This window comes from Chitinispirillales bacterium ANBcel5, from assembly GCA_029688955.1.
GTDB lineage: Bacteria > Fibrobacterota > Chitinivibrionia > Chitinivibrionales > Chitinispirillaceae > Cellulosispirillum > Cellulosispirillum alkaliphilum.
Genome location: JARUKZ010000017.1, coordinates 57,672 through 98,405, shown reverse-complemented (window position 1 = coordinate 98,405; position 40,734 = coordinate 57,672). Strand labels below are relative to the sequence as shown.

General features: G+C 40.9%; 36 protein-coding genes (1 of these 36 cut by a window edge). 10 read left to right on the top strand and 26 right to left on the bottom strand.

The features are described from left to right. Window positions 1-286: 286 nt before the first annotated feature. Window positions 287-409, bottom strand: a complete 123-nt coding sequence (locus tag QA601_10825) for a hypothetical protein (GenBank protein MDG5815576.1) — start codon at window positions 407-409, stop codon at window positions 287-289. 494 nt (window positions 410-903) lie between these two features. Here QA601_10825 and QA601_10820 point away from each other — a divergent pair, with 494 nt between their 5' ends. Then, window positions 904-2,205, top strand: a complete 1,302-nt coding sequence (locus tag QA601_10820) for a DEAD/DEAH box helicase (GenBank protein ID MDG5815575.1) — start codon at window positions 904-906, stop codon at window positions 2,203-2,205. A gap of 479 nt (window positions 2,206-2,684) precedes the next feature. Here QA601_10820 and QA601_10815 read toward each other — a convergent pair whose 3' ends face one another. Further along, window positions 2,685-3,041, bottom strand: a complete 357-nt coding sequence (locus QA601_10815) for a hypothetical protein (protein MDG5815574.1) — start codon at window positions 3,039-3,041, stop codon at window positions 2,685-2,687. A 470-nt stretch (window positions 3,042-3,511) separates the two neighbouring features. On the opposite strand from QA601_10815, the gene QA601_10810 reads away from it, so the two are divergent. Continuing rightward, window positions 3,512-4,324 (top strand): ester cyclase, encoded by an 813-nt coding sequence (locus tag QA601_10810; GenBank protein MDG5815573.1) that lies wholly within the window; start codon window positions 3,512-3,514, stop codon window positions 4,322-4,324. A gap of 63 nt (window positions 4,325-4,387) precedes the next feature. Here QA601_10810 and QA601_10805 read toward each other — a convergent pair whose 3' ends face one another. After that, window positions 4,388-5,764 (bottom strand): citrate/2-methylcitrate synthase, encoded by a 1,377-nt coding sequence (locus QA601_10805; protein ID MDG5815572.1) that lies wholly within the window; start codon window positions 5,762-5,764, stop codon window positions 4,388-4,390. 443 nt (window positions 5,765-6,207) lie between these two features. Here QA601_10805 and QA601_10800 point away from each other — a divergent pair, with 443 nt between their 5' ends. Both QA601_10800 and QA601_10795 read left to right on the top strand, forming a co-directional pair. Continuing rightward, window positions 6,208-6,681 carry a VOC family protein gene (locus QA601_10800; protein ID MDG5815571.1) on the top strand — a complete coding sequence of 158 codons (474 nt, stop codon included), beginning with the start codon at window positions 6,208-6,210 and terminating at the stop codon, window positions 6,679-6,681. Window positions 6,682-6,715: 34 nt separating this feature from the next. Beyond that, the gene (locus QA601_10795; GenBank protein MDG5815570.1) at window positions 6,716-8,044 is read left to right on the top strand and encodes an erythromycin esterase family protein; all 1,329 of its coding nucleotides are present in this window, start codon (window positions 6,716-6,718) and stop codon (window positions 8,042-8,044) included. A gap of 49 nt (window positions 8,045-8,093) precedes the next feature. Here QA601_10795 and QA601_10790 read toward each other — a convergent pair whose 3' ends face one another. From QA601_10790 to QA601_10775, 4 genes are read right to left on the bottom strand one after another with little or no spacing between them, the layout of a single operon-like run. Further along, a complete protein-coding gene (locus tag QA601_10790) occupies window positions 8,094-9,671 on the bottom strand; it encodes a hypothetical protein (GenBank protein ID MDG5815569.1) in 1,578 nt (525 codons plus the stop codon). Window positions 9,672-9,684: 13 nt separating this feature from the next. After that, complete coding sequence (locus QA601_10785) at window positions 9,685-10,416, bottom strand: prepilin-type N-terminal cleavage/methylation domain-containing protein (GenBank protein MDG5815568.1); 732 nt, start codon at window positions 10,414-10,416, stop codon at window positions 9,685-9,687. Next, the gene (locus QA601_10780) at window positions 10,413-10,817 is read right to left on the bottom strand and encodes a hypothetical protein (protein MDG5815567.1); all 405 of its coding nucleotides are present in this window, start codon (window positions 10,815-10,817) and stop codon (window positions 10,413-10,415) included. The genes QA601_10785 and QA601_10780 overlap by 4 nt, the downstream gene beginning before the upstream one ends. Further along, window positions 10,802-11,329 carry a type II secretion system protein gene (locus QA601_10775; protein MDG5815566.1) on the bottom strand — a complete coding sequence of 176 codons (528 nt, stop codon included), beginning with the start codon at window positions 11,327-11,329 and terminating at the stop codon, window positions 10,802-10,804. The genes QA601_10780 and QA601_10775 overlap by 16 nt, the downstream gene beginning before the upstream one ends. Before the next feature lie 576 nt (window positions 11,330-11,905). Between QA601_10775 and QA601_10770 the strand changes: the two genes are divergently transcribed. The 6 genes from QA601_10770 to QA601_10745 all read left to right on the top strand — a co-directional run bounded on the left by QA601_10770 (window position 11,906) and on the right by QA601_10745 (window position 19,164). Then, window positions 11,906-13,273 carry a sigma-70 family RNA polymerase sigma factor gene (locus QA601_10770; GenBank protein MDG5815565.1) on the top strand — a complete coding sequence of 456 codons (1,368 nt, stop codon included), beginning with the start codon at window positions 11,906-11,908 and terminating at the stop codon, window positions 13,271-13,273. A 159-nt stretch (window positions 13,274-13,432) separates the two neighbouring features. After that, window positions 13,433-14,377, top strand: a complete 945-nt coding sequence (locus tag QA601_10765) for a diguanylate cyclase (GenBank protein ID MDG5815564.1) — start codon at window positions 13,433-13,435, stop codon at window positions 14,375-14,377. Further along, window positions 14,377-15,249, top strand: a complete 873-nt coding sequence (gene aroE, locus QA601_10760; protein ID MDG5815563.1) for a shikimate dehydrogenase — start codon at window positions 14,377-14,379, stop codon at window positions 15,247-15,249. Before QA601_10765 ends, aroE begins: the two co-directional genes overlap by 1 nt. A gap of 14 nt (window positions 15,250-15,263) precedes the next feature. Next, window positions 15,264-16,541 (top strand): 3-phosphoshikimate 1-carboxyvinyltransferase, encoded by a 1,278-nt coding sequence (gene aroA, locus QA601_10755; GenBank protein MDG5815562.1) that lies wholly within the window; start codon window positions 15,264-15,266, stop codon window positions 16,539-16,541. A gap of 30 nt (window positions 16,542-16,571) precedes the next feature. Further along, window positions 16,572-17,651 (top strand): 3-dehydroquinate synthase, encoded by a 1,080-nt coding sequence (gene aroB, locus QA601_10750; GenBank protein ID MDG5815561.1) that lies wholly within the window; start codon window positions 16,572-16,574, stop codon window positions 17,649-17,651. A gap of 58 nt (window positions 17,652-17,709) precedes the next feature. Further along, the gene (locus tag QA601_10745) at window positions 17,710-19,164 is read left to right on the top strand and encodes an aminoacyl-histidine dipeptidase (GenBank protein ID MDG5815560.1); all 1,455 of its coding nucleotides are present in this window, start codon (window positions 17,710-17,712) and stop codon (window positions 19,162-19,164) included. 74 nt (window positions 19,165-19,238) lie between these two features. Here QA601_10745 and QA601_10740 read toward each other — a convergent pair whose 3' ends face one another. From QA601_10740 to QA601_10650, 19 genes are all read right to left on the bottom strand, one after another. Next, window positions 19,239-20,936: a methyl-accepting chemotaxis protein gene (locus QA601_10740; protein ID MDG5815559.1), complete on the bottom strand. Its 1,698-nt coding sequence runs from the start codon at window positions 20,934-20,936 to the stop codon at window positions 19,239-19,241. A 37-nt stretch (window positions 20,937-20,973) separates the two neighbouring features. Beyond that, entirely contained in the window at window positions 20,974-22,653 is a 1,680-nt protein-coding gene (locus QA601_10735; protein MDG5815558.1) for a methyl-accepting chemotaxis protein, read from the bottom strand. A gap of 23 nt (window positions 22,654-22,676) precedes the next feature. Next, window positions 22,677-23,156, bottom strand: coding sequence for a chemotaxis protein CheW (locus tag QA601_10730; GenBank protein MDG5815557.1), 480 nt, complete (start codon window positions 23,154-23,156; stop codon window positions 22,677-22,679). Beyond that, window positions 23,153-25,921, bottom strand: coding sequence for a chemotaxis protein CheA (locus QA601_10725; protein ID MDG5815556.1), 2,769 nt, complete (start codon window positions 25,919-25,921; stop codon window positions 23,153-23,155). The genes QA601_10730 and QA601_10725 overlap by 4 nt, the downstream gene beginning before the upstream one ends. A 16-nt stretch (window positions 25,922-25,937) precedes the next feature. After that, window positions 25,938-26,309: a response regulator gene (locus QA601_10720; GenBank protein MDG5815555.1), complete on the bottom strand. Its 372-nt coding sequence runs from the start codon at window positions 26,307-26,309 to the stop codon at window positions 25,938-25,940. Then, complete coding sequence (locus QA601_10715; protein ID MDG5815554.1) at window positions 26,306-27,169, bottom strand: protein-glutamate O-methyltransferase CheR; 864 nt, start codon at window positions 27,167-27,169, stop codon at window positions 26,306-26,308. The genes QA601_10720 and QA601_10715 overlap by 4 nt, the downstream gene beginning before the upstream one ends. Beyond that, entirely contained in the window at window positions 27,156-28,262 is a 1,107-nt protein-coding gene (locus QA601_10710; protein MDG5815553.1) for a chemotaxis response regulator protein-glutamate methylesterase, read from the bottom strand. The genes QA601_10715 and QA601_10710 overlap by 14 nt, the downstream gene beginning before the upstream one ends. 391 nt (window positions 28,263-28,653) lie before the next feature. Next, window positions 28,654-29,550 carry a glycosyltransferase family A protein gene (locus QA601_10705; GenBank protein MDG5815552.1) on the bottom strand — a complete coding sequence of 299 codons (897 nt, stop codon included), beginning with the start codon at window positions 29,548-29,550 and terminating at the stop codon, window positions 28,654-28,656. A gap of 339 nt (window positions 29,551-29,889) precedes the next feature. Further along, the gene (locus QA601_10700; protein ID MDG5815551.1) at window positions 29,890-30,876 is read right to left on the bottom strand and encodes a glycosyltransferase family 2 protein; all 987 of its coding nucleotides are present in this window, start codon (window positions 30,874-30,876) and stop codon (window positions 29,890-29,892) included. Next, on the bottom strand, window positions 30,873-31,874 hold the full coding sequence (locus QA601_10695) for a polysaccharide pyruvyl transferase family protein (protein ID MDG5815550.1): 1,002 nt from the start codon (window positions 31,872-31,874) through the stop codon (window positions 30,873-30,875). Before QA601_10695 ends, QA601_10700 begins: the two co-directional genes overlap by 4 nt. Further along, window positions 31,874-32,980 carry a radical SAM protein gene (locus QA601_10690; GenBank protein MDG5815549.1) on the bottom strand — a complete coding sequence of 369 codons (1,107 nt, stop codon included), beginning with the start codon at window positions 32,978-32,980 and terminating at the stop codon, window positions 31,874-31,876. The genes QA601_10695 and QA601_10690 overlap by 1 nt, the downstream gene beginning before the upstream one ends. A gap of 61 nt (window positions 32,981-33,041) precedes the next feature. Further along, complete coding sequence (locus tag QA601_10685) at window positions 33,042-34,565, bottom strand: hypothetical protein (protein ID MDG5815548.1); 1,524 nt, start codon at window positions 34,563-34,565, stop codon at window positions 33,042-33,044. Window positions 34,566-35,607: 1,042 nt separating this feature from the next. Beyond that, entirely contained in the window at window positions 35,608-35,841 is a 234-nt protein-coding gene (locus QA601_10680; protein MDG5815547.1) for a hypothetical protein, read from the bottom strand. Window positions 35,842-36,351: 510 nt separating this feature from the next. Then, window positions 36,352-36,519 (bottom strand): DUF2442 domain-containing protein, encoded by a 168-nt coding sequence (locus QA601_10675; protein ID MDG5815546.1) that lies wholly within the window; start codon window positions 36,517-36,519, stop codon window positions 36,352-36,354. A 343-nt stretch (window positions 36,520-36,862) separates the two neighbouring features. Further along, the gene (locus tag QA601_10670; GenBank protein ID MDG5815545.1) at window positions 36,863-37,423 is read right to left on the bottom strand and encodes a DUF4143 domain-containing protein; all 561 of its coding nucleotides are present in this window, start codon (window positions 37,421-37,423) and stop codon (window positions 36,863-36,865) included. After that, a complete protein-coding gene (locus QA601_10665; GenBank protein MDG5815544.1) occupies window positions 37,366-38,004 on the bottom strand; it encodes an AAA family ATPase in 639 nt (212 codons plus the stop codon). Before QA601_10665 ends, QA601_10670 begins: the two co-directional genes overlap by 58 nt. 622 nt (window positions 38,005-38,626) lie before the next feature. Then, window positions 38,627-38,911, bottom strand: coding sequence for a hypothetical protein (locus QA601_10660; GenBank protein MDG5815543.1), 285 nt, complete (start codon window positions 38,909-38,911; stop codon window positions 38,627-38,629). 567 nt (window positions 38,912-39,478) lie between these two features. Beyond that, entirely contained in the window at window positions 39,479-39,649 is a 171-nt protein-coding gene (locus QA601_10655; protein ID MDG5815542.1) for a hypothetical protein, read from the bottom strand. Window positions 39,650-39,771: 122 nt separating this feature from the next. Continuing rightward, window positions 39,772-40,734: the 3' portion of a glycosyltransferase family 4 protein gene (locus QA601_10650; GenBank protein ID MDG5815541.1), read on the bottom strand. The gene runs 153 nt beyond the window's last position; the window shows 963 of its 1,116 coding nt (coding positions 154-1,116); its start codon lies off the right edge, out of view; it ends in the stop codon at window positions 39,772-39,774.

Here is a 40,734-nt window from a genome sequence, read left to right as displayed (position 1 = left end):
AATGAGACTAATCACCTCTGCAGTAGCTCCATTTTAAATTGAAATGAGACTAATCACCTATGGAGTAGCTTCATTTTAAATTGAAATGAGACTAATCACCTACTGAGTAGCTTTAATCTGGTTTAAATGAGGCATTTCGCGACTATATAGTTCAAAAATTCGCAAGAGATGGGGGAGTAGTTATGAGGAAAAACAGTCTGTCGCTCAATTATGATGGGGTTAGATCACAAGCATAAAGCCGAAATACAAACCCAAAAGATGGGTTTTGGTCATGCCAGGGCGAGTTTCAGTGCAGTTCGCTCAGCTCATAGGTCTGGTTTCTGTCAAAAACCGATTTAAATCTATCGGTTATGGTATACCGGATTTGTTCCCCGGCAACCAGCCAACATCCAACTCGCGTGGTCACCATCAAAAACCTTGCACGGTGTGCTAGGAGTGCGGAAATCTGAAATCCTGTCGCACCAAAGGTGCACAAATTCCATTGCCAGGAGCAGCGCCCCTGGTGCGGTGGTGTGGATGTATAGCAGCCCTGAAGGGGCGTGACTCTGTCAGGGAAATGGGAACCAATGGTTAATAAAATGTTGGCGGATTTCCTGAAGGTTCCGAAATTCACGATTGTATACAACTGGGATACATGTTACGCGCCTTCAGGGCTGTTATCGCGGGCCCTGTGGTTTCATTCATCCTAAATACAACATAACAATTTCATTCTCCCTCTTCCCGAACTCGGAGAGGTGGTTCTTCAGGCTGCGGAATAGAGCAACAGCGCTACTTTTTCGATCCTTACAGTTCTGTTTCCTCACCGCCACCCCGTAGTATAAGGTATATTCAGACCACTTATAATTCGCAAAAACAGGCAACGTCCATTTTTAAGTCAGTTTTAATGATAGAAAGATACTCCCCGTGATTGAACAATCTCTTAAAAATCTCAATATCGCCGCTCTCAACGAGATGCAGACCCAGGCAATCGATGCGATCTACACCAACCGCAACACCCTGATCCATTCCCCCACCGGATCGGGCAAGACGCTTGCCTATCTGCTGCCGACCGCAAAGATGGTCAACCAGACCATAAGCGCAGTGCAGGCCCTGATCATCGTCCCCTCGCGCGAACTGGCCTGCCAGATTCAGGATGTCCACAAGGCCACCCGCTCACCTGTAAAAATTATGTGCTGCTACGGCGGACACTCCCTTGAAGTCGAAAAGAACAGCTTTCGCAACTCCCCGGCTATTTTGGTGGGAACCCCGGGACGAATCGTTGCCCACATGGAGGCTAACCGGTTCGATTATTCCAAAATCACCACCCTGGTACTCGATGAGTTTGATAAGTCTCTGGAGTTTGGCTTTTTAGAGGAGATGGAATATATCGTGGGGAATCTCAGGAAACTCAAAAAACGGATCTGCATCTCCGCGACCAGACTTAACGAGATCCCCCAATTCGTCGAAATGACGGAGCCGTTTCGGGTCGAGTTTTCTGACGAGGAGCTCCAGCCACGCATCACCCTTAAAACTGTCGAGTCTCCTGATGTCGACAAGCTCGAAACCCTTTTACACCTTATTAATTATATAGGAAACCAGTCTACTGTGGTGTTCTGTAATCACCGTGATGCGGTCGACCGGGTCACCCGGTTTTTGCGGTCCAAAGATATCGATACGGTGAACTACCACGGCGGGATGGAGCAGGAGGAACGCGAGGAGTCGCTTCTCAAGTTTCGCAACGGGAGCTATCATCTGCTCGTGACAACAGACCTGGCCGCCCGGGGCCTCAATATCCCCGAAATTCAGTTTATCATCCATTATCACCTGCCAACAACCGAGACAACGTTTATCCACCGCAACGGAAGAACCGCCCGCATGAACGCCACCGGCACAACCTATATCATCCACTCAGAGGCCGATAAGCTTCCGTCTTACCTGCCCAAAAGACCGCAAACGGAAGTTTTCTCCAGGGACCTTCCACTGCCCGACAAGACCGAATGGGTGACTGTTAAGTTGGATGTCGGTAAACGGGATAAGATAAACAAAGTTGACATAGTCGGGTTTTTGTTCCGAAAGGGGCGCCTGGCCAAAGATGAACTGGGACTTGTCGAGGTCACCCACCGAAACTCGTTTGCAGCGGTGAAACGAGTCAAAATCCGCACGATGCTAAAGCACGTGGCCAATGAGACGGTGAAGAGGAAAAAGGTGAATGTGGCGGTGGTGTGATAATACAGGCTGTATCGACATCACATGAATTGGTTAAGGCAGCAAGGCAGAGAGTTTTGAGGGATTGAAGAGTTGCGGTGTTTTTTGTTTGTGAAGGTTATCTTATCGGTTCATGATCAGCCATATGAGCCCTATCAGCCAGGGTAGGAAACCCTTCGCTGATAGGCGAAAAACGGAACCTTTCATGTTATTATAATGCCAGTGCCGATCAATCTTCTAAGGCAGGAAACGTCTCAGGATACCTGCCTATACCAAGGGTTTTCTATATGAGCCCTATGGTTTCCTACCTGGGGCTATATGAGCCACATGGTTTCTCTATCTGGGGGCGATCGACATTCCCGGGTTATTCTTCTAAGGCAGAAAGGTTTTTAGGATACCTGCCCATACCAACGCATCATTCATTTTGATATACTTTGTACATTACAATAAAGACAGATAACCGCACATTCGTTGGGTAAGAGTATGATTGATACCTTTTATCACCGTATCATTTGGATAATCAACGGCCCGCGGTTGCTGTTCTCTCGTATCATCTTATCCAGTGAAACAACAGAATCGCTTCTGCTTATATCCATTTCACTGATTTTTGCTCCTTTGGCGTTGTAGAGAACTGCGCGGCGAAACCCATTCATTGGGATATTGGGGGTTTGGCCCCGAACAGAAACGAAGGCCATGTCTCTGGATGGAGAGTAGGGTTTTTCTTCAAAAGAGTTGTTGAGCGCAGACCTGTGGATGGCGAGTGAGTCTGCATTTGCTCCGTTTTGCTGCCCTAAAACAGTAGCAAACGAACATACTATCAGGATTAAAGCTGTAGAAAGCAGATTGGCTCTGCACATAATATCCTCCGGTCTTAATTTACTCCTCTCTTTTTATATAATATATTTTGACACAAAAAAGGTGAAATATTTTTTTGGGCACAGCGAACAAACTGTACTCATTAGCTGAAAGTTTTCTGCAATTTCGCATCCTTCCCTGCTTTTACTGACCATCTCTCCTCTCCTATTTTCATACCCCCTTCCCTGTTTTTCCTGACCTTCTTCAGCTCTTTTCTATCCTATCTTCATCCCTTTCCGTGTTTTTTCGTGACCAATCATCTCCTCTTTCCTATCTATCTTCATACCCTTCCGTGTTTTTTCGTGACCAATCATCTCCTCTTTCCTATCCTATCTCATCCCCTTCCGTGTTTTTTCGTGATCAATTATCTTCTTTCCTATCCTATTTCGTCCCCCCACAAACTACCCCTCTGGCTTATCGTTTGCTCCACTATGGAAATGTTTTTAATCACCCTCTGCCCCATGGAGCACCTATGAACGATTCAACACAAATTGAACTCATCAAACGACTTTACCCCCTGATCAGTAACAAAAATTATAACACTGTCTTAGAGCTGTGCTCACCCGATGCGGTGTGGATCTATCCTACAGTCGACAATGTCCCCTATTCAGGGGTTTGGAAAGGACAAATACGAATAAAAGCCTTCCTTGAGCGTTTCACCGAATCTGAGGATATAATGGAATACGCCCCTCTTGAGTTTATCGGTAATGAGGGACGATTTGCTGTTTTGGGACAGTTGCGTTCGGTTGCCAGGCCTGCCGGCAGGTTGTGGCAGAGTAAGTTTATCCATACAATCACCATTAAAGATCAACAGATCACCCACTTTGAAGCGGGGTTCGATACTGCTGCAGCCCTAAAAGCTCACCAGGCAGACAGAGAGATCAGTGAAAAGAACAAAGAAATAATTATGACCATGATAGAACGTATCAAAAATGGTGGTGATATCGATCTTGCAGACGCGCTTATCGGCGGTGAATATATCTACCGCTCCACCGGTGGTGGCGAATACCATGGAAAAGATGGGCTGAGGAGCCTTGTGGCCTCTTACAGAGACGCATTCCCCGATTTTCGTATCAGAGTGGAGCAGATGGTGTCTGATGAGCATGCGGTGGCATCACACTGCACTATTTTTGGTACCCACAAGGGCAAAATTATGGGAATCGCACCTACGGGTAAAAGAGTTAAGATACCGGCGCTTATTATGAGTTCTATGAGAGAGAAGCGTGTGGCTGAGGAGTTTGAGATTATCGATACAGAGGACCTTCTGAGCCAGCTTAGCGATTAGGATTTTCTCTCCTTAAGAGGATCTAACGACACTTTTAAGGAGAGATTTGCGTCAAAAAGTAGGTCAGCTCCGTGACTGAAGCCCCAGATATTTGCGTCTTGGCTCGGTGCTTTTGTAGGCAGGGCGAATGATCTTTCCCTGGTTGACGATCTCCTCCATGCGATGAGAGCACCACCCGGTTATTCGTGCCACTGCAAAAAGCGGAGTGTAGAGTTCCTCGGGAATGCCAAGCATCTGATACACAAAGCCTGAATAAAAATCTACATTGGCACTAACGCCCTTATACATTTTCCTAACCTTCCCTATAGCTTTGGGAGCCAGTCTTTCAACCAGGTTATAAAGCTGAAACTCTTTTTCCAGCCCCTTGGATTCTGCGAGTTTTTCCACATATTTTTTAAACACCAGTGCTCGTGGATCACTTACCGAATACACTGCGTGTCCGATGCCATAGATCAGGCCGCTTCGGTCAAAGGCCTGTTTGGTGAGAATTTTCCCCAGGTAATCAAATACGAGATCTTCATCCTCCCAGTCTGCGATCTCCTCTTTCATGCAGTTAAACATCTGTACCACTTTTTTATTTGCTCCACCATGCCGTGGTCCCTTCAGAGAGCCCAGTGCAGCAGCTATAACCGAATAGGTATCGGAGCCGGAGGATGTCACTACATGGGCGGTGAAGGTAGAGTTGTTACCCCCGCCGTGTTCGGCGTGAAGAACAAGGGACATATCCAGAAGCTCAGCTTCCAGGCGTGTGTAGTTGTTGTCAGGCCGAAGCATATGCAAAATGTTCTCCGCGGTGCCTAAAGCAGGGTCCGGGGAGTGGATGATAAGGCTGCTGTTTCCGTGAAAATGGGAGTATGCCTGATAGCCATACACCGCCAGAAGAGGAAAGGTGGCGATAAGCTGAATGCTTTGTCGTACCACATTGGCAATGGAGATGTCATCGGGATCAGGGTCATAGCTATAGAGTGCAAGTACAGTGCGGGCAAGCACATTCATCATGTCCCTGCTGGGCGCTTTCATAATCATATCCCGTACGAATCCGGGGGGCAGACGTCGGTATTCACCAAGCACCCCTTCAAAGTCCTTTAGCTCCGAAGAGTTGGGCAGGCGACCAAACAGCAGTAAAAAGGTGGCCTCTTCAAACCCAAAACGCCCCTCACTTCTGAAACCATCCACCAGATCTACTATATCGTAGCCCCGGTAGATAAGACGGCCGGGAACAGGCACCATCTCCCCTTCATCCAGAACATAGGAGTGCACCTCTCCGATTCTTGTAAGGCCGGCAAGAACACCCTTTCCACTTATGTCTCTGAGTCCCCGTTTAACTTCATACTTTTTATATAACTCAGTATCAACAACGTTGCTTTCATTAACCAACTCACTCCACTTTGAGATCAGCTGATCCTGATCATTTGTTGTTGAATCCGATACTCGTTCCATAGCTTACCCTGAAAATTTTATAAGTTACTTTTTTTCTTCTTTTCGATCAATTATCTGCAGGAGGGGTATGCAGTATAGTTGGGAGCATGAGCGGATCACCCCCCAAAATGTAATCTTACAATATATAATTTTTCCCCTTTAATTGAAATAAGGATTTTCATCCCCCACCAATTCTCTCAAAAACGATAAAATGATCTGCTTTAGCGACATCTTTTCCGGGGGCTGAGCGTTGCCCTCCCTAAAAGAGGAGATGCGAACGTTATCTGTATCTTTAATTATTATGAATAAAAACACATTCCTTTTTCAATATACCAGTCACTTCGTGGGGATTTTTCATTTCCCTGCACAACACGCTCTGCGGGCAAAATACGGGAATAGTTATTGCACGCCTCTTTTGATTCCAGTACCCCGTGTCTTTATCCCTTACTCTAAAGGAGCGATGCATGGCTACAAAATCCGATACTCCGGTTCCAGAGGGAGCCAATACCCTTACACTCTATTTAAGCTTTAAACGCCAATGTAGTGAGGCAATAGAGCTCTACAGAAACGCTTTTGATGCCCGGTCCCTTATGCCTCCAATGACCACCGGTGATGGCAGGATTATACACTCAATGATACGCATTGGAGACAGCAATATTATGATGTCAGATCTTTTTGATGAGAGTAACTACAGTGTAGGAAATATGACGAGTGTATGGATGTATGTATCTGATTGTGATGCAGTCTTTAACAAAGCTGTATCCGAGGGGTTTGAAGTCATTATGCCTCTGGAGGATCAGTTTTGGGGGGACAGGATGGGGATGGTGAAGGATCCCTTTGGCTATATGTGGAGCATTGCCACCAATAAGTGGAAGATGTCTGAAGATGAGATCAAACAAAGAGAAAAAGAGTGGTTTAAATCCATGGGATTAGAGTAGAAAGAACCTTTAAGTTACAGATGAGGCCTACTGTATGAACCAAATCCAACACCTCTCCGCCGTACAGAAGCAGTGTACAGAGCTAACGGGCAGTGCTTCAGATTATGATCGGTTACTTGAAGACATTGGGGATGCCTCCATAGTGCTTTTGGGTGAAGCGACCCACGGAACGCATGAGTTTTACAGTGCCAGGGCGCAAATCACCACGAGACTGATACAGGAAAGGGGCTTTGGTGCTATTGTGGTTGAGGCAGACTGGCCGGATGCTTACAGAATTAATCGTTTCATTCGGGCTTTAGGTGATATGAACGAACCCATTGAGGCGCTTAATGATTTCAGGCGCTTTCCCCGATGGATGTGGCGCAATGCTGAGGTGCTTGAATTTGTGGATACGCTTAGAGATTATAACGACTCGATCTCCCCTGTCAGTCGTGTTGGGTTTTATGGTATGGATCTTTACAGCCTTTATGCTTCCATAGATGCGGTTATCGAGTATCTTCAAAGCGTAGACCCTAAAGCAGCAGAGGAGGCTCGCCGGCGTTACAGTTGTTTTGATGCTTATGCGCCGGAAGCCCAATCCTATGGGTTTGCCATGACCTATGTAAGGGAGGATTGTCGCAAAGCCGCAGTGGAGCAGCTTGAGCAGCTTCGCAAAAAGGGAGCTGAGTATCTCAGCCGTAACGGTTTTGCGTTTCAGGAGGAGCAGTTTTACGCCGAGCAAAACGCACGGCTTGCTCAGAATGCAGAGGAGTACTACAGGACTATGTTTTCCGGAAGGGTTTCGAGCTGGAATTTGCGGGACACGCACATGGCCGATACGATCGATGCTCTTATGGCTCACATGACAAGATTCGGAGAAGCCAGAATCGTGGTGTGGGCTCATAACTCTCATCTGGGTGACGCCAGAGCTACAGAAGTAGCACGTTTTGGTGAGTGTAATGTGGGTCAGCTGTTGCGGGAGCGTCACGGGGATGGAGTATTTTCTGTAGGTTTTACCACTCACAGCGGCACTGTTGCTGCGGCTTCATCCTGGGGCGGTGAAGTTGAGCGTAAGCTTGTGCTTCCATCGCTGCCCGAGAGTTACGGGGACCTTTTTCACCAGACACAGATCCCCTCGTTTTATCTGCCGCTACGGGGAGATCCGCAGCTTTCTTTTTTAGGTCGCCAGCATCTTGAACGGGCGATAGGAGTGATCTATATGCCACAGTCGGAACGTCAGAGCCACTACTTTTTGGCATCTTTACCCCAACAGTTTGACAGTGTAATTCATTTTGATCAGACCAAATCGGTGGTTCCGCTGGACAGGGAAGGCGGCTGGGAAGAGGGAGAAGTGTTGCCGCCCACTTATGACAGTGGGCTGTAATATCGTAGGAAAAACATTATACCCAAGCCAATAATTATACTTTTATGCATTAATGCTGGTAACTGGTTATCCTAGTTACAGTAATCTGTTGATTAGGATCTCCCGGAATGATTATTGTTTCGGGTGGGTCTTCGCCTGGCATTCTAAAGATATCCAGAAATGTAAGTTCTGCTAAAACGTCTTCATTATGTTCTATTGCAAGATTACCGTTATTACCATCATTATTAAAATTAAAATCCGAATCTGCGTCAACATGATGAACTGCTCCATATATGGTGGACCCTGTAGTAAATTTATACTGTATATCACCACCAGCTTCAACGTAAGTCATTCCTCTGAAATCAGTGTTAGACCCAAGGTCACTTATAGTTCCACCATCTCTAACGTAGAACAAAGTATTAGACTCTTCCCCACTCTCATATAAATTAAATGCATTATTGAGTGTACCATCTACAATGAACACAACTCTTTCAGTGAATATATTATCAATTGCAGAAGCAAAATTTCTTGTAACGCCTGAAGGTATATGTATTAAAAGGAACCCACGGTATGTATCGCTTATATTGCTTTCAAAGGCTTCGTTAAGGTTTGGACCGGTAATCCCTGTAACATTAGGTATTTCATCAATGTCTCTTATGTCGATCATTCTACCTTCAAAAGTTTCATTAAGTTCTATGAAAGGCTCCACAGGTGGGCTATCATCAAGTCCAACCCTGTCAGCCAAATCAGGTATATCCCCTGGATAGGTTTCTACGATAGTGCCATTAATATTACTATGGCTATAATTATGCCCCAAATAAACATCATTATCGCAAGTAATACTACTATTCAATTGGTACTGTTGAACTCCTTCGTTTAGAAAGAAATTATCTCCTATAGTGATAGGTTGCAAAACACTACTTATTTCCTGCACAAAAGCTACTGAAGAAATAAACTCTGAAGAATTATTTTGAAATCTGACACCGGGAGCATCTATATAGACATTTTGGGTAAAGGTCATTCCATCTATGGTTCCTGTAGCATTATCTTCCTGATCTGTGATCCATTTAAAAGTTCCATTGATACGACTCCCTGGTTGGTTGAAATTGGCAACATTTCCAAAAAAAACATCCCCTGTGATGTCAAAAGGTGCATTAAAATTAGTACCCGGAGCATTTAAAAGAAGCGTTGTGCCTATTTCCGAAGGTGACTGGGGTTGTAAATTGTCTAATTGGTAAAAAGCTAACGTCTGTCTTTGGGCACCGGTTCTACCACTCCCATTTCCTGCTACAACCACAATGTTTTCATAGAAATTAAAATCTACAATCGTTGTAGTGAACTGTTGATCTGTACCTAATCCCTGGTTAACAAAGATTGGTTGTGGCCCATTATTTATTACATCGGTGAGCAAATTTGCAACCTCCTGAGCAGTACTACCCCCAAGGAAACTCTCGGCAGCACGCAATGCATTCTCACTTGTTATGTTGGCGAGTGTTAAAGAAGAATAAGCGGCTCTTGATGCCCCCCCACTTTTGGTCATACTTACCATAAAAGTGGTAACAACACCGATAAACACCATTGCAGCTAACACACCTACCATAGTAGAGCCGTTTTTACTTCGTAATGGTTTGTATTTAACTCTCATCACAACCTCTGATCATTTAAGGAGCGGCAAAAGGGCCATTATTTGGAACTGGTATGGTTTTTTGATAAAATTCCCGCTGTCTGTTATCAGTAGTGGTAAAGTTTTCATCAACAATCTCAAATGGTTGGCCAGAATATCCCAAACCATCTCTTTCACTAACCAAGATAAGCGAAACTTTTATATACCTTACATTTTCTTTATCGATATTAGGTTCTGTACTGTTCGGGTACCACTCTTGCATATCAGGTGAGAAATGGAACCTAAGACGTTCGATACCAGTTGCAATTGTGTGTGTTCCCTGGTTTGCACCATCAACACTTATAGACCTCTGTATCTCATTTTGGTTATTCACAGAATACGTTATCTGCCTTACCCCTACCCAGTCATTTTGATCATCAATGATTCCACTTCTAATTGTGAGCTCATCAAAATTTGATGCATGATCAAGACCACTGCTATAACTGAATGAAGATTGATCATTAACGGGGTCTATTACTACATCATTGTTTATTGTAAAATTCGGTGCATTATGAATCATTTGTAATTCAGTTTTAAACCCAGTGTTTTTAATGTCATCATAAAAGATCTGCATTACATCTTCACCCTTAGTGCGAAGTGCTGCAGACTCAGAATCCTTTGCCATAAAAAGCGAGGATCGCTGCACCATCATAATCACGGGAGCCAAAAGAAACCCTGCAATAACTATATAAACAAGCAGTTCAACAAGAGTCAGACCTTTTTTGTTCATCGTACAACTCCTGACACGCTGACTTGCTGGGAGTTTCCAAGCTTTTGCCACACTACAGTCACGGTAGCAACTTTTAAATTATTGGCCCCATCAAATACAATTTCTCCTTCAGGCAAAAAGCTGGTGTTGTTTCTTGAAATAGGATCTAAACCACTTATAACTATAGGAGGGTCTCCAGCTTCTATACTAAACGGAGATGGATCAGCTAACGATTCCTGATAGAGGCTGTCGAGCACATGTGCTGCTATCATATACCCATCCTCCACCTCCCGTATCACTTTCTGATGAGCGGTTATGCGGGGAAACACCGAAGCAATGGCCATAAGTGCCACGGCCACAAGCAAAAGGCTAACCATAATCTCAACGATGGAAAAACCGCCCCTGGTTACATCTCTTCCCATTCATCACCATCCCAGTAAAAAAGTTGCAAAGTAGTTCTGTCCTCTCTTTTAACAATGCAGAAAACTCGGTTATTATCATGCAGATATATTTTACCGGTAGTGAACGCTTCGATATTGTCCGGTCTGACTGTTAAATCATCATCTGTCCAGGAATCCTGTGGAGGATCTATTGCAGCAACTCCGCCTACGGTAGGATTTTGGGAGAAGTGTATTCCATCAGTGAGACTACGTTGGGAGATAGTAACTCCAGAGGTATCAATATCATAGTGATTGTGAGCGGGAAATGAAACCACAAACTCCACGTCTTCATTTAAAGCCCGTGCCTTGAGTGAAGAGAGCTCTCTCCACACACTCACCGACTCTCTTCTGAGGTTTTGATATCGTAAAAATGATGCCCAGTTAACGGTTACAATCGCTGCAATAATACCGACCACAACTATTGCAATGAGGACTTCAATGAGAGTAAACCCTGAAGTTTTTTTTGTAGACAGGCTGCGGCGAACCCAATTCATATGCAGCTTCCAAGTTTCTGGTGGATACAGTACCCTGTTTCCTATAATATATAAAATTATGGCACGATTACTTTCAATATTTTATCATTTTTTTCAATAGTTTCTTTTAACCCCTTCAGAACTGCTCTGCAGGTCATGTAGTATAAAGAATCATACAGACTTAAATGCATCTTAAATAAAACTACCGTTTTTTTGATGCCAGGCCGGGCAGCGGGACTGGACAGCTTATATCTTTTTTCCGTTCGATATCTCACTTTATGTCAGATACCCCCCTGAAAATTCACTGCGCGACAAATATTTCTACCCGAAATCACTCTATCCTCTCCCACATTTTCCTTATTCATTTAATGTAACTAACAGCTCATTTTTGGAGAAATGCAGCCTGAATTTGGGAGCGTAGCGTCCATGATACATTTTTATTGTTGAAGGAATCTTATAATTTATAGTAAAATTACTATTCCTGTATCAGTTTCTGTAACAAAATGATGGGACTTACAATTATACAAGGTGGGGTTCTGGAGGTTAAATCAGTTTTACAACCAGCGACCATTTTGAAACAGATAAAGTGGGGGGCAAGTGCTACACGAAGATAAAGCAACCAGTGGCGGAGAAAAGGGTAATCCACAAAAGGTCAAAAAGATGCCCAAAAAGGATAAAAAACCAAACTACAGTGATCCTACCTGGATTTACCTCAATAACCTGGGGCGTGTTCCTTTGATGAGCAGAGGCCAGGAGGTCCAGCACTCAATACTGATGCGCTTTGCTCAGTACAAGCTGCTCGATTCCGCTTTCAGAGACCCGGAAATACTGCAGTTTATCTTCAGAATCGGCGATCAACTGGAAAAAGGCAGTATAGATTGCAGTGATGTGCTGCGCTTAGAGGAGCAGCATGTTAAAAATCCTGCTAAAATTGAAGAGCTGGAAGATGCCTTTTTTGATACACTCGATCAGTTAAAAAGCGTAAATACAGAGCTAAGTAGCTTAAAGGAAAAGATAAAAGACAAAACCCCCTCTGAGAGTGAAAAGAGGAAACTTCAACAGCTTGAAGATTTCTATATCGACCGTTGTCAGCAACTCAAGCTCAATTCCAGACAAACCAAAGATATTCTTGAGAAATTCAAAGAGCGTCTTTTTGCGAGCAAGGATGAAAGTCTTATCGAAAACTTCTCCTACTGGGAGGAGATGAGAAATCAGGCCAAATGCGCAATAATCGAGGCCAATGTGCGACTGGTGGTCAGTGTAGCCAAGCGCTATATTCACCGGGGTCTTGAGATCAGCGATCTGATTCAGGAGGGAAACAAGGGCCTTATCACTGCAGTGGATAATTTTGATTACCGCAAGGGCTACAAGTTTTCCACCTATGCGATCTGGTGGGTTCGTCAGGCAATCAATCGTGCGATACACGAGAAATCAAAAACAATACACCTTCCTGCCACGACCTTTGACCTTGTGACCAAAGTTGAGCATTTTATCCGAAAATGGCACCTTCAGCACGGCACCCAGCCCAGAATCGAGGAGATAGCCGAGGGGCTTAAGTGCCCGATTGAGAAGGTAGAGATCGCCCTTGAATGCGCAGCAAACCCCATTTCGCTGGACATGGAGGTAGGTAGTGAAGATGGCTCTACCATAGGGGAGTATATTGAAGATACCCGCTGCGAAGACCCTTTTGGCAGACTATCGCTCAACAGCCTTCGAAAACATATAACCCTCGTTCTTCAAAGCCTCGATCACAAAGAGCGCGAAACGGTAATTATGCGTTTTGGCCTGGATGATGGGCAAATAAAGACCCTCAATGAGATTGGTAAAAAACTAAAACTTACCAACGAACGGGTTCGGCAGATAGAGATAAAGGCGCTCAGGAAACTGAAGCAATCCAGCCGGGCACAGGAACTTGAGCCCTGGAAAGAGGATTTTGAAATGATTGAGGATGAGGAGATGTTTTAGTCAAATCCTTTTGAAATATCCCCAATATTCACACTATATGTAACGAAATACCTTGCAGAAATTATTTTCTCACTAATCTGCATACTCTTCTCTCGTTTAATATAGAGTTGTGTTGCGGTCCACTTTTAACGCTTTAACCGGTTACTAAGGAAAAGGACCATGGATAGCAAAAAGGAAAAAATTGAGGGCCGGATGAAAAATGAAGAGATTTCATCTATTGAAGATACCAATTTAAATATAGATGCCATATCAAACTTAAAAAAACTTACCGACCAAAGATTTATAGAAATAGTCAGTGGTGATATAGTAGACCACATCCAAAATGATGAATACCTTCTCGATTCAATAGGAAAGAAACCAGGTACCTATTACAAAGACCTTATTCTTGCCCTCATTCAGATTCACCTACCCGAGGAGGAAGCTAAAAGTGACTGGAAGGAGATCTTAAAACACAAGTACACCATGAGTGAGAGTCTTGGGAGAAATGTAGGGATACATGTAGCTACTCTCGACTACTACACCAATATCAAAAAACTGCTCACAACTCCAAAAATCGTTAATGTACATGAGTACATGGATACTGCAAGCAGAGCAATCACCGATGATCTTACCAAAGCCTATAACAGACACTTTTTTGAAGATGAGTTCAAAAAGTTGTTCACTCAGGCCAAAAGTACCGGTAAGGTTTTTTCTGTTATAATGCTGGATCTCGACCACTTTAAGCTTTTTAATGACCTAAACGGGCACATTCAGGGTGATATCGCACTTATAGAAGTGGTGAGGATACTGCACGCGGTGTGCTCCAAAGATGATACCGTGTGCCGCTACGGAGGAGAGGAGTTTTCGATCCTTCTGCCTTCACAATCTTTGAATCTTGCGCTTAAGACCGCAGAAAACATCCGTCAGGCGCTCTATGATTATCGCTTCGTTAATGAGCAGGTGCTTCCCAACGGTCGGCTGTGTGCATCACTGGGAGTTACCACCTACAGAGAAGACATAGCCACCCCTCAGGAGATGATCGAGGAGGCCGATGTGGCACTGTACCGGGCAAAAAACAGTGGTCGTAACAGAGTTAAAGCATTTCTTGGAGAGCAGGTGATCTGATGAATAGTTTTATTGATGGTACAACCCGTAGTATATGTCTGCTGGGCTACCCTGTGGAGCATTCAATCTCTCCTTTGTTTCAAAACTATGCGCTACGCTCACTAAAGCTTCCCTTTGTCTACATTCCTTTAAGCGTTTCACCTCAGTCGTTACACAACGCTGTCTATATGCTGCGCTCAAACTCCTTTGCCGGGGCAAATGTTACTATCCCGCACAAAGAATCTGTTCTAAAGTACTGTGATAAAATCTCCCAACTTTCTGCCCGTACCAAAACAGTGAATACTCTCTATTTTAATGATGGTAGATTACTGGGCACGACTACCGATTCAGAAGGGTTTTTCAGATCTCTTCAATATGCCGGGCATAAGTCAAATGATGATACCATTGTTATACTTGGAAACGGAGGCACAGCCCGAACCCTTGCCTGCGCGATTGCTTTGGAGAAGTGCTGTAAGAGATTATCACTTGCAGGCAGATCGTTTGAAAAGGTAAGTCGGTTGGCAAACAGCGTTTCGGATGAAACCGGGTTTTCAATTGACGCATACTCATTGTCTGATCCCGCGTTTAAGAATGTGTTATCGGAGTGCACATTACTTGTTAATTGCACAAGTGTGGGGATGTATCCCAACGTAGACAATTCACCCCTTGATAAAAGTTGTTTTCACTCCGGGATGACAGTATTCGATTGTATTTATAACCCCCGTAAGACACTTTTTCTTAGTGATGCCGAATCTGCGGGCTGTAGAATAATAAACGGTCTTGGTATGCTTCTTTTTCAGGGGCTTGCAAGTTTTAAATTATGGACCGGAAAAGAGGTTCCTGAGCACCTGTTTGATCTTGATGAGCTTCAGGAACTTGTCTCAAATAGTTAAAGGATGTCAGGCTTATGAAATGGATAGTGCGCCCCTCAAAACTTAACGGTACTCTTGAGGTACCGCCTTCGAAATCTCATACTATACGAGCATTACTTATCAGCGCTTTGGCAAACGGTACTTCAACCATCAGGAAACCACTGTTAACCGGCGACGGTGGATCTGCTGTAAAGGCAGCCCGCGCCCTTGGGGCCTATGTGGAGAGCAAAGATTCTCAGCTAACGGTAGATGGTATTGCGGGTGATTTTAACGGTGGAGATGAACTTTTTGACATGGGTAATTCAGGTACCGGAACCACTCTTTTTGCATCCGCAGCAGCACTTGGACACAAACTGAGGCGTTTTGACGGTGATAATTCTTTGCGGTCAAGACCCATAAAGCCCCTGTTGGAATCCCTGGCAAATCTTGGCGCTTCCTACACAATAGAATCAGAAAACCAGGAACTTCCCTTTACCATTCAGGGACCGCTTAAGGGCGGCAAAACCGTAGTAGATGGAATCTCTTCGCAGTTTGTATCCAGTCTCCTTCTGGCGTGCCCTCTAATTAAAAATAATACTCACCTGACAGTCTCTAATATTCATGAACAACCCTATATAGAAATAACACTCTGGTGGTTAAGAAAGCTTGGAATAGAATTCGAACATTCACAAAACCTTACTTCCTTTATAATCACCGGTGGACAGCAGTATGAACCTGTTGACATTACCGTTCCGGCTGATTTCTCCTCGGCTACATTTGCCGCTGTTGCGGGGGTAGTAACAAATGGGGAGTTAAAATTAACCGGACTTGATTTTTCGGATCCTCAGGGTGATAAGGATGTATTTAAAGTCCTTACTGAAATGGGTGCGGATGTAAGAATAGAACAGCAAGTAGCCGTAAGCAACAGCAGAGAACTAAAGGGGATGTTTGTTGACCTGAACAGTATGCCCGATGCTCTGCCGGCCCTTTCTGTGGCAGCCTGTAAGGCTTCCGGCGAAACACTGCTTGGCAATGTAGAACAGGCGCGAATCAAAGAGACCGACAGAATAGCAGTAATGTGCAGTGAGCTGAGCAAAATGGGTGCATCTGTCAGAGAACATCCGGATGGTCTTGTGATTCAGCACAGCACTCTTAAAGGAGCTCATGTCAGTGGGCATGATGATCACAGGGTAGTGATGGCTCTTGCACTTGCAGGTATGAACGCAGAAGGTGAAACTGTTATCGACAGCGCGGAAGCCGCCGCAGTAACCTATCCGACATTTGTAGAGGATTTTAAAGCTCTTGGAGCAGATATCCAAATACTTGAGTCCTGATAAATTCACCTTAATCGAAATGCTTAAAACATGGAACTATCAGTTAGTTTAGGAAACAGATCATATCCCGTTATTCTGGGAAGAGAAAACTCACACGAGCTCCCGGAGTATCTATTACGGAATTTCTCCAACAGAAAGAGCCTTGTTGTTACCAACACAACACTCGCAGAACTTTACAACGATCTGATTGAGGGATGGAAAGAACAATTGGGCTGCTCTGTTCATATTATGCCGGATGGAGAAAAGTATAAAACGATTGATACCTGGAGTGGCATACTCGACACACTGATTACCAAACGTTTTGATCGCTCAGGGTATATTATCGCTCTTGGCGGTGGAGTTGTCGGAGATGTGGCCGGTTTTGCCGCCGCCGCGTTTATGAGAGGCATCGATTTTGTACAGGTTCCCACTACTCTACTTGCCATGGTCGATTCGAGTGTGGGAGGCAAAACCGCAGTAGACCACCCTTCGGGTAAAAATCTTATAGGAGCGTTTCATCAACCCCGCATTGTATGGATTGACACCTCTTTTCTTACTACACTATCAAAAAAAGAGTATGTCGCTGGGTATGCAGAACTGTTTAAATACGCCTTTATTGGTGGCGCCAATATGTTTAGCTTTATAAAAGCTAACAAGGAAAAGCTTTTAAATGCTGAGCCTCAAACACTTTCAGAAGGAATCAGGCGCAGTATAGAGATAAAGGGAGGTATTGTTGAACAGGACGAAACAGAATCGGGTGTACGGGCACTTCTTAACTTTGGCCATACATTTGCGCATGCTCTCGAACAGTTTTATGGATTTGAAGGTCTGATTCATGGAGAAGCTGTACTATGGGGGATAAAGTGTGCTGTTGATCTGGGTACAAGAAAGAAGAGTATCAGAGAATCAGATGCCAAACACTATGATTGCATCCTTTCGGATCTACCCATGCCAGCTCTTCCATATGCAGCAGATGTAGATGCTATCTACAATGCTATGCTCTCTGATAAAAAAATATTCAGGGGAAACATTCGTTTTATCCTTCCTTCAAGCCCGGGTGAATCGATTATTGCTAAAGATGTCGATGAGACGATAGTAAAAGACACCCTGAAAAGTGTTTTGAGTGTTTAATTATCTCTATTAACGCTGTCCCTGATCCATAATCTAACATTAATACCTGGAGCAAGCAATGAATTTACAGCAGCTTCAACCAACATCATTGTGGAAACATTTTGAAAACCTGTGTACCATTCCACACACTTCAAAAAATGAGCAAGGGGTTGGGGAATACGTCAAAAGTGTCGCCGATTCCCTTGGGCTTGAGTATAAAACTGACTCTGCGGGCAATATAGTTGTTCTAAAACCCGCGTCAGCTACTATGGATCATTTGCCGATTGTTACACTACAGGGGCACCTGGATATGGTACCCCAAAAAGAAAGCGGCAGCACTCATGATTTCCACAAGGATCCCATAAAGCCCTATGTAGATGGACAATGGGTGAAAGCAAGGGGAACAACACTTGGGGCAGATAATGGGATAGGCGTAGCCTGTGCACTCGCGCTACTTGAAGACAAAGAGATAAAACACGGTCCTCTCGAGGCTTTATTTACGGTAGATGAAGAAGACGGGATGACAGGTGCGCAAAATATCGAACCGAATTTCCTCAGCGGTGATATACTCATCAACCTCGACTCAGAAAGGGATGGCGAGCTATGCATAGGGTGTGCTGGTGGGATTGATGGCAGGGTAACCATGGAGCTTACCACACTTTCACCCAAAATCACCGGGTCTTCAGCGCTAAACATAGTTGTAACAGGACTCAAGGGTGGGCATTCGGGTCTGGATATTGATCTTGGAAGAGGTAATGCCATTAAAATTCTGGGCCGTTTGCTTTATAATGCAGATGAAGCCATTGGTATCGAAATTGCCGATTTCGAAGGGGGAACAGTTCGTAACGCTATACCACGAGAGGCACATTCTACTATTGTTGTAGAGGAGCAAAACAGAGAAGCATTAAAAAGTTACTGTGCAAAGTTTGAAACACAGGTTCGATACGAACTTCAAAATACCGATCCCGGAGTCGAAATAGTAGTTAAAGATTGCGACTCCTTACCTATAGAGGTGTTTTCAAAAGACCTTAAAGAGCGCTATATCAGAGTGCTCTACGCTTCACCGGCGGGTGTTTATAAAGATCGTGGTTTAGAGGGAGACGCGGTTCTTACTTCCGGTAACCTTGGGGTTGTTGAGATAAATGACAGTACTATTACTATGCTATTTCTTCTTCGCAGCTCAATAGATAGCTCAAGAGATGATATTTGTGCAACGTTAAAGAGCGTGTCTGATCTTGCGGGTGCTGCAATTGAATTTTCCGGGTCCTACCCGGGCTGGCAACCACAGCCAGAATCTAAAATTGTTAGAACTATGCAGAAAACCTATAGCTCTCTTTTCTCGAAGGAGGCCCGGTTAGCGGTGGTCCATGCAGGTCTTGAGTGCGGTATCATAAAATCAAAATATCCGTCTATGGAGATGGTTTCATGCGGTCCGGATATACGCAACGCGCATTCACCCGATGAATCGGTTAATATCGTTTCTGTAGAACGATTTTGGAATTTACTGACAAAAACGCTTTCTTCAATTGAGTAGAATAGGTAAAAGCAGGAAAGGAGACCTTCCCTGCTTTCGGTACGCTATGCATGGCGTTGTTCCATTAACCGCAATTATATCTTAAACTGCCTTACTATAGTTTCCAGTTTTGAAGCGAGCTCAGCCAGTTGAGATGTACTCTCTTTTACCTGATTGATACCCTGAGCAGTATCCTGAGCGGCAGTATTCACTCCACTGATATTTTTAGCAACTTCGGTAAGGCCTTGCGCTGATTCATTTACATTCTTAGCCACATCCTGAGCCCCGGTGTTAACACCATTCACACTACTTGATATTTCAGATATAGTGGCAGTCTGTTCCTCCACAGCACTTACAATCGTCTGAGAAATTTGGTTTACTTCATTAATGACCTCAGCAATGGAATCTATGGCTGCGACAGCCGATTCTGTATTGGTTTGCATCTGCTCTACCTGGGTACTGATCTCTTTGGTTGCGTTGGCGGTCTGCTTCGCAAGCTCTTTAACCTCGTTTGCCACAACAGCAAACCCCTTACCAGCATCTCCGGCTGATGCTGCTTCAATGGTTGCGTTTAGCGCCAGCAAATTGGTCTGATCTGCTATATCGTTAATTACTTCAACTATTTTATCCACAGACTTAGCAGCTGTCCCAAGTCGAACCATGATCTCTTTACTCTTCTTTGCCTCCTCTGTCGCGTTTAGTGCTATCTCAGATTCCTTTTGGCAATTTCTGGAAACTTCATTCAAAGATGCGTTCATCTCTTCAATAGAGGTGGCTACAGTTGAGATGGATCCGGAAATTTGTTCGGTAGCGGCAGAGATGGTATTGATATTTGAGGTTGCCTGTTCAGAAGCTGAAGCGGCGGTTGTTGATTGCGCTGTCATTTCTTCAGCATTAGCCGCTATCTGAGTTGATGAAGACGATAGCTCTTCTGAAGCAGCAGAAAGGGCAGTAGTGTCGGAATTAACCTCTTTTATTATATTCTGTATCTTTTCCACAAAAACATTAAACCACTTTGAAAGCTCACCTATTTCATCCTGAGTTGTTATTTTAAGACGCTTAGTGAGATCTCCTTCGCCTTGTGCGATATCTTTTAACATCTCTGTTGTTTCGACAATGGGCGCGGTTATTTTTTTTATAATAACAAACAGTACAAACAACGCAGCAATAAATACAAAGAAAAAGGCTCCTGCTATTTGAAACATCAGAGTCCTCAACTCGTCTGACCTAAGATACTCAGCCTCTGTTTTGTCTACACCTACAAAGATGATTCCAATGACTTCATCGTCATCGTTTATTATTGGATCGTAAGCACATAGATATGGTAAACCAAGAATTCTTGCTTCCCCAATATATTGCTGCTGCTGCGTAACTGGTTGATAAGCGTCACTCTGAGTTCCAAGCATTGTTCCCACAGCTCTGGTTCCATCTTCATTTTCAATATTGGTAGAAATTCTTCTGAAATCCTGACCATCACGAACAAAAATAGTGGCTACTACTCCTAATTCTTTTAGTACTGCATCTACCATTTCGTGTCTGTTTTCAATGGGTAAACCAGATTTATCCACCAATTTCCCCTCTTGCAAACTAATGGAACCATAGAATGATTCTACATACCTTCGAACAGCATTGATGTCCCCATACAATTTTTCTTCAAAAACTTCCTCTGCTATTTCTTCACCGGCCCGTTCTGCGGCTCTATAGGCAACAAAACTAAGTGTTACACCCATGATAAGAAGAAGGGTTCCGGTAAAAAGTATGAGCTTGAGTTTAAGTGAAAGGTTATTAAACATCACGTACTCCTACTGTTATTTCATGTTACCTATTAAGTTAAACCTTAAATTGTTTAACTATTCTATCGAGTCCACTGGTGAGATCGACCAGATCAGAAACACTTTGGTTTATTTGGATGATTCCCTGTGAGGTATCAGCAGCAGCACTGTTTACCCCGCTTATATTTGAAGATACCTCAGATAAACCTTGTGCAGATTCGGTTACATTTTGAGCTACTTCACGAGCCCCATCGTTTACACCACTTACATTACTGGATATTTCCGCGATGGTTGCAGTTTGCTCCTCTACAGCACTTACAATTGTTTGAGAAATTAAGTGAATCTCTTCAATCACCGAAGTGATAGAATCGATCGCATTAACTGCAGATTCTGTGTTGGTTTGGATATCATCTACCTGTCCCCGTATTTCCTCTGTAGCCTGAGCAGTTTGTCTGGCCAATTCTTTTACTTCACTTGCAACAACGGCAAACCCCTTTCCAGCTTCACCTGCACTTGCAGCCTCAATAGTTGCATTCAAAGCCAGTAGATTTGTTTGATCAGCAATATCATTTATAACATCAACCACTTTGCTTATTGTCTTTGCTTCAGCACCTAATTTCTCCATGGTTTCTTTGCTTAAGCGAGCTTCTTCATTTGCTCTTGCTGCGATTTTTGATTCCTTTTGGCAGCTTTGCCCTACTTCAGTCAATGAGGCACTCATTTCTTCAATTGCAGTAGCAACCGACTCCACAGCCCCGGACATCTGTTCTGCAGCAGTGGATATACTGTTTACATTAGATGTCGATTGCTCAGCAGCAGAAGCAGCAGTATTCGATTGTGCAGTCATCTCCTCAGCATTAGCAGCTATTTGAGTTGATGTAGCAGATAACTTTTCAGATGCTTTTGTCAATATTTTGGTGTCTTTACTAACTTCTTTGGTGATAGTGTGAATTTTCTCTATAAACACATTAAACCAGTGTGCGAGTTCACCAACTTCATCTTTGGATGTAACGCTTAGGCGCTTTGTAATGTCACCATCGCCCTGGGCAATATCCTTAAGCATATCGATTGTATCGCGAATCGGTTTTATCAGATAAAAGGCAAATATTACAGCTACTACTATTGCAACCATAATTGCCAGGAATGCTATGAACAGCAATATATTTCTTGTTCGCGCTACTCTTTGGGTAATATCATCAACATAAATCCCTGTTCCAATTATCCAATTCCAGGGTTTAAATTCAGATACGTAGGATATTTTCGGCTCAATGCGTTGAGTATCATCATAGTATTGCCACTGATAGGCTACAAAACCACTTCCCTGAGATTTGCATACTTTTACAAATTCTTCAAATAGATACAGCCCGTCTGGATCTTGTATTCCCGAAACATTTTCTCCCTCCAGATCTGATCGAAAGGGATGTAAAACCATTTTTGGTTCAAAGTCATTTATCCAGAAATAATCCTGTAAATTATTTCCAAACTTCATCGATCCGATAACCTCTTTTGCCTTCAGTTGGGCTTCTTCCCTACTTAACTCTCCGCTACGCTCCTTTGAATAAAATAACTCAAGTGTACCCAACCCTATGTTCACCATCTCTTTTACTGTAACTTCTTTTTCATGGTTTATTGTATTATTGGTTAAGATAATTGAACCAACAACCATCAGAATGCTTACAAAAAGTACCAGCCCCACACTTAAAAATATCAACTTATTTTTCAGATTTACGTTTTTCATAATTGATACTCCTTACCAATTTTCTACTTAGAAATCTTTAACAGCTCATCAATTTTCAGCACAGTCATAAGTGTTTCCTTAAGTTTAACAACACCCCTGATGTACTTATTATCTATGGAATCAACATTGGCCGGTGCAGGCAAAATAGCACTTTCTTCTGTTTCAACCATATCATCTATTTTATCGATGTAAAGACCGATGATATCTCTTGATGTATTCTGAAGCGAAATACCGTTGCGCCTATACACTTCAAGCTCTTTTTCCGTTTTTAGGACTATAATACTATTGGAATCATTTTTTCCATGCCTGGTAAACCCCAATTTTACACTTGGATCAATAACGGTTACTATTTGCCCTCTGAGGTTTAAAAGGCCGGTAACATCTTCCCCGGCTCCATCAACCGGCGTTATATCAATCCCATTTATTATTTCTCTTACTAGAAGTACCTCTATTCCAAGCAAATACCTGTTAAGGTAAAATGAACAAAATTGTTTTTTCATCATAACTCCTCAGCCTCTGTAGATCTGTCTTCTGCTAATTTGCTAAGACTTTTTATATCAACAACCACGACCATTTTGTTATTAATAATTGCAGTACCCTTCACTCCTGTACCTTTTATTGTTTCTCTATCCAGAACTAAATTAACCTTTACAACATCTTCCACTTTTTTTGCAACAATTCCAAAGAGCTTTTCTGTGTTATTTGGGACAATTACAAAAACATATGCGCTATCCTCTTCTGCTTTAGTTACCGGAAGGTAATTATCGACCCTAATCAAATGAAGTAATTTCTTTTCGAACTGGATATATTCATTATCACCTACATTTTCGATATCTTCTACTTTTCTTTTTTCTATTCTCGCGACGGAATTGAGCTTAAGGGCGAAGAGTTCCTTTGAGCCAATGTTGAAGATCAACATCTCTTCCAGATTGTTTTTTGTAGTTTCGTTTAGATTTCGTTCTCTTTGGGCTGATTCAGTTTTATCAAATCGTAATTTAGCGGCTTCTGCAATTCCACCGGGATCAAGTATCATCGCTACTCTTCCATCACCCATGATTGTTGCACCACTGTAACATTTACACTCTTTTAAATACTCTGACAGCGGTTTTACCACTATCTCTTCATTATCTCTTACATCATCCACAACCAAACCAAAATGTCTGTTTTCATTTTTCAGTACAACAATTTTAATTGCATTTGACACACTTACTCTACGATCAGCTCCCAATTTTCTTCGTTCCTGTTCTGCCGGAAGTTTTTCATCAGTTTTTGTATCAGCCAAACCTCTTCTGTCCGACCACCTTCTTCTTCGATCGATACGCAACTCACCGGTTTTGGGGTCTCTATAGGTATTTTCCAGACCTATAAGATCTGTTAGCCTGACAAGGGGAAGCAATTTATCCCGAAGCCTAAACACTTCGGATCCCTGTACACTCTCAATCTTTTTAGTGATATCTCCTGCCCTTATACGCACAACTTCTTCTATTCCCATCTGCGGAATAGCAAAGTGTCGGGTATTAGCTGTTACTATCAAAGAGGGTATAATAGCCAGTGTAAGAGGGAGGCGAAGGTAAATAGTTAACCCTTGCCCTTTTTGGGACTGCAATTCTATAGTTCCACCAAGCCTTTCTATGTTGGTTTTTACCACATCCATGCCAACGCCACGACCAGAAATATCATTAACTTTTTTAGCGGTGGAAAATCCGGCTGAAAAGATTAGCATCTGTATTTCCTGCTCAGACATCGATTCTGCCTGTTCATTAGTGATAATACTCTTTTCAATTGCTTTTTTCTTCACCGCTTCACTATTGATTCCAGCCCCATCATCGGTAATTTCTATGTTAACCTTACCACCTTCGTGAAAAGACCTGAGCACTATTTTACCTTTGGCAGACTTCCCTGCCTTTTGCCGAACCTGAGGGGCTTCTATACCATGGTCGACACAATTGCGTATAAGGTGAGTCAGCGGATCGGACAACAGTTCAATTATAGATTTATCAAGTTCAACCTCCTGCCCGATAATTGCTAGTTCCACTTCTTTTGCAAGCTTTTTTGCAAGATCTCTCACCACCCTTGGAAATTTTGAAAACACCACGGATATCGGTTGCATCCGAGTCTGCATTATGTTTTCCTGGAGTGTACTTGTAGTCATATCAATGTTCTGAACAATCCCATTTACGCCTTTGATGTCTATGAGCCTGAATGAAAACGCTTCATCAATCTGCTTGGCAATCCGGTCAATATCGGTATCGTTACAACGTTTACCATTGTTTTCGGCAACCGCAACGATATCTTCAACAATCTTCTTTTTTGCTCTTTGTGCATTCTCTGTTTCAAAAAAACTGCGATTAAAGTTTTGAATCAACTGATTTCTACCAAGAACGAGTTCACCTGCAAGGTTCATAAGGTTATTTAGTAAGCCAATACGAACCCTCAGCGAATCCTCTATCTTATGTTTTGTCACAGAATCCTTATTTTCCAAGGTTTCATTTTTCTGCATTGTAACCTCTTGTTTCACTCTCTTTTTTTCTTTATTCCTGGCCAAATCAATATTTTCAATTTGCGTTTGCGCTATACCGGTACCAACACTTACAAGATCGGGTTCTAAAACAGTAGAGTAAAGCGCTGTTATCTTTTGAACTTTTTTTAGTTCTGAATCTGTAAGGCCATTTGGATCTGGTTTTATTTTTACTATCTCACCTATCTTTTCCCACTTCTCAAATAGCTGATCAGGTGACATTTTGTTTTCAATAAAATCTCTTTTAGGTACGATCTCTATTTTATATAGAAACTTACCCTCCTTAATGATCCTGTGTTTCTGTTCTGCAGAAACCGATAACCGTACAGTAGTGTTTTTCTTTTTGCCCTTAACTTCAGCTGTTTTTTCTTTGAGAAAGGGTGATAAAATTTGTACTTCTTCAGCAATACTTATATGTTCAGTTCCCTCAATATCATCCAGCAATAGCCTAAGCTTGTCAACTCCGCATAACAACCCGTCTATTATTTCACTCTCGAATACAATCTCACCATTCCTTACCCGGGACAGCACATTTTCCATGACATGAGAAAGCTTTATTATTTTCTCGTATCCAAAGAAACTAAACCCTCCCTTAATGCTGTGAATAGCTCTAAAAATACGATTTATTACTTCACTGTCTTCGGTAGAATTGCTCTCTTCTAAAGAGAGCAAATCCGGTTCAATCGATGAAAGGTGATCTCTTGATTCAAGAATAAGTTCATCCAATACTTCGTGTTCCTGATGATTCATTCTTGCGTCTCCGTTTCTATATTCCCAATCCCAGGCTATCCATCATTTTAGAGATTAGTTCTTCTTGTGTAAAAGGTTTAACTATATAATTCTTAGCGCCTTCTTCAATAGCAGTGATCATTTTACACCGCTCTGTTTCGGTAGTAACCATTGTGACAGGAATTTTTTTATACTCTGAGTGTTTTTTAAGCTCTTTGAGCATGGTTAATCCATTCATCACAGGCATATTCCAGTCCAGTAATATTAAATCTATTTCTCTGGTATTTTGTACGATTTCTATACCTTTCACCCCGTCACCAGCTTCATAAAAGCTATAACCGAGTAGATCAACAGCACTTTTAATAAAGTGTCTCACAGTTGGTGAATCATCTACTGATAGTACATTCATTGCTTTACTCCATTTACGGCAGACATGGTTTTAAGCTGATAAAAAAGAGATCCGTTGTGCCTTTTCATCACAAATTCTTCACTATAGTTAATTAATGACTCAGAAGAACCCAGCATAAGGTACCCGGGAGGTTTTAATTGTCTTGCAATTCGCTTCAAAATATCTTTTTTAAATTCTTCTGAGAAATATATTAGTACATTTCGACACAGAATAAAATTAAACTTCCCTAGCGATGAAAAATTTTCCTGCAGATTAAACTTTTTAAAGGTTACTAATTTTTTAACATCATTTTTTAGTAACCATATTTTACCATCAGGATAAAAATATCTCTCCTTAATAGCCGGATCCATTCCCCGTGACATCGCAAAGCTGTCATACCTCCCTGTGTTGGCCAAAAAGAGTACCGTAGGGGATATATCAGTTGCAAGAATTTTAAATCGTTCTGGTTTAACTTTGTAATCTCTTTTTGAAGCTTCCAAAATTGCTATAGCTAAAGAATAAGGTTCCTGACCTGTTGAACATGCTGCAGACCATATATGAATGGGTTCAGATGGATTCTCTGAAATCAGTTCATCTAATATCTTCTCGTTAAATATTTTAAATGACTGCCCGTCACGAAACCAAAGTGTTTCATTCGTAGTCATTGCATCCACAATCTTATCCCTGAGATAGTTACTCTTGTCAGCAAGTGCCTTGTAGTAAAAGGAGGTGAAATCCCTGCACCCCGATTCAACCATCAAGGGCATCAGGCGGCTTTCAACAAGGTACATTTTATCTTCCTTAAGGCGAATGCCACAGTGCTTTTCTATATAATCACCAATTAATTTAAATTCATTATTATCTATTTTAACAGGTCCCATTTACCGGTATCCTATCCTTTTCAACGTGCAATTTATCAGCAATATGATTCGCCAGATTATCAAGTGGAATCGATTTATCAGAAAGCTCAGCTTCATCTACCGCCCGCGGCATTCCATATACTACACAAGTCTCTGCCGCCTGAGTAATACTGTAACAGCCACTTCTTTTAAGCGCCCGAACCCCATTCAACCCGTCATTTCCCATACCTGTCATAATAACCGACATAATGCCTTTATTTGCATATACCTGCCCCACCGAACGAAACAGTACGTCTACTGACGGACGACAGCTGTTTTCCGGTGGACTGCTGGTAAGGTGTATTGTATTATGTTCCTTTTCTTTTCGAATAACCATATGATATCCGCCAGGAGCAATATATACATTTGATATCTTAAGGATTTCCCCCTCTTTTGCCTCCTGAACAGTAATGGCAGATTTTTTATTTAAACTTTCAGCAAGCGACTTAGTAAACACCGGGGGCATGTGTTGCACTATTAGAACAGGAACAGATAGGTTTTTAGGTAGTTTTGGAATAACCCTTGATAACGCATCCGGGCCACCAGTCGATACACCTATTGCAAGTATTGAAAAATTTTTCGGTACTGGAGCATAGGCGCGAGCAATCGTTTTCTTTGAAGATTCTACCCTCTTTTTCTTTATTGGGGTTACATTCCCTTTCCCTTTAACATTGCGCATTTGTAACAAGCGTATTACCGGACGCACATCATTAACGAGAGTTTTCATGCTCGCAGCAAAATCATTACCCTCTGGCTTACGAATAAAATCAACAGCTCCCATCTCCAGTGCCTTAATGGTAGTATCCGTGCTTCGGGTGGAGATACCACTAAGCATTATTACCTCAATTTTAGGAATTTGCTCTTTTATTTTCTTAAGTACTTCCACTCCATCCATTTCAGGCATGTGCTGATCAAGCAAAACAAGATCTGTTTCAATACGAGCCAGTTTTTTTAAAGCTATTATTCCGTTTGGCGCTGTTCCCACAAGCTCAAGCTCATCTAAACTGGACACCACTTCTGATAATATCTTACGATAAACCACGGTATCATCGACTACCAGAGTTTTTATCTTCATGTTCCTCACTCTGAAAAAATCTACCGACTACAATCATTGCTGCGCTCTTATTCTATCATTGATCTGTTCACTTAACAAGTGTTTTCAAGAGCCAAATTTGTGGTAAACAGGCCATTAGATATGATTTAATCCCATTAAATACTCCTTATCACCTTATTGTGTGAAACTCCACTATTCACTCCTGTGTTCTAAATCAATATGGCTCTGCTGCCGGGGTATGAGGGGTATTTAAAGAGGTCTGGATCTTTTTTGCTTTAGCATTCAATCGACAGCATTCAATACACAGTTTAGCATTGAGCTGTGTGGCCAATCTTTTAACGGATGTAAGCAGAAAGCTGTGAAAGTTAATTTTCTCTAAATTCTTTCTATTTACAACACAGGTAGTTTTTATTTACTTTAAGCGTATATCAATTCTAAGCAGTGAGGCTAAAAATAAAATATGGGCTTTAAATTTAAATTTGTTGTACCGTATTACCTTGAACAGATGCCTCCGGGCAGATGAATACTGCTGACAATAATAATATACTCTACCCATTTCCCAGTTGTATGAGGCATAGACTCTATTTTTAATCCTAGGGAATCGGTCCAGTTCTTTTTTCCATTTTTTTAGGAACAGATTCCAACCATTTTGTTTCTTTTCAACATTTCTGCTTATTCTGTTTTGATGCAAGCGCATACCAGCCAGGTACTCTTCCACAAAATCCACACGATATCCTTTGCATATTCTAAGAAACATGTCATGATCCTGCCTGCTTGGCAATGTCACATCAAACATCCCGACCTTATCGAAACACTCTTTTTTGACCATCACTGTACATGTTGCCATAAAGTTCATTGCTAATATATCTTTGTAGATGTCTCCTCTTACCAAATAGTCCTGCGGAACACACTTTTTTTGGGTTCCTGTAAACCCATACATTTTACAATACACTAAACCAAGATTCTCATTTTTTTTAAACAGTTGGATCTGTTTTTCCAGTTTACTTTCTTCCCACAAATCATCATCATCAAGAAAAGCGATATATTTTCCCCTTGCGGCCCCAATTCCAGTGTTTCTCGCTGCAGCACCCCCCAGGGAATTTTTGTGGGGAATGTATTTAATCTTTTCCTGGAAAGGAAAAGTATCGACAACCGCTTTTGTTTTCTTTTGATCCTCACTGTTTAAAGGGTTATCATCGATAATTATCAGCTCCCAATCACTGTAAGTTTGTAAGAAGACACTACTAATCGCTTCTTTTAAGTATTTTGCTCTTTTGTGAGTAGGGATTATTACACTAACCAAAGCCACGTAGTAAAACTCCTGATTATTTACCGAATTTAGTTTTTTTCTGCTTAATTATATCTCTATATTTCTTTTCTTTCAATGTGTTATCACAATTATGACTATTTTATAGAGTGCGTTTTAAAAAAAGTGCGCTAAGCAAAAAATCTAACTACAGGGGGTTTTGTACTGTGCTTAGCGAGGAATTGCCTTTACCGGGCCTACCTACTGGGTGACCAAACAGTACCATACGATTCATTTGCAGATAGACACGATACTCCAATAAGTTTATGACACATAATAACATACTGCCAAGTACTCTCAACATTTAATTTATTCCAATAGCTGTGCAGGTTAATTTGTACCTCAAAGCACATTTAACAGCAACCTTTTTGACAGCCCTCTGATAGATCTGGTGTTTGGCAAAAACAGAAGAAGTAATAGAAATGTTTCACACACAGACAATCGTTTCAATGATGATTTCAGGTGTGAAACTATTATTTTTCGGTACTGTTTTATATACTTTTGTGTATTATTTTTTGAGCTGATTTGCCTGATGCATCTGTTTATAGACAAGTATATGTATTTCCTCTGCAAGTGGGGCAATACATCATCAATGTTTTCAGATAGTTCAGTTAGTATTTTGTCCCACGAAGAAAGTACTGAATTCAGCTTATTTGACTGTATGATAGATCCAGGTACCACATAGTGGTAATAGGTATATTCCTTACATACAGCTATTGAGCTGATTTTTTTTGCTACATAAAACATCCAATGCTCGTCTTCATAAATGATACCCTCTCTAAAATAGAGGTCATTTTCCTGCAAAAAGGATCGTTTTATTAATTTATTCCAGGCATTGACAGGTATTCTTGGAATTTCTAAGAATCTCTCCTTTATCCATAATTTATCATCTGAATATTCCGGGAATTTCAGATGCTTTACGTCTCTCCACCTATCCCCGTAGCCGGTTGGAGTTACAGTTCGTGTATTACCCTGTACCATTTCTACACCAGGATAGTTTTTTGCCAAACTAACCAGTAGCTCTAAGCTATTGGGTGTAATTTCATCATCACTATCTAAGTAATAGACATATTCCCCTAAAGCTACTTTAGTACCTGAGTTTCTGGCAGCTGATAAACCTAAATTTTTTTCATGTTTAAATATTTTAAAGGAAATTGGCCCATTATATGAAGTGATCATATTTTGTAATAAAGTATTACAGCTATCAGGAGAACAGTCATCCACGAAAATGCATTCGATATTCTTATAGCTCTGATTGGCTACAGAAACAAAACAACGCTCTATATATTTTTCTACGTTATACACTGGCACTACTACAGAAACCTTCATTCTTTTCTTCCTTTAAGTAACATCTCATCTTTTTTGATAAACTTTATATGTTTATAGTTTTTTAACCATGTAGTATAAAAGGTGCTGTTTTTTCCATATGAATTATCAAAAAAGGTCACGGGTTTATTCAACAAAACTGCTAATATAGCTCCATGCAATCGGGTCGAGTATACATATTGGTACTCACTGATAAATTGAATGCCAAGCTTAAGAATTTTGGGCATAAAAATTTTTTGAGCATAAAAATCAGTCAGTTTATTCATAGTTTTGGGGAATACATTTCTTCTTGTAAGAGCTGAAGTAATTTTTTTACACCAAAACAACATCTTTGTATGGAACATAGGTTTTTCCATACTGGGCCATTCGCGTTCTTCCACTCCATTATGATCAAAAGTATAGTTGTTTTGGTCTGGGCTTAACTGCTCCTGATCTTTTCTATTTATAAACAATGATTCTTTGTGAGCTGCGTTCTTATATTTATTTATAAAATCCCTGGAGATACAAAATGCCATATCCGGCATTAATACAAGGTGATTCTTAGAAAAATATCTGTTCAGAAGCTTAAACGTAGTAGTATCTCTGGCACATAATGTTAAATTCTTATGCATGCTCATCAGGTGAGCATCACTGTGCATGGTTTGAGAGGATTTGTAATAAACAGTTTGCGGTAAAATTATTATTCTGTTTTCAGGATAGTCTTGAATGATTTTGAGGCTAAATTTTGTGTGACGACGCCATATATCCCCAAAGTTCCCCCCCCCTTGCAAGAGTATGATTACGTCACTGGATATTTGTGGTTTAACATAATTTTCAATAGAAGATTTGTAGATACATTTATACGGTAAGGTCTTTAACATATCTTCCGTTCCCTTCCAAATCAAAACATCTCCGATGTTGGTATAGTAAGGGAGATCGAGAAATATGTAGTCGCTGTTTATTAAACTACTTATTTTTTCGGTAATCTGTTGTTTAAGTCCAATTATTTCTTCAGTACCCATTATTTCCTCTTTAATCTTACAATTAATTTAAACCACCTTTTACACTCAGACCTGACTTTTAAGATCAACCAAAGAAGTCTGTATTTCATAGTACAATACTGTTTTCTAAACCAGGTATATTGTTGATTGTCATCGAATAGCCTTTGATTTAAAAACTCCTCCATTTTTGGAGTATGCCATTTAGCTTCAACTCTGTTTCTTAACTGACCATAAGATTGAGACCAAAGGGAAGGAATCACTCCCAATGACATAAAATGGCTGGAATTAAAACAGTACAAAAAGGGACAATTACAACCAATCGCTTCAAATTTAATTGGCTTACTCAGGTCATCAAATATGTTCTGTACTATACCAAATCCATAGCAACCAGAGAGCTTACCTGTTGCTATGTTCAGCTTTGCGCTCCATTCACCTGCATAGCAAAACTCTTTTCTTTTCTTCATGAAATTTTTTAGAGTGAATTCAAACAATGGGGAATCTGCTTCTCTTGACTTAGATACATACTCCTCTTCGGGTTTTTGGGTCAGTATTTTATAATTGTTGGGAAGACCCGATTCATCCCTGGTCAAAGCCACCTGAGGTAACGCGCCGGTGTTGGCAATCACCTTTTCCTTGATCTCATCCCACACAGGTAAATACTCATCACTCATATTAACTTGTACTAGATATGAACAACCTGCATTTTTAACCATATTGATGTTTTTAAAGAAAGTTTCAAGTTTATTGGTTCTCTTCAGCTCGCAATAGTGCAGAGAAAAAGAAAAGTGAAGCCTTTCCAAATACTCATTCTTTAAAGTTATTATCTCTTCAAAACGAGAAATCAACGTACCATTGGTGGTAAGGTTAACAAAATGTCCTTGTTTTAATATATTTAAAACTATTTGTGGTACTTCCTTTGGTATAAGCGTTTCCCCTGAACCTGTTAAACTTACAAAAGATACCCCCCCTAAACGTTTAACACTTAATGCTTCACCAATATGTTGCGGTGAGTATTTAAATTGTAGTTGTTTTTTTTGAGAAAATCTGTTCTGTTGTTCTACATAACAGTAACTACATTTTAAATTACAGGTAGTTACTGGTATTATACATTCTATAAATCTTTTCATTTCATTTTTATCCAATTATTAGTGCTGATTTTCCCGCTATCTTTTTATTGTTGTTTCATTCTTAGGACTGTGTTTTTTTGATAAACGATCGAACTCCAGATAAAAGCCAAAGCCTTTCTGTATCATTCAATCCAACAAACCAAATGCTTAGCATCGTCGAAAAACAACATACAATGGAAATCATTATGAAACTCTGCCAGGTTTTATCTACCGTAGTGTATACCAAATAAGGAGGAATGGAGGACAATACAACAACAACGGCACAAACACTTAAAACCGACAAAACAAATTTCTTTACTGAAAATTCAGGAATTTTACTTTTTATAACAGTCACTCTCAAAAAAATTGCACCTATTGCTAACAGTATTGAAACATAAAAAACGGTTACGGGAGGATATCCTCTGTTTAAAAGCAAATATGAGATTGGCAAGTTTAATAACTGCATCCCTCCAACCACTAACTGATATTTCCTAACATCTCCTGTAGCCTGTACAGATGCAGTCATAACATAAGCAAAAGAATCGATAAGCGAATTTATTATAAGCAATTTCGTAAAAATGACTGTATAACGTGGAACTTCAACTAACCACAAATTAAGTAAAAGTTCTGTATGGAAAAGTAATGGTAAACTCATTAAAAGAACCAGAAAAAAGGAAAATTTTGCCCCCCTCCCTACAATACTGTTCATTCCAATGATATCACCAACTGCATATTTTTTAACGATTTGAGGATTCATGGCAACGGTAAACTTTTGGGTAAAATTATTTAACATAGCCCCTACCTGATAGGCTATACCGCGAGCAGCATTAACAGATGGACCAAAAAATATATTCAGTAAGATATTAACACCCTGAGTTTTTAAGATACTTGCACTGCTTCCAATGAAACTCCATGCGGTATAACTGATAATTTTTATTTGAATTCCCTTATCGAGTAACGGTAACAAATGATACCCGGTAATATTGCGTTTACAATAATTATGATAAATAAAGAAAACAACTATCTGTGATAGTTTTATCAAAACTGCATACACTATTAGCTTGTCGTGCTTTGTATAGATTAGTACTATGGCAACGATAAGTTTTATCACAACATCGATTATACCTAAATACGCAAATGCTTTCATTTTCTCTGTTGCTATTATCAGAGAAGAAAGAGGCACCCGAACTATCGATATAAATGCCCCAAATACGGAAACATGGAAAACCCAGAGTGCAGCAGACATACGCTCCGGTGGAATGGTAAGATGATTTCTAACAAACCATACCCCAAACGTTTCAAGCAGAATTACGATCAAAAGTGCATATACCAGATGGATAGTCAGAGTTGAACGAAACACCTTTTCTATGTTACCATCTGTACCCCTGCCCAGTTCAAAGGAGAAAAAGCGTGAAGAAGCTGCTGCCAGGGTATTATTCATAAAAATCATAAGAACCACAAAACCACCAACCACAGTATAGATACCATAGTCGCTTGCCCCCAGTGCTTGCAATACAATTCTGGAAGTAAATAAGGTAACCCCCATTACCAGCAGTAACCGAATATAGAGGGCCAGAGTATTTTTTGCAATTCGGGTGTTACTCATTTTTCCTGTTAACCTTTAATTTTTGTACCGATCTGCAGGGAATAATTTTCCACAATTGCAGTTAAGGACAATTTCGGTGCGATATTTAACGTTGAAAGTAAGTTGCGACATTTCGTTCTTCTACAGGTACTGTTACCATGCAAATGTAGCACTTTTTACCCATAACTTCATAAATGTATTGCAAGTCTTTATTTTAACTAATTTTACATCACTGTTTTCACATTTTCAAGCAAACTTATAAACGGGGATCAATAAGTGTGAAACGATGCACATTTCAGGAGTAACGACACAAACTGGGGATCGGGGTACAGCTTTTAAAGAGATTCGTGGTACTTATGGAGAGACTTAGGAACTGCGAAAACATCTGTAATTGGTCTCATGTAATTAAAAACTAACCTCTGAATTTCTGGTCCTTCTCTTTTTCCGTGTGTTCCGTGATTTCAGTGGTTGTTATTCTTAGGGTGGTTAACCACCGAAGGCACGGAAGTAGGAAAGGAAATAATTTTAGAGAACTACTGACCTACTTACCTCTGAATTTCTGATTCTTCTCTTTTTTTCGTGTGTTCTGTGGTTTCAGTGGTTGTTATTTTTAGGAGATTAACCACGGAAGGCACGGAAGTAGGAAAGGAAATAATCTTGGAGAAATACTGGCTTACTAACCTCTGAATTTCTGGTTCTTCTCTTTTTCCGTGTGTTCCGTGATTTCAGTGGTTGTTATTCTTAGGAGGTTAACCAAGGAAGGCACAGAACACACGGAAAGAGGAAAGGAAATAATCTTGGAGAAATACTGGCTTATTAATCTCTGAATTTCTGGTTCTTCTCTTTTTCCGTGTGTTCCGTGGTTTCTGTGGTTGATATTCTTAGGAGGTTAAGCAGTGGAGTAATCGCGGGGTTTTTCCGCCGCGTCCTCATCGAACAGTTCTTACAGATTTCCCGTATACGGCTCTCCCATAGACTTCTCAGAAGGTGCACGCAACAAGCTCGCGTGGACTATCATAGCGGCACCAGACCCAGATCTCTTAGGTGCTTATAATAGCTCACCTCACTCCATCCCAACAAATGCGCGAATCGCTTCTATCTCAGACTGCTGTTTTGTGAGCAGTTCATTCTGTAACGCAATCTCAGCAGACTGCTTTTCGTTCACACTCTTCAACTCCTCAATAATTGCCTGCTGCTCCTTAATCGCCTCCAGAAGCACTGCTGTAAGCTTATCATACGAGAGTGACTTGTAGCCTTCATCATTGGTATGCACTAGTTCTGGCAGTACCTTTTCCACTTCCTGTGCGATAAAACCAATCTGGGGACACCTAAGAAAGCGCTGCGATGGATCTGTAGCAATAGTCAGAATAGCTAAAAAGCTACTTTAAAGAATACAATATGTATGGCTTAATGAATTGTGAATATGTGCATGGTCTTGTGTCAATAGAAAAGGAAATTCAGCATAAGAATAACCGTTCAGATTGATATTCTCTGTGTAGACTGTTTGGCTTCGTTTGAGTGGGATATAACCCCGTTTTTCTGAGATTGCAGCTGCACATCTCAAAAGTTTAATGATACATTCAGCCCGTATTATAAAACGGTGACTGTTTACCACAGGCTGAATATTTAATTTCTGAATGGATCAGACACACGTTACACCCACATATTAAAAAGTAATATGGATGCGCGTAATGGCTTAGTTATGCCCTTAAAAGGAGGCCTATGGGTATGTTTTGCAAAATTTTAAAAAAGTGGTTGTTTTTTTTACATAACAGCGAAGTCGAACTGTCCGCGGCATGCGCCCAGATTAATTTCTTTTTGCATTATCCACGGTCTCTTCAACTGAATGCATTTCATGTTCAATGGTATCTGCACTGAAATCCTGTTGGTTAGGCCAGGATATTCCGATAAAGAGGGGCTTTACCTGTTTGAAGTAGTTTTCATCTTTTAGTTCAGAAAAAAACTCCCTTATCAAGGTAGGAAGTTACATCAAAAATTCCTTTTTTTCCATTGGAGAGTTCCACATATAATTGGTAATTCTTAAGGGCTTTGACATTGATTACTTTCAGCATTTTCCCCTCCTATCTCAAAGGCTCAATTTTAAATATCTCACCACCTTCTATGGCGATATTCCAATCAGCCATCAGGTCTTCATGGTGAATCTCAATCCACGCCTGAACAAGTCTTGCTTTTTTAGTTGGGATAGAGCCTCCAAAATATCCCCAGTCTCTATTGAGAAAACAGCAATTTCACCAGAGTATTCAGGCTTTGGCATAATACATATTGTGCTTTTTTGTTATCAAAAACCGACCGGTATATCAAAGACTTGGCATACTCTTTATCTCATTAAATGGAATAACCTTAACATTTTCCGATAAAGAATATGATATAGGCCCAGGATAGATGACAAAGACCTCTTCCAGCCCTAAGTTATCCAGCGCGATACGAATTGACGGAGTAATTTTTGGCGCATCGGCTCGTTTACACTCCACCCCTGTAAGTTTACCCTCCTTTTCCAATATCAAATCAATTTCGGCATTGTTGTGTGTTGCCCAAAAGTAAGACTCCTCAGGTTTATACAAATTTATTACTTCCTCAAGAACGTACCCTTCCCAGGATGCCCCGCATCTGGGATGGCATAATAGCTCTTTTTCGGTCCTTATACCAAGCAGATGATGCAGCAACCCCGAGTCTCTGAAATAAATTTTGGGCGATTTCACCTGGCGTTTCTTGATGTTTGCATAATAGGGCTTAAGCTGTCGTACCATAAAAATATCTGATAAAATATCCAGATATCTCCTTACGGTACTCTCTCCAAATCCTAAGCTTCTCGCAGGCTCTGCTGCATTCCATATCTGACCATGGAAATGAGCAAGCATTGCCCAGAACCGTAACATTGCAGTTGACGGAATACTAAAGCCCATAAGCCTGATATCTCTTTCAGAAACAGTTTTGATATAATTTCGCCTCCATATATCGCTGTTACTGTTGGTATCAGACAAAAAAGAGAGCGGAAAGCCCCCCGGAGCCAATGATGCATATGCTTGTCAATGCCTGCTTCAGAAATCGAAAAGCCCTGCATTTCGATGATCTCAATACGACCGGTTAACGTTTCCGATGATCTGTTGATCAAATCCGGTGAAGCACTTCCAAGTATCAAAAACTTGGCGGGTAAAGGATTACGATCACAAAGAACCCTTAATACCTCAAAAAGATCCGGTTTCCTCTGAATTTCATCTATCACTACAATGCCTTTTAAATCCTTCAAACCCGTCATTGGTTCGTCAAGCCGTGCAAGACTCAACGGATCCTCAAGATCGAAATATTCCAGCGAATCTACCGAAACAAACTCTCGGGCTAAGGTAGTTTTGCCACACTGCCTTGGACCTACTAAAGCAACAATTCTGCTGCGCTTCAGAGCATCAGTGATCTCTTTTTTTATGCTTTCTCGTGTAATCATAAGATAAAAATACACCATGAAATTCCTCCACACAATGGGGTTTTTTCATGGTAAATATGGTGGAGATACGACAGGTGGTTACCCAAAAAAATTACACCTGAAAGAAGATCGTTAGTTTCCTCTTTATTTTTTCCCCTCGCTCTTTTTTAATAAATGATAGAGAATAAAACGTGAATCCTTAGAGCCCGATAAAAGGTCTCCTCATCGGGCTCTAAGAGCCGAATTTCGGCGGGAAATCTGAAACTTTTGTCCTTTGTAGCTCAATTTCGGCAATTAGACTGATAAATTCTGGTCCGACCCCGGTTCTGTCTGGTCCGAACAAGTGTTTTCAAGAGCCAAACTTGTGGTAAACAGGCTCTTAGATATGATTTAAACACATTAAATATTCCTTATCACCTTATGTGTGAAACTCCACTATTTAATCTTGTGTTCTAATCATCAATTTGGCTCTGCTGCCAGGGTATGAGGGGTATTTAAAGTGGTCTGGATCTTTTGCTTTGGCATTCAATCTGCAGTTTAGAGTAATCTTGAGGGGCAGTTGTTTAAGGGATGTAATCACAAAACTGTGAAAAGTACTATTTCCAATGAAAATATATAGGCTTACAACACAGATAGATTATATTTACTTTAAGCGTATGTCGACTCTAAGCAATGAGGCTAAAAGTAAAATATAGGCCTTAAGTTTAAGTTTGTTATACCGTATTACCTTGAACAGATGCTTCCGGGCAGATGAATACTGCTGACAAAAATAATACACTCTCCCCATTTCCCAGTTGTATGAAGCATATACTCTGTTTTTAATTGTAGGGATTTTGTCCAGTTCTTCATTCCATTTCTTTAGAAACAGATTCCAACCATTTTGCTTCTTTTCAACATTTCTGCTTATTCTGTTTTGATGCAAGCGCATACCAGCCAGGTACTCTTTTTCTTTTAATCGTCACTGTTTGAAGGGTAACACCGATAATTATTAGCTCCCAATCACTGAAAATCAGAGAAATTTCATAAATTTATTGCAAGTCTTTATTTAACTATTTTCACATCACTGTTTTCACAATTTCAAGCATACTTATAAACGGGGACCAACAAGTGTGAATAGTACCTTTTTCAGAAGAAACGACACGAACAGGGGGGCGGGGTACAGCCTTTAATGAGAAATGTGGTATTTATGGAGAGACTTATGCTCTCTTTTTGCGAAAACATCTGTGATGGGCACCATGCAATTAAAAACTGTCCCTATTGGATTACCTGGTGAGTAAGGAATTTTAAAATTTGGGGCTTAAGTATTGGCCAGAAAACTCAGGAAGACCAGACTCTAAACAGAATTTCTGTGATATCATATCTACAAAACTCGAGCATAAAATGAACCGAAGTACTCTTTTTGAGGCTTTCCTCTACTCAGAATCCCCTAACACATATAATTTATGTGATGTTTTTTTGAGTTTCATAGGAAAGCCTAGCCTGTTTTGATCGCCAATCAGATTAGAGTGCGAATAGCGAAAGGCGACTGTAACCCTAAATAACTTTTTTGGAAATCGATCTCTCTTCTCTGGGCCTCTATTTCCTCTCTTTGCTCTTCAATTATCTCCTGTTGCTCCTTGGTTGCCTCCACAAGGACTTCCGTAAGCTTATCGTAAGATTCGCTCAAAATAGGGACTACATCTCATGCTACAGCAGTGCCGGGAGCGTATCTTAATACAGTATCATGATAAAGAATTTTGGTTTAAGTGAAACAAAAGCAAGAGTTATAAATGAATGCAACAAATCAAGCTAAATAGGGGCATTTAAGATAATATTCATATAAGTAGAAACGATTTCATTTTCATCAAACTTTTCCAATGCAAGTCTCCTGGATTTATTAGAAAATTGTGCATACTCCTTGTCTGAGAGATGACACATTTTGGTTATCTTTTCATAAAGATCGTCCACCGATCCTGGTTTCACAAGATAACCATTCTGACCTTCCGAAACAGTATCTCTGCAACCCTTCCAATCAGTTGTAATTACAGGCATACCACACGCAAGACCCTCAAGTAAAGACCTGGGAACCCCCTCATTATATGTTGAGGGCAGTAGCATACAATGTGCTTGCGATATAATTTTTTCTATATCGTCTACGGGGTCGTGTAATTTAATGCTACCTCTATCTGCTGCCGCTTGCAGTTCTTTGTATAGCTCAATTGATTTAGGACGATTTTTATCTACAATCCCTACAATATGGAATTCAGCCATATTCAGAATATTTGGATAAAGCTGAATTAGGGAAAGTATTAGCCTATACCCTTTTTTCTCAATTACTCTTCCAACAGTAAGAAAGCACATTTTGGTATCAGAAAACTTTTTCCCTTTTGCGGGATGGAACCTTGCTATATCTACCCCGGAACCATTTATTCTTATACTGTTTCGAGGACTTACTATACTCTTTTTTATGAATGAATTCATGTCCTCCTGATTTTGGAACAAAATTTTTTCTGACTTACTAAGAGATACCTTAAAAAGCAGTTGTAATACTTTCGAAAGAAGAGAGTCCTTATCAAATCCTTCTCCCAGACCAGAAATATTTGTAACCTGCTTAGTTTTCTTTGGTTTAACAAGTGCTGGGTATATGTTACCCTTTGGGGTAAACGTTAATAAGTAGCTTGGATTGACTTCTTTGAGAATATTTTTTATACTTATTAAGGAGATCACCTCTTTTATAATACTAATACTGTTTTGGGATAGTTTAATATTCCT

Coding starts and splice junctions, on each gene's coding strand:
- aroB (MDG5815561.1), top strand. CDS start 16,572: ATGGAACTATCAGTTAGTTTAGGAAACAGATCATATCCCGTTATTCTG.
- QA601_10800 (MDG5815571.1), top strand. CDS start 6,208: ATGGCTACAAAATCCGATACTCCGGTTCCAGAGGGAGCCAATACCCTT.
- QA601_10765 (MDG5815564.1), top strand. CDS start 13,433: ATGGATAGCAAAAAGGAAAAAATTGAGGGCCGGATGAAAAATGAAGAG.
- QA601_10745 (MDG5815560.1), top strand. CDS start 17,710: ATGAATTTACAGCAGCTTCAACCAACATCATTGTGGAAACATTTTGAA.
- QA601_10670 (MDG5815545.1), bottom strand. CDS start 37,423: ATGCTTGCTCATTTCCATGGTCAGATATGGAATGCAGCAGAGCCTGCG.
- QA601_10710 (MDG5815553.1), bottom strand. CDS start 28,262: ATGAAGATAAAAACTCTGGTAGTCGATGATACCGTGGTTTATCGTAAG.
- aroE (MDG5815563.1), top strand. CDS start 14,377: ATGAATAGTTTTATTGATGGTACAACCCGTAGTATATGTCTGCTGGGC.
- QA601_10810 (MDG5815573.1), top strand. CDS start 3,512: ATGAACGATTCAACACAAATTGAACTCATCAAACGACTTTACCCCCTG.
- QA601_10805 (MDG5815572.1), bottom strand. CDS start 5,764: ATGGAACGAGTATCGGATTCAACAACAAATGATCAGGATCAGCTGATC.
- QA601_10815 (MDG5815574.1), bottom strand. CDS start 3,041: ATGTGCAGAGCCAATCTGCTTTCTACAGCTTTAATCCTGATAGTATGT.
- QA601_10660 (MDG5815543.1), bottom strand. CDS start 38,911: ATGCGCTTGCATCAAAACAGAATAAGCAGAAATGTTGAAAAGAAGCAA.
- QA601_10725 (MDG5815556.1), bottom strand. CDS start 25,921: ATGAATCATCAGGAACACGAAGTATTGGATGAACTTATTCTTGAATCA.
- QA601_10775 (MDG5815566.1), bottom strand. CDS start 11,329: ATGAATTGGGTTCGCCGCAGCCTGTCTACAAAAAAAACTTCAGGGTTT.
- QA601_10695 (MDG5815550.1), bottom strand. CDS start 31,874: ATGGGTACTGAAGAAATAATTGGACTTAAACAACAGATTACCGAAAAA.
- QA601_10700 (MDG5815551.1), bottom strand. CDS start 30,876: ATGAAGGTTTCTGTAGTAGTGCCAGTGTATAACGTAGAAAAATATATA.
- QA601_10825 (MDG5815576.1), bottom strand. CDS start 409: ATGGTGACCACGCGAGTTGGATGTTGGCTGGTTGCCGGGGAACAAATC.
- aroA (MDG5815562.1), top strand. CDS start 15,264: ATGAAATGGATAGTGCGCCCCTCAAAACTTAACGGTACTCTTGAGGTA.
- QA601_10740 (MDG5815559.1), bottom strand. CDS start 20,936: ATGTTTAATAACCTTTCACTTAAACTCAAGCTCATACTTTTTACCGGA.
- QA601_10785 (MDG5815568.1), bottom strand. CDS start 10,416: ATGAACAAAAAAGGTCTGACTCTTGTTGAACTGCTTGTTTATATAGTT.
- QA601_10730 (MDG5815557.1), bottom strand. CDS start 23,156: ATGATGAAAAAACAATTTTGTTCATTTTACCTTAACAGGTATTTGCTT.
- QA601_10690 (MDG5815549.1), bottom strand. CDS start 32,980: ATGAAAAGATTTATAGAATGTATAATACCAGTAACTACCTGTAATTTA.
- QA601_10795 (MDG5815570.1), top strand. CDS start 6,716: ATGAACCAAATCCAACACCTCTCCGCCGTACAGAAGCAGTGTACAGAG.
- QA601_10715 (MDG5815554.1), bottom strand. CDS start 27,169: ATGGGACCTGTTAAAATAGATAATAATGAATTTAAATTAATTGGTGAT.
- QA601_10780 (MDG5815567.1), bottom strand. CDS start 10,817: ATGGGAAGAGATGTAACCAGGGGCGGTTTTTCCATCGTTGAGATTATG.
- QA601_10735 (MDG5815558.1), bottom strand. CDS start 22,653: ATGAAAAACGTAAATCTGAAAAATAAGTTGATATTTTTAAGTGTGGGG.
- QA601_10720 (MDG5815555.1), bottom strand. CDS start 26,309: ATGAATGTACTATCAGTAGATGATTCACCAACTGTGAGACACTTTATT.
- QA601_10685 (MDG5815548.1), bottom strand. CDS start 34,565: ATGAGTAACACCCGAATTGCAAAAAATACTCTGGCCCTCTATATTCGG.
- QA601_10665 (MDG5815544.1), bottom strand. CDS start 38,004: ATGATTACACGAGAAAGCATAAAAAAAGAGATCACTGATGCTCTGAAG.